Source organism: Ruegeria sp. N11, from assembly GCF_056531525.1.
This window is the reverse complement of the sequence record NZ_JBQFLX010000028.1, coordinates 1-55959: the sequence shown is the minus strand read 5'-3', so window position 1 is coordinate 55959 and position 55959 is coordinate 1. Positions and strand designations below refer to the sequence as shown.

Annotated in this window: 58 protein-coding genes, 1 tRNA gene and 2 pseudogenes (1 of these 61 only partly in view); 41 read left to right on the top strand and 20 right to left on the bottom strand. The window is 57.3% G+C overall.

The genetic code is table 11. From position 1 onward, the window contains the following. The 11 genes from rpmC to rpmD all read left to right on the top strand — a co-directional run. Positions 1-109, top strand: the 3' portion of a protein-coding gene (gene rpmC / locus ACR0J8_RS22115; RefSeq protein WP_037311745.1) for a 50S ribosomal protein L29. 98 nt of this gene lie to the left of the window's left edge; only the last 109 of its 207 coding nucleotides appear in the window; the start codon falls outside the window, past its left edge; the stop codon is at positions 107-109. A 4-nt stretch (positions 110-113) separates the two neighbouring features. Continuing rightward, the gene (gene rpsQ, locus ACR0J8_RS22110; protein WP_170613768.1) at positions 114-344 is read left to right on the top strand and encodes a 30S ribosomal protein S17; all 231 of its coding nucleotides are present in this window, start codon (positions 114-116) and stop codon (positions 342-344) included. 76 nt (positions 345-420) lie between these two features. Continuing rightward, positions 421-789 (top strand): 50S ribosomal protein L14, encoded by a 369-nt coding sequence (rplN, locus tag ACR0J8_RS22105; protein ID WP_005621870.1) that lies wholly within the window; start codon positions 421-423, stop codon positions 787-789. Between the two features lie 2 nt (positions 790-791). Next, entirely contained in the window at positions 792-1103 is a 312-nt protein-coding gene (gene rplX / locus ACR0J8_RS22100) for a 50S ribosomal protein L24 (protein ID WP_039523375.1), read from the top strand. Further along, entirely contained in the window at positions 1096-1656 is a 561-nt protein-coding gene (gene rplE, locus ACR0J8_RS22095) for a 50S ribosomal protein L5 (protein WP_480892348.1), read from the top strand. The genes rplX and rplE overlap by 8 nt, the downstream gene beginning before the upstream one ends. Before the next feature lie 19 nt (positions 1657-1675). Next, a complete protein-coding gene (gene rpsN / locus ACR0J8_RS22090; RefSeq protein WP_068340744.1) occupies positions 1676-1981 on the top strand; it encodes a 30S ribosomal protein S14 in 306 nt (101 codons plus the stop codon). Between the two features lie 13 nt (positions 1982-1994). After that, positions 1995-2387, top strand: a complete 393-nt coding sequence (rpsH, locus tag ACR0J8_RS22085; RefSeq protein ID WP_155148687.1) for a 30S ribosomal protein S8 — start codon at positions 1995-1997, stop codon at positions 2385-2387. Between the two features lie 11 nt (positions 2388-2398). Beyond that, a complete protein-coding gene (gene rplF / locus ACR0J8_RS22080) occupies positions 2399-2932 on the top strand; it encodes a 50S ribosomal protein L6 (RefSeq protein WP_170467582.1) in 534 nt (177 codons plus the stop codon). 11 nt (positions 2933-2943) lie between these two features. After that, on the top strand, positions 2944-3303 hold the full coding sequence (gene rplR, locus ACR0J8_RS22075) for a 50S ribosomal protein L18 (RefSeq protein ID WP_010437103.1): 360 nt from the start codon (positions 2944-2946) through the stop codon (positions 3301-3303). Positions 3304-3419: 116 nt separating this feature from the next. Continuing rightward, positions 3420-3989, top strand: a complete 570-nt coding sequence (gene rpsE, locus ACR0J8_RS22070) for a 30S ribosomal protein S5 (RefSeq protein ID WP_155148691.1) — start codon at positions 3420-3422, stop codon at positions 3987-3989. A 12-nt stretch (positions 3990-4001) separates the two neighbouring features. Then, complete coding sequence (gene rpmD, locus ACR0J8_RS22065; protein ID WP_170613764.1) at positions 4002-4190, top strand: 50S ribosomal protein L30; 189 nt, start codon at positions 4002-4004, stop codon at positions 4188-4190. A 122-nt stretch (positions 4191-4312) separates the two neighbouring features. Here the strand turns inward: rpmD and ACR0J8_RS22060 are convergent, their stop codons facing one another. Beyond that, the gene (locus ACR0J8_RS22060; protein ID WP_480892344.1) at positions 4313-5197 is read right to left on the bottom strand and encodes a LysR family transcriptional regulator; all 885 of its coding nucleotides are present in this window, start codon (positions 5195-5197) and stop codon (positions 4313-4315) included. A 451-nt stretch (positions 5198-5648) separates the two neighbouring features. On the opposite strand from ACR0J8_RS22060, the gene ACR0J8_RS22055 reads away from it, so the two are divergent. From ACR0J8_RS22055 to ACR0J8_RS21965, 19 genes are all read left to right on the top strand, one after another. Continuing rightward, the gene (locus ACR0J8_RS22055; RefSeq protein ID WP_480527245.1) at positions 5649-5864 is read left to right on the top strand and encodes a DUF1127 domain-containing protein; all 216 of its coding nucleotides are present in this window, start codon (positions 5649-5651) and stop codon (positions 5862-5864) included. Between the two features lie 161 nt (positions 5865-6025). Next, positions 6026-6889, top strand: coding sequence for a hypothetical protein (locus ACR0J8_RS22050; RefSeq protein ID WP_480892341.1), 864 nt, complete (start codon positions 6026-6028; stop codon positions 6887-6889). Positions 6890-7036: 147 nt separating this feature from the next. Beyond that, a complete protein-coding gene (rplO, locus tag ACR0J8_RS22045; RefSeq protein WP_480527242.1) occupies positions 7037-7510 on the top strand; it encodes a 50S ribosomal protein L15 in 474 nt (157 codons plus the stop codon). A 109-nt stretch (positions 7511-7619) separates the two neighbouring features. After that, positions 7620-8984 carry a preprotein translocase subunit SecY gene (gene secY / locus ACR0J8_RS22040; protein WP_170613756.1) on the top strand — a complete coding sequence of 455 codons (1365 nt, stop codon included), beginning with the start codon at positions 7620-7622 and terminating at the stop codon, positions 8982-8984. Beyond that, complete coding sequence (locus ACR0J8_RS22035; protein ID WP_170613754.1) at positions 8981-9625, top strand: adenylate kinase; 645 nt, start codon at positions 8981-8983, stop codon at positions 9623-9625. Before secY ends, ACR0J8_RS22035 begins: the two co-directional genes overlap by 4 nt. A gap of 201 nt (positions 9626-9826) precedes the next feature. After that, the gene (rpsM, locus tag ACR0J8_RS22030) at positions 9827-10195 is read left to right on the top strand and encodes a 30S ribosomal protein S13 (protein WP_170613752.1); all 369 of its coding nucleotides are present in this window, start codon (positions 9827-9829) and stop codon (positions 10193-10195) included. Positions 10196-10210: 15 nt separating this feature from the next. After that, complete coding sequence (rpsK, locus tag ACR0J8_RS22025) at positions 10211-10600, top strand: 30S ribosomal protein S11 (protein WP_008757289.1); 390 nt, start codon at positions 10211-10213, stop codon at positions 10598-10600. 114 nt (positions 10601-10714) lie between these two features. Continuing rightward, complete coding sequence (locus ACR0J8_RS22020; RefSeq protein WP_480527239.1) at positions 10715-11731, top strand: DNA-directed RNA polymerase subunit alpha; 1017 nt, start codon at positions 10715-10717, stop codon at positions 11729-11731. Between the two features lie 118 nt (positions 11732-11849). Beyond that, the gene (gene rplQ / locus ACR0J8_RS22015; protein ID WP_039538314.1) at positions 11850-12272 is read left to right on the top strand and encodes a 50S ribosomal protein L17; all 423 of its coding nucleotides are present in this window, start codon (positions 11850-11852) and stop codon (positions 12270-12272) included. A 159-nt stretch (positions 12273-12431) separates the two neighbouring features. After that, complete coding sequence (locus tag ACR0J8_RS22010) at positions 12432-13487, top strand: TauD/TfdA family dioxygenase (RefSeq protein WP_480527237.1); 1056 nt, start codon at positions 12432-12434, stop codon at positions 13485-13487. 82 nt (positions 13488-13569) lie between these two features. Then, entirely contained in the window at positions 13570-14955 is a 1386-nt protein-coding gene (locus ACR0J8_RS22005) for a trypsin-like peptidase domain-containing protein (protein ID WP_480527236.1), read from the top strand. A gap of 3 nt (positions 14956-14958) precedes the next feature. Further along, positions 14959-16272, top strand: coding sequence for a replication-associated recombination protein A (locus ACR0J8_RS22000; protein WP_480527234.1), 1314 nt, complete (start codon positions 14959-14961; stop codon positions 16270-16272). Between the two features lie 109 nt (positions 16273-16381). Next, positions 16382-17425: an RluA family pseudouridine synthase gene (locus ACR0J8_RS21995; protein WP_480527232.1), complete on the top strand. Its 1044-nt coding sequence runs from the start codon at positions 16382-16384 to the stop codon at positions 17423-17425. Beyond that, positions 17422-18093, top strand: coding sequence for an HAD-IA family hydrolase (locus tag ACR0J8_RS21990; RefSeq protein WP_480527231.1), 672 nt, complete (start codon positions 17422-17424; stop codon positions 18091-18093). The genes ACR0J8_RS21995 and ACR0J8_RS21990 overlap by 4 nt, the downstream gene beginning before the upstream one ends. A gap of 4 nt (positions 18094-18097) precedes the next feature. Then, positions 18098-18805 carry an ATP12 family chaperone protein gene (locus ACR0J8_RS21985; protein WP_480527229.1) on the top strand — a complete coding sequence of 236 codons (708 nt, stop codon included), beginning with the start codon at positions 18098-18100 and terminating at the stop codon, positions 18803-18805. A 206-nt stretch (positions 18806-19011) separates the two neighbouring features. Then, positions 19012-20028 (top strand): amino acid ABC transporter substrate-binding protein, encoded by a 1017-nt coding sequence (locus tag ACR0J8_RS21980; RefSeq protein ID WP_480527227.1) that lies wholly within the window; start codon positions 19012-19014, stop codon positions 20026-20028. Positions 20029-20156: 128 nt separating this feature from the next. Beyond that, the gene (locus ACR0J8_RS21975) at positions 20157-21425 is read left to right on the top strand and encodes an amino acid ABC transporter permease (protein WP_170613732.1); all 1269 of its coding nucleotides are present in this window, start codon (positions 20157-20159) and stop codon (positions 21423-21425) included. 1 nt (position 21426) lies between these two features. Further along, positions 21427-22782, top strand: coding sequence for an amino acid ABC transporter permease (locus tag ACR0J8_RS21970; protein WP_480527225.1), 1356 nt, complete (start codon positions 21427-21429; stop codon positions 22780-22782). Positions 22783-22794: 12 nt separating this feature from the next. Continuing rightward, positions 22795-23586 carry an amino acid ABC transporter ATP-binding protein gene (locus ACR0J8_RS21965; protein WP_170613728.1) on the top strand — a complete coding sequence of 264 codons (792 nt, stop codon included), beginning with the start codon at positions 22795-22797 and terminating at the stop codon, positions 23584-23586. A gap of 46 nt (positions 23587-23632) precedes the next feature. On the opposite strand, the gene ACR0J8_RS21960 is transcribed toward ACR0J8_RS21965, so the two are convergent. From ACR0J8_RS21960 to rpmH, 13 genes and pseudogenes are all read right to left on the bottom strand, one after another. Then, positions 23633-24130 (bottom strand): SixA phosphatase family protein, encoded by a 498-nt coding sequence (locus ACR0J8_RS21960; protein ID WP_480527223.1) that lies wholly within the window; start codon positions 24128-24130, stop codon positions 23633-23635. Then, positions 24127-24810, bottom strand: a complete 684-nt coding sequence (locus ACR0J8_RS21955; RefSeq protein ID WP_480892329.1) for a ferredoxin — start codon at positions 24808-24810, stop codon at positions 24127-24129. The genes ACR0J8_RS21960 and ACR0J8_RS21955 overlap by 4 nt, the downstream gene beginning before the upstream one ends. After that, positions 24777-25571, bottom strand: coding sequence for a sterol desaturase family protein (locus ACR0J8_RS21950; protein ID WP_480812531.1), 795 nt, complete (start codon positions 25569-25571; stop codon positions 24777-24779). Before ACR0J8_RS21950 ends, ACR0J8_RS21955 begins: the two co-directional genes overlap by 34 nt. A 57-nt stretch (positions 25572-25628) precedes the next feature. Continuing rightward, entirely contained in the window at positions 25629-26492 is an 864-nt protein-coding gene (gene argB, locus ACR0J8_RS21945; RefSeq protein ID WP_170613723.1) for an acetylglutamate kinase, read from the bottom strand. Between the two features lie 60 nt (positions 26493-26552). Continuing rightward, positions 26553-27206 (bottom strand): ribosome biogenesis GTP-binding protein YihA/YsxC, encoded by a 654-nt coding sequence (gene yihA / locus ACR0J8_RS21940; RefSeq protein ID WP_170619183.1) that lies wholly within the window; start codon positions 27204-27206, stop codon positions 26553-26555. Then, positions 27203-27940 carry an MOSC domain-containing protein gene (locus ACR0J8_RS21935; protein ID WP_170613719.1) on the bottom strand — a complete coding sequence of 246 codons (738 nt, stop codon included), beginning with the start codon at positions 27938-27940 and terminating at the stop codon, positions 27203-27205. The genes yihA and ACR0J8_RS21935 overlap by 4 nt, the downstream gene beginning before the upstream one ends. After that, complete coding sequence (yidC, locus tag ACR0J8_RS21930) at positions 27937-29766, bottom strand: membrane protein insertase YidC (protein ID WP_480527215.1); 1830 nt, start codon at positions 29764-29766, stop codon at positions 27937-27939. Before yidC ends, ACR0J8_RS21935 begins: the two co-directional genes overlap by 4 nt. A gap of 126 nt (positions 29767-29892) precedes the next feature. Beyond that, positions 29893-31203, bottom strand: a pseudogene (locus ACR0J8_RS21925) (EAL domain-containing protein). 301 nt (positions 31204-31504) lie between these two features. Continuing rightward, positions 31505-32398, bottom strand: a complete 894-nt coding sequence (gene ttcA / locus ACR0J8_RS21920; protein ID WP_170613714.1) for a tRNA 2-thiocytidine(32) synthetase TtcA — start codon at positions 32396-32398, stop codon at positions 31505-31507. A 44-nt stretch (positions 32399-32442) separates the two neighbouring features. Beyond that, complete coding sequence (locus ACR0J8_RS21915; protein WP_480892324.1) at positions 32443-34059, bottom strand: acyl-CoA dehydrogenase family protein; 1617 nt, start codon at positions 34057-34059, stop codon at positions 32443-32445. A gap of 70 nt (positions 34060-34129) precedes the next feature. Then, positions 34130-34375, bottom strand: a complete 246-nt coding sequence (gene yidD, locus ACR0J8_RS21910; RefSeq protein ID WP_170613710.1) for a membrane protein insertion efficiency factor YidD — start codon at positions 34373-34375, stop codon at positions 34130-34132. Beyond that, a pseudogene (gene rnpA, locus ACR0J8_RS21905) lies at positions 34372-34798 on the bottom strand (ribonuclease P protein component). Before rnpA ends, yidD begins: the two are co-directional and overlap by 4 nt. Positions 34799-34824: 26 nt before the next feature. Next, positions 34825-34959, bottom strand: a complete 135-nt coding sequence (rpmH, locus tag ACR0J8_RS21900) for a 50S ribosomal protein L34 (protein ID WP_005980833.1) — start codon at positions 34957-34959, stop codon at positions 34825-34827. Positions 34960-35255: 296 nt separating this feature from the next. Here rpmH and ACR0J8_RS21895 point away from each other — a divergent pair, with 296 nt between their 5' ends. The 4 genes from ACR0J8_RS21895 (at position 35256) to ACR0J8_RS21880 (ending at position 38951) form a co-directional block, all read left to right on the top strand. Further along, positions 35256-35987, top strand: coding sequence for a TVP38/TMEM64 family protein (locus ACR0J8_RS21895; RefSeq protein WP_480527212.1), 732 nt, complete (start codon positions 35256-35258; stop codon positions 35985-35987). A 3-nt stretch (positions 35988-35990) separates the two neighbouring features. Beyond that, entirely contained in the window at positions 35991-37409 is a 1419-nt protein-coding gene (locus ACR0J8_RS21890; RefSeq protein WP_480527211.1) for a dihydrolipoyl dehydrogenase family protein, read from the top strand. A gap of 15 nt (positions 37410-37424) precedes the next feature. Beyond that, the gene (locus ACR0J8_RS21885) at positions 37425-38810 is read left to right on the top strand and encodes a sensor histidine kinase (RefSeq protein ID WP_480527249.1); all 1386 of its coding nucleotides are present in this window, start codon (positions 37425-37427) and stop codon (positions 38808-38810) included. Between the two features lie 64 nt (positions 38811-38874). Continuing rightward, positions 38875-38951, top strand: a tRNA-Arg gene (locus ACR0J8_RS21880). 539 nt (positions 38952-39490) lie between these two features. Here ACR0J8_RS21880 and ACR0J8_RS21875 read toward each other — a convergent pair. Further along, complete coding sequence (locus ACR0J8_RS21875) at positions 39491-40513, bottom strand: AraC family transcriptional regulator (protein WP_480892320.1); 1023 nt, start codon at positions 40511-40513, stop codon at positions 39491-39493. A 92-nt stretch (positions 40514-40605) separates the two neighbouring features. On the opposite strand from ACR0J8_RS21875, the gene ACR0J8_RS21870 reads away from it, so the two are divergent. Both ACR0J8_RS21870 and ACR0J8_RS21865 read left to right on the top strand, forming a co-directional pair. Further along, positions 40606-42117 carry a DUF1214 domain-containing protein gene (locus ACR0J8_RS21870; protein ID WP_217354419.1) on the top strand — a complete coding sequence of 504 codons (1512 nt, stop codon included), beginning with the start codon at positions 40606-40608 and terminating at the stop codon, positions 42115-42117. A 53-nt stretch (positions 42118-42170) separates the two neighbouring features. Continuing rightward, entirely contained in the window at positions 42171-44273 is a 2103-nt protein-coding gene (locus tag ACR0J8_RS21865) for a DUF1214 domain-containing protein (protein ID WP_171121461.1), read from the top strand. Positions 44274-44602: 329 nt separating this feature from the next. On the opposite strand, the gene ACR0J8_RS21860 is transcribed toward ACR0J8_RS21865, so the two are convergent. The 4 genes from ACR0J8_RS21860 to ACR0J8_RS21845 all read right to left on the bottom strand — a co-directional run bounded on the left by ACR0J8_RS21860 (position 44603) and on the right by ACR0J8_RS21845 (position 48327). Next, positions 44603-45271 carry a hypothetical protein gene (locus tag ACR0J8_RS21860; RefSeq protein WP_480527402.1) on the bottom strand — a complete coding sequence of 223 codons (669 nt, stop codon included), beginning with the start codon at positions 45269-45271 and terminating at the stop codon, positions 44603-44605. 354 nt (positions 45272-45625) lie between these two features. After that, entirely contained in the window at positions 45626-46606 is a 981-nt protein-coding gene (locus ACR0J8_RS21855; protein ID WP_480892315.1) for a CobW family GTP-binding protein, read from the bottom strand. Between the two features lie 4 nt (positions 46607-46610). Further along, positions 46611-48083, bottom strand: a complete 1473-nt coding sequence (gene gntH / locus ACR0J8_RS21850; protein WP_480527399.1) for a guanitoxin biosynthesis MBL fold metallo-hydrolase GntH — start codon at positions 48081-48083, stop codon at positions 46611-46613. A gap of 10 nt (positions 48084-48093) precedes the next feature. Further along, positions 48094-48327, bottom strand: coding sequence for a hypothetical protein (locus tag ACR0J8_RS21845; RefSeq protein WP_170678873.1), 234 nt, complete (start codon positions 48325-48327; stop codon positions 48094-48096). A 67-nt stretch (positions 48328-48394) separates the two neighbouring features. Here ACR0J8_RS21845 and ACR0J8_RS21840 point away from each other — a divergent pair, with 67 nt between their 5' ends. Continuing rightward, positions 48395-49762 carry a tetratricopeptide repeat protein gene (locus ACR0J8_RS21840; RefSeq protein WP_480892311.1) on the top strand — a complete coding sequence of 456 codons (1368 nt, stop codon included), beginning with the start codon at positions 48395-48397 and terminating at the stop codon, positions 49760-49762. 484 nt (positions 49763-50246) lie between these two features. Here ACR0J8_RS21840 and ACR0J8_RS21835 read toward each other — a convergent pair whose 3' ends face one another. Continuing rightward, positions 50247-51254 carry an AraC family transcriptional regulator gene (locus ACR0J8_RS21835; protein WP_170586711.1) on the bottom strand — a complete coding sequence of 336 codons (1008 nt, stop codon included), beginning with the start codon at positions 51252-51254 and terminating at the stop codon, positions 50247-50249. Positions 51255-51371: 117 nt separating this feature from the next. Between ACR0J8_RS21835 and ACR0J8_RS21830 the strand changes: the two genes are divergently transcribed. The 4 genes from ACR0J8_RS21830 (at position 51372) to ACR0J8_RS21815 (ending at position 55245) form a co-directional block, all read left to right on the top strand. Beyond that, entirely contained in the window at positions 51372-52784 is a 1413-nt protein-coding gene (locus ACR0J8_RS21830) for an amidohydrolase family protein (protein ID WP_234900806.1), read from the top strand. A gap of 26 nt (positions 52785-52810) precedes the next feature. Then, entirely contained in the window at positions 52811-53575 is a 765-nt protein-coding gene (locus ACR0J8_RS21825) for a DUF3299 domain-containing protein (RefSeq protein WP_170337125.1), read from the top strand. Further along, complete coding sequence (locus tag ACR0J8_RS21820; protein ID WP_170337128.1) at positions 53572-54750, top strand: carbohydrate porin; 1179 nt, start codon at positions 53572-53574, stop codon at positions 54748-54750. Before ACR0J8_RS21825 ends, ACR0J8_RS21820 begins: the two co-directional genes overlap by 4 nt. A gap of 114 nt (positions 54751-54864) precedes the next feature. Next, complete coding sequence (locus ACR0J8_RS21815) at positions 54865-55245, top strand: hypothetical protein (protein ID WP_170337130.1); 381 nt, start codon at positions 54865-54867, stop codon at positions 55243-55245. Positions 55246-55959: the final 714 nt, after the last annotated feature.

The following is a 55959-nucleotide window of genomic DNA, read 5'->3' as shown; positions in this document are numbered from 1 at the left end:
AACCGGTCAGCTGGAAAGCACAGCCGGCATCAAAGCGGCCCGCCGCAACGCTGCCCGCGTCAAAACCATCCTGAACGAAAAGGCCGCTGCCGCGGCATCCGAGGAGTAATCAGATGCCCAAGCGTATCCTGCAAGGCACCGTGACCAGCGACGCCAACGAACAGACCGTAACCGTATCGGTCGAGCGCCGCTTCAAGCACCCGCTGCTGCACAAAACCGTCCGTAAGTCCAAGAAGTACCGGGCTCATGACGAAAAGAACGCCTTCAAGGTCGGCGATACAGTCCGCATCATCGAATGCGCGCCGAAATCGAAGACGAAACGTTGGGAAGTTCTGGAAGCGTAAGCTTCCGGGATTTTTCCATTTGTCGAAACCCTGGGGGATTTAACAAGACCAGCCCCCACAGGTCGGGAGAAACCACATGATCCAGATGCAGACCAATCTGGATGTCGCTGACAACTCCGGCGCACGCCGAGTTCAGTGCATCAAGGTCCTGGGTGGTTCCAAGCGTAAATACGCCTCCGTCGGCGACATCATTGTCGTCTCGGTGAAGGAAGCCATCCCGCGCGGCCGCGTAAAGAAAGGTGACGTCCGCAAGGCCGTCGTCGTACGCACCGCCAAGGAAGTCCGTCGCGAAGACGGTACCGCGATCCGCTTTGATCGCAACGCCGCCGTCATCCTGAACAACAACAACGAGCCCGTAGGTACCCGTATCTTTGGCCCGGTTGTTCGTGAACTGCGCGCGAAGAACTTCATGAAAATCATCTCGCTCGCTCCGGAGGTGCTGTAATCATGGCTGCCAAACTCCGCAAAGGCGACAAGGTCGTCGTGCTGGCCGGCAAGGACAAGGGCAAAGAGGGAACCATTTCCTCGGTTGACCCCAAAGCCGGCAAAGCAGTTGTAGATGGCATCAACATCGCCATCCGCCACACCCGCCAGTCGCAAACCTCGCAAGGTGGTCGTCTGCCCCAGGCAAACCCGATCGACCTGTCGAACCTGGCTCTGCTGGACAAGAACGGTAAAGCAACCCGCGTTGGCTTCCGCATGGAAGGTGACAAGAAGGTGCGCTTCGCCAAGACCACGGGAGACGTGATCGATGCTTGATTCCGCAAAATTCACCCCGCGTCTGAAAGCTCAGTACGCTGAAACCATCCGTGCCGCTCTGAAAGAAGAGTTTGGCTACAAGAACGACATGCAGCTGCCCAAGCTGGAAAAGATCGTTCTGAACATCGGTTGTGGTGCTGAGGCCGTCAAAGACTCGAAGAAAGCGAAAGCTGCTGTCGAGGATCTGACTGCAATTGCTGGTCAACAGGCCGTTGCAACCAAGGCGAAGAAGTCGATCGCGGGTTTCCGCGTCCGTGAAGACATGCCGCTGGGCGCGAAAGTGACCCTGCGCGGTGATCGGATGTACGAATTCCTGGATCGTCTGATCACCATCGCGATGCCTCGCGTTCGTGACTTCCGCGGTGTTAAGCCTTCTTTCGACGGTCGTGGCAACTTTGCCATGGGCATGAAAGAGCACATCGTGTTCCCGGAAATCGACTTCGACAAGGTCGACGAGGTCTGGGGCCTGGATATCGTAATTGCCACCACAGCGAAAACCGACGCTGAAGCGAAGAGCCTGTTGAAAGCATTCAACATGCCGTTCAACGCGTAAGCGCCGGGAGGATTGAGACATGGCTAAAAAAGCAATGATCGAACGCGAGAAAAAGCGCGAACGCCTGGTGGCCAAATATGCCGCAAAGCGTGCCGAGCTGAAAGAAATCGCGAATGACGAGAGCCGCCCAATGGAAGAGCGTTTCAAAGCGCGTCTGAAACTGGCGAAACTGCCGCGCAACAGCTCGGCGACCCGTCTGCACAACCGCTGTCAGCTGACCGGCCGTCCCCACGCTTACTACCGTAAGCTGAAGGTCAGCCGTATCGCGCTGCGCGAGCTGGGTTCTGCTGGTCAGATCCCCGGCATGGTGAAATCGAGCTGGTAAGGGAGACATAGATATGAATGATCCTATCGGCGATATGCTCACCCGTATCCGCAACGCGCAAATGCGCGGCAAGTCCACCGTTTCCACCCCGGCTTCCAAGCTGCGCGGTTGGGTTCTGGACGTGCTGGCGGACGAAGGTTACATCCGTGGCTACGAAAACACGACCGGTGAAAACGGTCACCCGGCCATCGAAATCAGCCTGAAGTACTACGAAGGCACCCCTGTCATTCGCGAACTGAAGCGGGTCTCGAAGCCCGGTCGCCGCGTATACATGGGCGTCAATGACATCCCGCAGGTCCGTCAGGGTCTGGGCGTGTCGATTGTCAGCACTCCGAAAGGTGTGATGTCGGACGCAAACGCTCGCTCCAACAATGTTGGTGGCGAAGTGCTCTGCACCGTCTTCTAAGGAGGTCTGCAATGTCTCGTATTGGTAAAAAGCCGGTCGAGCTGCCCAGCGGCGTTACCGCCTCTGTGTCTGGCCAGACCATCGAAGTGAAAGGTCCGAAAGGCACCCGCAGCTTCACCGCCACCGACGACGTGACGCTGTCGGTTGAAGACAACGTGGTCAAGATCGACCCCCGTGGCATGTCCAAGCGTGCCCGTCAGCAGTGGGGCATGAGCCGCACAATGGTTGCCAACCTGGTAACCGGTGTGACGACTGGCTTCAAAAAAGAGCTGGAGATCCAGGGTGTTGGTTACCGGGCTCAGATGCAGGGCAACACCCTGAAGCTGAACCTGGGCTACAGCCACGATGTTGATTTCACTGCTCCGGAAGGTGTCACCATCACCGCGCCGAAGCAGACCGAGATCGTTGTGGAAGGTATCGACCAGCAGCTGGTGGGCGAAACCGCGGCCAAAATCCGCGAGTGGCGCCGTCCCGAGCCGTACAAAGGCAAGGGCATCCGCTACAAGGGCGAGTTCATCTTCCGCAAGGAAGGCAAGAAGAAGTAAGGACGCAGACAATGGCAAACAGCAAAAGAACCCTGTTTCTGAAGCGCCGCCTGCGCGTTCGGAACAAACTTCGCAAGGTCAACGCGGGTCGTCCGCGTCTGTCCGTACACCGTTCGAACAAGAACATCAGCGTTCAGCTGATCGACGACGTACGTGGCGTGACCCTGGCATCTGCCTCGACCCTGGAAAAAGACCTGGGTGTTGTTGGCAAGAACAACGTCGAAGCGGCCACCAAGGTGGGCGCGGCCATCGCCGAGCGTGCCAAGAAGGCAGGCGTCGAAGAGGCCTATTTCGATCGTGGCGGCTTCCTGTTCCACGGCAAGGTGAAGGCAGTTGCCGACGCTGCGCGTGAAGGTGGTCTGAAGATCTAAGACCTGCGGGCGGGTTTCGATCCGCCCCGATGATCCGGGGGCCTCGGCAACAGTCGGGGCTCACTTGGATTGAAGAAAACGGCGCCGTATGCGCCACATGAGAAAAGGGATGCCAAATGGCAGAACGTGAAAACCGTCGGGGCCGTGGCCGCGACCGTGAAGAAGCACCGGAATTTGCAGATCGTCTGGTCGCAATCAACCGCGTGTCGAAAACCGTAAAAGGTGGTAAGCGCTTTGGCTTCGCCGCTCTGGTGGTTGTCGGCGATCAGAAAGGCCGCGTTGGCTTTGGCAAAGGTAAAGCGAAAGAAGTACCTGAGGCCATCCGTAAGGCGACTGAACAAGCCAAGCGCCAGATGATCCGCGTGCAGCTGCGCGAAGGTCGTACCCTGCACCACGACATCGAAGGCCGTCACGGCGCTGGTAAAGTGGTTATGCGCACCGCACCTGAAGGTACTGGTATCATCGCCGGTGGTCCGATGCGTGCCGTGTTCGAAATGCTGGGCGTCAAGGACGTTGTGTCCAAGTCGCTGGGCTCGCAGAACCCGTACAACATGATCCGCGCCACCATCAACGGCCTGCAGAAAGAGCAGAGCCCGCGCTCGGTTGCCGCACGTCGTGGTAAAAAAGTCGCCGACATCCTGCCCAAGCGGGACGAAGCACCGGCTGCTGCTGAAGCAGAAGCGTAAGGAGAGCGAACCATGGCAAAAACCATCGTCGTCAAGCAGGTCGGTTCCCCGATCCGCCGCCCCGCTGAACAGCGCGCGACCCTGATCGGTCTGGGCCTGAACAAGATGCACAAGACCCGTGAGCTGGAAGATACCCCTTCGGTTCGCGGCATGATCCGCAAGATCCCGCATCTGGTAGAGATCGTCGAAGAGCGCGGCTAAGCGCGATACCTTCGAATGAATTGAAACGCCTCCGAATGTCTCGGGGGCGTTTTTTGTTGCAGCTGCGATTTGCGCATCGTACAGAACTTGATCCGCGATTTGTCCTCAGCAAGCCCGTGGGGCTAGGGGAAGGTCGACGCGTACCGGGGCGCAAAAAAACTGGTGAATGCCCGGACTTCGGCGCGCCGGTACGCGTCCGGCGAAATCAGCATAGTAACGGTTCGGGACAGATCATCGATATTTTCGGAACACCGAACCAAATCAGGGATTGTATCCGCCCATCTTGCATGAATGAGACCCAGGCCATGACCGGCGCGAATGGAAGCGTGCATCAGATCCATCTCACCGAAGGACTGAACAATTTGGTCCTTGGAAATGTGGTTGGCCAACCATTCGTGGAGAAAATCGGATCCATCATTTCGCTGGAATGTCACGAACCGGTGGCCCAGCAATTCATCCACCGAGTTTGGTATCCCGAACTTCTGAACATAGCTGGGGGCACCGTAGAGGGCCATGTGTTCCAAACCGATCCTACGGCAAATCAGGTTTTCGTCCGGCGGTCTTTCAGAAACACGGAAGGCTATATCCGCATCGCCTGCGAGCAAATTTAGGAACCGGATACTGTGCGCAAATTCGATTTCCACAAGCGGGTGAGCCGCTGTGAATTCGCTGAATATCTGCATGACCCGATCTGTGAAATACCCCGGTGCCGTGATCCGGATGGGTTTCGGTTTGGCCAGTTCCTGCGCCCTTCTTGAAAACCCGTCGACACCACCCTCGATGGCTTCGGCAAGGGGAAACAGTTGACGCGCGCTTTCCGTTGGTTTGAAGCCTCGCGTGTCACGTTCGAACAACGTGAGGCCAATCTCATTTTCGATCACATCGATACGGCGCGCGACGGTTGGTTGTGCCATGCCCAGCTTCCGTGACGCCGCAAGGGTCGAGCCCTCTCTGAAGACCGCCAGGAATATTCGAACGTCCGACCAGTTTCGAAACTCGTTCTTCATTTTTGTAGAACAGCACATTTTCTTGATCGATACCAGTCACGGCAGGCTGCGCCTAGCCTGAGGTCAGGCTTCGGAACCGAAGCGAACCCTGTGTAGGAGCAAGCCCATGATGCCCCCGTTCGACACCAATCTTCTCAAACATACACCCGAGCACCTGAAACTGCAGAACCCAGTTGAGCGCGCCGCAGCAAAATCGCTGCCGAGACGTCCTAGGATCGCGGTACGTAGTCTGACAAAGTTGGCGATCCTGGTTGTCGACCGTGCGCGGCAGTTGCGACGCGGACGGCCGACCGCGTTCCGGCTTGGACGCAGACCCATTCAAAAGATGCATACCGGCTAGACCGAAACTTGCGTTGTTAGCGTTATCCTCTGCGCCTATCTGAGCCTTGTCCCAAAAGGAACAAGACAAGCAACTCCGGGGAATGCGCCCCGGTCAGAAAGGAACTCAGAAATGGCACATACCGCAACACTGACACATAACGGTTTCAACTTCTCCGTCCGCTTCGCAAACTTCGTTGAACGCGTGAAAGCAGCCCGCGCACAGGCGGCCGAATACAACCGGACCTATGCCGAACTGCAGCGCCTGACCAACCGCGAGCTGGACGATATCGGCATTCGCCGCTGCGACATTGCGGACATCGCGCACAAGCACGCCTACTGCGTGTAAGACCACGCACCACCCGATCCAGAGGCGCCGTTATGGCGCCTCTATTGTTTTGGGAGCCACGTATGCCACAGGAGCAGGTTATTTCCTGAACCCCGTTGCGAAAGCACGCGGGATAGGTCAAGTGCTGAAAGGGTCGTTTCAATTTGACGGAAAGGCCGGGCATGGCGCGGGAATTTCAGATCGGGATGCTATGGGTCGATGGCCCGCTGAGCTTTCTGGAGCAGCTCTGCATCAAATCGTTTCTGGACGCTGGCCAGCACGTGCGCCTTTACACATACGGCGATGTGCCCAACATTCCCGACGGAGCCGAACGGCGCGATGCGCGGGAGGTCATGCCCGACGAAAACATCATCACGCATAAGCGAACCGGCAGCCCCGCAGTACACGCGGACAGGTTTCGTTATCGCATGCTGGCGCAGCATCAAGATCTGATCTGGGCAGATACCGATGCGTATTGTGTCAAGCCGTTCACTACGGAAAACGGCCATTTCCACGGCCGCCTCGCTGCGCATGAGATCAACAATGGTGTGCTCCTGCTGCCGCCGGACAGCCCGACACTCTATGACCTGATCGATTACACCGAAAACCCGTATCGTATTCCGCCGTGGCTGCCGTCGAAGCTGCGGGCCGAGTTGATCCGCGATGCCCTGGACGGCAACCCCAAACATGCCGGTGAAATGCCCTGGGGCGTTTGGGGCCCCCGAGCGCTGACCTGGCTATTGCAGCAGAATGGCGAGGATCGTTTCTCGTTTTCCACTCAAGTCCTTTACCCGGTATCTTATAAGGAACGGCGCGTCATGAGCCGGGCCAATGGTGGCGCCGAGCGATTCATCACGGACGAGACGATGTCGATCCATTTCTACGGCCGTCGCATGCGGTCATTCATCTTCAACAGGTTTTCGGGCATTCCGCACCCCGAAAGCCTGGTGGGTCAGCTTGTGAAAAAGCATGGTATCGATCCACATGCGGCACCGCTCAGGCCGAAGGGCGTTATTGAGGACGAAATGGCTGAGGGTGAGGAATGACATCCGACCCTGCCCGCAGGCTTGCCAACTGGCATTAACGGGCCTATACGCCTGCGGTGGCCTTGCGCCATACGAATCAAAAAACCAAGAAATGCCGTGTTTGACCCATCACGCTTCGGGGGTCACATCCGGCTTAGGAGAAGCGAAATGAAACTGCACGAACTGCGCGACAATCCTGGCGCCACACCGAAACGCACCCGCGTTGGCCGTGGTCCGGGTTCCGGCAAAGGTAAAATGGGTGGCCGTGGTATCAAAGGCCAGAAATCCCGTTCGGGTGTGGCCATCAATGGCTACGAAGGCGGCCAGATGCCGCTGTACCAGCGCCTGCCCAAGCGCGGCTTCAGCAAGCCGAACCGCAAGGAATTCGCCGTTATCAACCTGGGCCTGATCCAGAAATTTGTCGAAGCCGGCAAACTGGACGCCAAGGCTGCGATCACCGAGGACGCACTGGTTGCTTCCGGTCTGGTGCGCCGCAAGCTGGATGGCATCCGTGTTCTGGCCAAGGGCGAAATCAGCGCAAAAGTGAACCTGGAAGTCACCGGTGCTTCGAAAGCTGCCGTTGAGGCAGTTGAAAAAGCGGGCGGTTCACTGACGGTCACAATAGCCGCTGCGGCAGAGTAAGCGCTTGTGAGCGGGCAAAGACCCGCTTACATAGACCTCAGAGTTTTCCAAGACGCCGCCCGAGCCGGAAAACGGTTCCGGGCGGTGTTTTCATAAGAGAGACCGATTTATGGTATCAGCAGCAGAACAAATGGCAGCCAACACAAGCTGGGCTGCCCTTGGCAAAGCCACCGATCTGCGCAACCGCATCCTGTTCACGCTGGGTTTGTTGATCGTCTATCGTCTGGGCACCTTCATTCCGGTGCCTGGGATCGACGGTCAGGCGCTGCGCGAGTTCATGGAGCAGGCGGGGCAGGGCATCGGCGGCATGGTTTCGATGTTCACCGGCGGGGCGCTTGGGCGGATGGGCATCTTTGCCCTCGGCATCATGCCCTATATCTCGGCCTCGATCATCGTACAGCTGCTGACCTCGATGGTTCCCGCGCTCGAACAGCTCAAGAAAGAGGGCGAGCAGGGGCGCAAGAAAATCAACCAGTATACCCGTTTCGGCACCGTGGCGCTGGCCACGGTTCAGGCCTATGGCCTGGCTGTTTCGCTGGAATCGGGGGATCTGGCGACCGATCCGGGTCTCTATTTCCGCATGTCGACCATGATCACGCTGGTTGGCGGCACCATGTTCCTGATGTGGCTGGGTGAACAGATCACCGCGCGCGGCATCGGCAACGGTATCTCTTTGATCATCTTTGTCGGCATCATCGCCGAGGTTCCAGCCGCACTGGCGCAGTTCTTTGCCAGCGGACGCAGCGGTGCGATCAGCCCCGCCGTGATCATTGGTGTAATCGTAATGGTCATCGCCGTGATCACCTTTGTGGTGTTCATGGAGCGGGCCCTGCGCAAGATCCACATCCAGTATCCGCGCCGTCAGGCTGGCATGAAGATCTATGAAGGCGGTTCCAGCCATCTTCCGGTCAAGGTGAACCCGGCCGGCGTTATCCCGGCGATCTTCGCAAGTTCGCTGCTGCTGCTGCCGGTGACGATCTCGACCTTCTCGTCGGGTGCGGCCAGCGGTCCTGTGATGTCGTGGTTGCTGGCGAATTTTGGCCCCGGGCAACCGCTCTACCTGCTGTTCTTTGCGTCGATGATCGTGTTCTTCGCATATTTCTACACGTTCAACGTGTCATTCAAACCGGACGATGTGGCGGACAACCTGAAAAAGCAGAACGGCTTTGTTCCTGGCATCCGTCCGGGCAAGAAAACGGCAGAGTATCTGGAATACGTGGTCAACCGCGTGCTGGTTCTGGGTTCTGGCTATCTGGCGGCGGTCTGTCTGCTGCCTGAAATTCTGCGGGGTCAGTTCGCCATTCCGTTCTATTTTGGCGGCACCTCGGTTCTGATTATCGTCTCTGTGACCATGGACACGATCCAACAGGTCCAGAGCCACTTGCTGGCGCATCAATACGAAGGGCTTATCGAAAAGTCCCAACTGCGCGGCAAAGGCAAGAAACGCGGCAGGAAGGGACCATCTCGTCGATGAACATTATTCTTCTTGGGCCCCCCGGGGCAGGTAAAGGGACTCAAGCGCGTCACCTGGTCGAGACACGCGGCATGGTGCAGCTGAGCACCGGCGACATGCTGCGCGAAGCGAAAACCTCGGGCACCGAGATGGGTAAGAAAGTTGCCGCGATCATGGACGCCGGCAAACTTGTCACCGATGAGATCGTGATCGGTCTGATCGAAGAAAAACTGACCACCGAAACAGGGGCCGGTTTCATCTTTGACGGGTTCCCCCGCACGCTGGCGCAAGCCGATGCGCTGTCGGCATTGCTGGCCAAACTGGGCCAGTCGCTGCACACCGTAATTGAGATGCGCGTCGATGACGAAGCACTGGTGTCACGGATCACGGCACGCTCGACCTGCGGGGGGTGTGGCGAGGTCTATAACGACATCACCAAACCGATCCCGGCGGATGGAAAGTGCACCAATTGCGGCAAGGAAAATGATTTCCAGCGTCGCGCGGATGACAACGAAGACAGCCTACGCACGCGCCTGATGGAATACTACAAAAAGACCTCGCCGCTGATTGGCTATTACTATGCCAAGGGTGATCTGCGGCCGGTCAATGGCCTGGCTGAAATCAAAGAAGTGACAGCCTCGATCGAGGCCATCCTGGGCTGATTTCAGGTTGGGGCTTGACGGCCCCTTCAAAAGCCCATATCGACCCCCATCCCTATAGGGAATCAAGACCGCAGGCGGGATTCGTTCCGTTTGCCCCGACCACCTCAAATAATGCTGGACCCTCTGGCGGCACTGCCACGGTCAAGCGTTGTGAAAAAAGGTTCTGGAGTTACGGAACCGCAACGAAAAGGAAAGTGACACGTGGCACGTATTGCCGGCGTAAACATCCCGACTGCAAAGCGGGTACCAATCGCCCTCACATATATCACCGGTATCGGAAACACCTCGGCGCAGGCCATCTGCGAAGCCGTGGGCATCGAAGCGCACCGTCGCGTCAATGAACTGTCCGACGCCGAAGTTCTGGCCATCCGCGAACACATCGACGCCAACTACACCGTCGAAGGTGACCTGCGTCGTGAAGTTCAGATGAACGTCAAGCGCCTGATGGATCTGGGCTGCTACCGCGGTCTGCGTCACCGTCGCAACCTGCCGGTTCGCGGTCAGCGCACCCACACCAACGCTCGTACCCGCAAAGGCCCCGCAAAGGCCATCGCTGGTAAGAAGAAATAAGGGAGGGTCTGACTGATGGCACGTGACAAGACTCGCGTTAAGCGCAAAGAGCGTAAGAACATCGCATCGGGCGTTGCCCATGTGAACTCGACCTTCAACAACACCAAGATCCTGATCTCGGACGTACAGGGCAACGCCATCTCGTGGTCGTCTGCCGGTACCATGGGCTTCAAGGGATCGCGGAAATCGACACCGTATGCTGCACAGATGGCTGCGGAAGACGCAGGCAAAAAGGCGCAGGAACACGGCGTCAAGACGCTGGAAGTCGAAGTTCAGGGCCCCGGTTCGGGTCGTGAATCGGCTCTGCGCGCGCTGGCTGCAGTGGGCTTCAACATCACGTCGATCCGCGACGTGACACCGATTGCTCACAACGGTTGCCGACCGCCGAAGCGCCGCCGCGTCTAAGCGATTTTGAATTTGGCTGGGGCTGTGTTTCTGCACGGCCCCAGCACGTCATTTTGAACCTCGGGCGTCTGCACCTTGTTGGTCATGGGGCGCGGACAGGAATGGAGGGATTACATGATCCACAAGAATTGGGCAGAATTGATCAAGCCGACCCAGCTGGAAGGCAAGCCGGGCAACGACCCTGCGCGTCAGGCGACCCTGGTTGCTGAACCGCTGGAGCGTGGCTTTGGTCTGACCCTGGGCAACGCTCTGCGCCGCGTCCTGATGAGCTCGCTTCAAGGTGCGGCCATCACCAGCGTCCAGATCGACAACGTATTGCACGAGTTCTCGTCAGTGGCGGGCGTTCGTGAAGACGTCACCGACATTATCCTGAACCTCAAGCAGGTCGCCCTGCGCATGGAAGTCGAAGGCCCCAAGCGTCTGTCGATCAATGCCAAAGGCCCCGCTGTCGTCACCGCTGGCGACATCAGCGAAAGCGCCGGCATTGAGGTTCTGAACCGCGATCACGTCATCTGCCACCTGGACGATGGCGCCGACCTGTTCATGGAACTGACCGTCAACACCGGCAAGGGCTACGTCTCGGCTGAAAAGAACAAGCCGGAAGACGCACCCATCGGCCTGATCCCGATCGACGCGATCTATTCGCCGGTCAAAAAGGTTGCTTACGACGTTCAGCCGACTCGTGAAGGTCAGGTTCTGGACTACGACAAGCTGACCCTGAAGATCGAAACCGACGGATCGATCAATCCGGATGATGCGCTGGCCTTTGCCGCTCGTATCCTGCAGGATCAGCTGTCGATCTTCGTCAACTTCGACGAGCCGGAATCGGCTGGCCGCCAGGACGAAGACGATGGTCTGGAGTTCAACCCGCTGCTGCTTAAGAAAGTGGACGAGCTGGAGCTGTCGGTCCGTTCGGCAAACTGCCTGAAGAACGACAACATCGTCTATATCGGCGACCTGATCCAGAAGACCGAAGCCGAGATGCTGCGCACCCCGAACTTCGGCCGCAAGTCGCTGAACGAGATCAAAGAAGTGCTGTCCGGCATGGGTCTGCACCTCGGCATGGATGTCGAGGACTGGCCGCCGGACAATATCGAAGATCTGGCCAAGAAATTCGAAGACGCGTTCTAAGCGCGTCTTCACAAATGCCCGGACGACCGGGGACAACAAGGGCACTTCCGCCCCAAGGAGAGCCGGTGACACGCATCGCCGGCCAGACAAAGCAAAACGCGAAAGAAGGAACTAGAAAATGCGTCACGCACGTGGTTACCGCCGCCTGAACCGTACTCATGAGCACCGCAAGGCGCTGTTTGCGAACATGGCTGGCTCGCTCATCGAGCATGAGCAGATCAAGACAACTCTGCCGAAGGCAAAAGAACTGCGCCCGATCATCGAAAAGCTGGTCACGCTTGGCAAGCGCGGCGACCTGCACGCCCGCCGTCAGGCTGCAGCTCAGCTGAAAGAAGACAAAGACGTCGCAAAGCTGTTCGAAGTTCTTGGCCCCCGCTATGCCGAGCGTCAGGGCGGTTATGTCCGCATCCTGAAAGCTGGCTTCCGTTATGGCGACATGGCTCCGATGGCGATCATCGAATTCGTTGATCGTGATGTTGATGCCAAAGGCGCGGCTGACAAAGCCCGCGTTGCCGCTGAAGAGGCTGCTGACGAAGAATAAGAAAGCCTAGCTTTCTGATCTGAACCCCCGTGTCCCGGACGCGGGGGTTTTTCATTTTTTGCCCCCTAACTGTCGCAAAGAGCGCATTTGCGATGATATCCGATTATGAAACCCTGAACCTTACAGGTTCCACTGCAAGGTGAGTGAGGAGGACGGATTATGGCAATCCCAGATGAAATACCAAGCGTACTCACGGGCCCGTCTGTCTGGACCGGTCAGGATATGCGAACGCGACAGCGCGAATGGATTATCGATCTGACGGCCGACGACATTGACGATCTTGAGCGGGCCGCTAGTCACTATTTGAGCCTGGGAAGAGATATAGGTGAGATCACAAAGGCTGCTTTCCCTCTGCAAAGATTTGATCGACATCTGGCGCTGCTACGAGAGAAGCTGATCAACGGGATCGGGTTCGAAGTGATCCGCGGCCTTCCGGTGCAGGACTATACGCAAAAGATGGCAGCTACGATTTTCTGTGGTGTTGGTGCCCATTTGGGCTCGGCCCGTTCGCAGAATGCTCAGGGGCACATTCTGGGCCACGTCCGCGATATCGGTGCGGATGCGAACGATCCGAATACCCGAATCTATCAGGCGCATGAGCGTCAGACACTTCACACCGACAGCGCAGATATTGTTGGCCTGCTTTGTCTGCGCGAGGCCAAAGAGGGCGGAGACTCGCTGCTGGTGAGTGCTGAAACGATATATAACAGGATGCGATCCGAATGCCCGGAATTGCTGGAACTGTTGTTTGAACCCCTTGCGACCGACAGAAGAGGGGAGGTGCCGGAGGGCATGGAACCCTATATGACGATTCCACCATTTTCCTGGCACGACGGCAAGCTGACAGTGTTTTATCAAAGGCAGTATATCGACAGTGCCCAGCGGTTTCCGGATGCGATGCGCCTTACACCGGATCACGTTAAGGCGCTGGATCGGTTTGATGGGCTGGCGAATGACCCCGACCTTTGCCTGACCATGCGGCTGCAACCGGGGGACATGCAGTTCGTGTACAACCACTCGCAACTGCATGACCGGACCGGCTTTGTGGACTGGCCTGACCCATCTGAACGGCGGCACTTGTTGAGACTGTGGCTGTCGCCCGAGGGAGACCGTGAGTTGCCCGATGTATTCAGGCAGCGGTACGGAACGATAGAGGTCGGACAACGCGGCGGGATCATCACAGAAGGAACGCGCCTGCACGCGCCGTTGGACTGACCGCCCACAGGTGCTGCGCGGAAGCTTGCATTACGGCCCGTGTAGACGCATATCCGATGGACTATTAATCGACGGATGGATCATGCGGAAAGTTCTCTGTTCTCTGATGCTGGCGACGCTTGCCGCGACAGTTAATGCCGAAACGAAAGTGCCGACTTCGCAGGCCGAAATAAGCCTGGGATTTGCCCCGGTGGTCAAACAGGCTGCTCCGGCCGTCGTCAACATCTACGCCAAGATCGTAACGCAAGGCCGGGCCAATCCGTTTTTCTCGGACCCGTTCTTTCAGGAGTTCTTCGGCAGAGGATTTGCCGAACCGCAGCCGCGGGTTCAGAACTCGCTGGGGTCCGGCGTAATTCTTTCTGCGGACGGCTATGTTGTGTCAAACTACCATGTTGTCGGCATGGCGACGGAAATCCGTGTGGTGACAACGGACCGGCGCGAGTATTCAGCGCAAGTGGTTCTGGGCGATCAGGAAAGCGACATTGCCATTCTTCGGCTGGAAGAGGCCGCTGAACTGCCGCATCTGAACTTTCGCGATTCTGACCAGGTGGAGGTGGGCGAACTGGCGCTGGCCATCGGCAATCCGTTTGGCGTGGGTCAAACCGTATCGTCCGGCATAATTTCCGGGCTGGCACGAACCGGAACAGCTACGGGAAATGCGCGCGGGTACTTCATCCAGACAGATGCTCCGATCAATCCGGGTAACTCCGGTGGGGCGCTGATTGACGTGAACGGTGATCTGATCGGGATCAACACGTCGATCCTGACCCGGTCGGGCGGATCCAACGGCATTGGCTTTGCCATTCCGGCAAATCTGGTTGCCGAATTCCTGCGGCAGGCGAAGTCCGGCAACGAGAGCTTTGTCAGCCCCTGGGCCGGGATGGCGGGCCAGCATATGAGCGCCGATATCGCCGAATCGCTGGGTCTGGCCATTCCACTGGGCGTGGTGATCTCGGACCTGCATGACCTCAGCCCGCTGGCTGCGGCCGGGTTGCGGGTTGGCGATGTTGTCACCCATGTTGACGGGGATGAGGTAAATTCGCCCGCCGAGATGAAATTCCGGATGTCGGTTGCCGGTGTCGGGGGAACCTCGGTTCTGACCCGTCTGCGCGGAGACAAAAGCGCGGATGTGAAAGTGGATTTGGTCCGCGCTCCGGACAGTCCGCCCGCCGATGAGACCACGTTGGATGACAAAACCGTTCTGCCCAACCTGACCGTCGCCCGGATCAATCCCGCACTGATCTCGCAGTTGGGATTGGTTCTGTCACAGACCGGCATTGTTGTGGTTGATCCGGGCTCATTGGGAGCACGCGCCGGTCTGAGGCCCGGAGACGTCCTGAGCAGCATCAATGACACCGAGATTGAGCAGCCCGGCGATGTGGTCGAGGCGCTGACTGACCCCGGGCGCCGGGTGCAAATGAACGTTCAGCGCGGTGGACGCGCGGTTTCGTTGCGGTTTCGGCTCTGACCCGTGAGTGATTTGTTCGATACCGGGGCACCCGAGCCCGCAACCGCGCCGCATCGCCCCTTGGCGGACCGGCTGCGCCCCAAGACGCTGGGTGAGGTGATCGGACAAGAGCAGGTGCTTGGCCCGGACGCCCCCCTGGGCGTCATGCTGGCCGCTGGCAGCCTGTCGAGTTTGGTGTTCTGGGGACCGCCGGGGGTAGGCAAGACCACGATTGCGCGGTTGCTGGCACAAGAGACTGATCTGCATTTTGTCCAGATCAGCGCGATTTTCACCGGTGTTCCGGACCTGAAAAAAGTGTTCGAGGCAGCAAAGATACGGCGTCAGAACGGGCAGGGCACCCTTTTGTTCGTTGATGAAATCCACCGGTTCAACAAGGCCCAGCAGGACGGGTTTCTTCCGCATATGGAGGATGGCACGATCCTGCTGGTGGGGGCGACCACGGAAAACCCTTCGTTCGAGCTGAATGCAGCTGTTCTCAGCCGTGCACAGGTGCTGGTGCTCGAACGGCTGAGCCTTGCCGATCTGGAACGTCTGACGCAGCGGGCCGAAAAAGATCTTGGCCGCGCCTTGCCCCTGACGCCTGCCGCCCGGGATGCATTGCAGGAAATGGCGGACGGAGACGGGCGCGCGTTGCTGAACCTGATTGAACAGGTTGCGGCCTGGAAGGTCGACGGACCGCTTGACCCCGACGCGCTGTCCACGCGGTTGATGCGGCGTGCCGCGAAATACGACAAATCGGGGGACGAGCATTACAACCTGATCTCGGCCCTGCACAAATCAGTTCGCGGTTCGGATGCGGATGCGGCGCTGTATTGGTTTGCACGTATGCTGACGGGGGGCGAGGATCCAAGGTATCTGGCCCGCCGGATTACCCGGATGGCGGTTGAGGATATCGGGTTGGCCGACCCGCAGGCGCAGTCGATCTGCCTGCATGCGTGGGAGGTGTACGAGCGGCTGGGCTCTCCGGAAGGAGAATTGGCGCTGGCGCAGGCGCTGGTCTATCTAGCGCTGGCGCCAAAATCGAACGGCGCCTATGTCGGCTACAAGGCGGCGATGCGTCTGGCCAAACAATCCGGCAGCGAGCCGCCGCCAAAGCACATCCTGAATGCGCCGACGACACTGATGAAGGACCAGGGCTACGGGGCTGGCTATGCCTATGACCATGATGCCGAGGATGGATTCTCGGGCCAGAACTACTTTCCGGAAACGATGAAGCGGCCGATGCTGTATCAGCCGGTCGAGCGGGGATTCGAGCGGGAACTGAAAAAGCGGCTGGACTATTTCGCAAAGCTGCGCGCGCAGCGGAACGAGAGCTAGGGCTGGCTTGACTCTTGCTGCTTTGCGCGCGACAGACGCGCATGTTTTCTAACACACTGACATCGGTGAAATCCGGGCGGGCCAGTCGCGCGGTGCAAGGGGCAATGGCATGAGTGGCGTACAGATGATCACCGTCGCAGAGGACGACAGCGACCAGCGGCTGGACCGTTGGTTGCGCCGCATGTTCCCGCATGTTGGGCAGGGCCGTATCGAAAAGATGTGCCGTAAGGGCGAGCTGCGGATTGATGGGGGTCGGGCCAAGGCCTCGACCCGGCTTGAAGCCGGGCAGGTCGTGCGGGTTCCGCCCTTGCCGGACGCTGATCACAAGCCGGTTGAGGTCAAACGCCGGATCTCGGATGCGGACGCAAAGATGATCCAATCCTGCGTGATCTACCGCGACGATCATGTTCTGGCCCTGAACAAACCCCATGGACTGCCGGTGCAGGGCGGCAGTGGTCAGACCCGCCATGTCGACAGCCTGTCCGAGGCGCTGCGGTTCGGTTATGAGGAAAACCCCCGTCTGGTACACCGTCTGGACAAGGACACCTCGGGCGTTTTGCTTTTGGCAAGAACGCGCGAAGCGGCCAAAGGTCTGACAGCCGCGTTTCGTCACCGCGACACGCGCAAGATTTACTGGGGCCTGGTTGCCGGGGTGCCGACTCCGTATCTGGGCGAGATCAAAACCGGTCTGGTAAAAGCCCCAGGCCACGGCAAAAAGGGTGAAGGCGAGAAGATGATCGCCGTTCACCTGAACGACATTGACGGTACTCCGGGCGCGAAGAGGGCGCATACCCTATACGCGACGCTGTACCGGGTTGCCGGGCGCGCCGCGTGGGTTGCCATGGAACCCGTTACAGGCCGCACCCATCAGTTGCGCGCGCATATGGCCGCCATTGGGCATCCGATCATTGGTGATGGTAAATATGGCGGTTCGGGTCAGGAAAACCTAGGCGATGGCTGGGGCGCGCAATTGGGCGGGATTATCAGCAAAAAGCTGCACCTGCATGCCCGGCAGGCGTCGTTTGAACATCCGGTGACGCGCAAGACCATCACCGTCAAGGCTCTATTGCCGGATCATATGAAACACAGCTGGGATACCTTCGGCTGGACCGAGGATCTGGCCTCGGACGATCCCTTTGAGGATTTGCAATGACCTCACCATTGCGGCTGGTCCTTTTCGATGTCGATGGTACGCTTGTCGACAGTCAGGCCAGTATCGTCTCGGCCATGACCGCCAGTTTTGACGCTTTGGGCCTGACTGTGCCGGATCGTTCCGCGATCCTGTCGATTGTCGGGTTGTCGCTGCCGGTCGCTCTGTCCCGTCTGGCGCATGATCACCCGGTTTTGGTCCAGGAAAAACTGGTGGATGGATACAAGGACGCCTATCACGACCAGCGTCTGAGGCAGGGTGCCGCGAACTCGCCCCTCTATCCCGGTGCCCGGGAGGTTCTGGAGACGCTGCACGACATACCCGAGGTCTTGCTGGGGGTCGCCACCGGAAAGTCGCAACGCGGGCTGGATGCGTTGATCGAGGCGCACGGTTTGGAACGGTTCTTTGTCACCCGTCAGGTGGCAGATCATCACCCTTCGAAACCGCATCCGTCGATGATCGATACAGCGCGCGCGGAAACCGGTGTCGACCGGCGAAATACGGCCATGATTGGCGATACCCGCTTTGACATGGATATGGCCAGCGCGGCTGGCGTGACAGGTATCGGTGTGGCCTGGGGATACCACGACACCGCAGAACTGGAACACGCTGCGCAGGTGATCGAAACCTTTGATCAGCTGCCGCCGGCGCTGCACAGTATTTGGGGATGACGGTATGAGCGACTGGACACCGAAACGGTTCTGGACCGAAAGCGTGGTGGCTGAAACCGAAGAAGGCTTCACCGTCGAACTGGACGGGCGTCAGGTCAGAACCCCGGCCAAGGCGGCGCTGGTTGTGCCGACGCACGCAATGGCAACCGCTGTAGCTACGGAATGGGACGCGCAAGAAAAAGAGGTTGATCCGACCTCGATGCCGTTTACCCGATCGGCAAATGCGGCAATCGACAAGGTCCGCCATCAGCATGCCGAAGTGGCCGATATGCTGGCCGACTACGGCGATTCGGACTTGTTGTGTTACCGTGCCACGCACCCGCTGGAGTTGCAGCAGCGGCAGGCGGGGCAATGGGATCCGGCGCTGGACTGGGCGGAAAAGACCTTGTCCGCGCGGCTTGTATCCTTCGAGGGTGTTCTGCATCAACCGCAATCCGACGATGCGCTGGCGACTCTGCGGCGGCAGGTTCATGAGCTTGGTGAGTTTCAGCTTGCCGCGTTTCACGACCTTGTGAGCCTGTCCGGGTCCTTGATTCTGGGTTTTGCCGCAGCGCGGAATTGGCGCAAACCGGACGAGATATGGCGCATTTCGCGATTGGACGAAATCTGGCAGATCGAGCAATGGGGTCATGACGACGAGGCGCATGAAGCCTCGGAGGTCAAGAAATCCGCCTTTTTACACGCCAAACGCTTTTTCGATCTATCGGTTTGATCCTTCAAAGACAGTATTTTAGTGCGTCGCGCCCGGCCGCGCGGCGTCTGATATCGTTTTCGCTGATCCAACCCTTGACGTTTGTTTATGAATGCGACCAAACTCGTGGCCACTAAAGGGGAGACACCTTTGGGGTAACCTTTCCGGCAAAATGCTGCCGGACAGAACCGCCCCCGAGTGGGGCGGACAATCAGGAAGAGGTAAAAATGAAAAAATCCGTAATCTTGGGCGTGGCGACGATTGTTGGCCTGGCTGCTGGCGCCGCCGCGGCAGGAACCGCAGATGACGTCAAGGCACGCGGCAAACTGAACTGTGGCGTGGCCACCGGTGTACCCGGTTTCGCCAGCCCGGACGCCAATGGTGAGTGGCAAGGCTTTGATGTGGCCGTGTGCCGCGCCGTAGCAGCCGCCGTTCTGAACGATCCGACTGCAGTTGAGTTCATTCCGACCACCGGCAAGACACGCTTTACCGCGCTGGCTTCGGGTGAGATCGACATGCTGGCCCGGAACACCACCTGGACCTTCAGCCGCGATGTCGACCTGAAATTCGAATTCGTCGGCGTCAACTACTATGACGGTCAGGGTTTCATGGTTCCCAAGGCACTGGGCGTAAGCTCGGCCAAGGAACTGGACGGTGCGACCGTCTGCATTCAGACCGGCACCACAACTGAGCTCAACCTGGCGGATTTCTTCCGCATCAACAACATGAGCTACGAGCCGGTTCCGATCGAAACCAACGCCGAAGCGCAGCAACAGTATCTGGCTGGTGCCTGTGACGTCTACACCACCGACGCATCGGGTCTGGCTGCCACCCGCGCCACATTCGAGAATGCCGGTGATCACGTGATCCTGCCGGAAATCATCTCGAAAGAGCCGCTGGGTCCGCTGGTGCGTCACGGCGACCACGAGTGGGGCGATGTTGTCCGCTGGACTCTGAACGCGCTGATCGCAGCCGAGGAAATGGGCGTGACATCGGCCAATATCGATGAAATGTCCGCTGGAACCGACAATCCGGAAGTGAATCGTCTGCTGGGCAGCGAAGGCACTCTGGGTGAAATGCTGGGTCTGGACGCTGAATGGGCCCGTCGCGCCATCAAGGTCGGCGGCAACTACGGCGAAATCTTTGCCAAGAACATCGGTGAGGAAACCCCGATTGGCCTGGCACGCGGTCTGAACGCACAGTGGATCGAAGGTGGCCTGCTGTACGCACCGCCTTTCCGCTAAAATCCACGGAAAAGGGCGCAGGGCAACCTGCGCCCTTTTTCAATCAATAAGAAACACGCCCGGAAACGTCCGAGCAGAGATCAACTCTGCCGACAAAAGACCGGGATGCACGGGGATAAACATAGGTCATGACGACTCTCACTGACCCGCCGAAGGAGCAGTTCCGGCTGTCCATGCTCCTTTACGATACGCGGTACCGATCTGCGACCATTCAGGTCATTGCTATGATCGGTTTCATGCTTCTGGCAGCCTGGATTATTAACAACACCATTCAGAACCTCGAAACGCTGGGCAGAACAGTCGGGTTCGACTTTTTCGCCGAACCAGCCAGCTATGACATCAACCAGCGCCTGCTGGAATATGACTCGCAGGATACCCATCTGCGCGCGGCCTTTATCGGGCTGCTGAACACGCTGGTTGTTGCAGTTCTGGGCTGTATCACGGCAACAATCATCGGTGTCATGGTTGGTGTTCTGCGTCTGTCGAACAACTGGCTGATCGCGCGGATTATGACGGTTTATGTCGAAATGTTCCGCAACGTTCCGGTCCTGCTTTGGATCGTGTTCGCTATGGCGATTCTGATTGAAAGCCTGCCTGCGCCGCGCGCATTCCGGGGTGAAAATCCAGAAGCCACGATGGATCTATTCGGCACTGTTGCTGTGACCAACCGCGGGGTCTATATCCCCGAGTTTCTGTTCTCGCGCAGCCTGGGCGACATCCACCTGTTCGGGACATCAAGCCTGCGTTTTGACGTCTCGCTGGACCTGATCGCTTTCCTGATCGTGCTTGGCGGCAGCATCTTTGCCATGCGCAAAGTGTCGGCCTGGGCCAATGCCACGCAGGAAAAGACCGGTGACCGTCCGACCATCTGGTACATCCAACTGGGCCTGCTGTTCGTGCCATCGGCCATCCTGCTGGGCGCGCTGGGCTTCCATCTGGGCTATCCCGAGCTGAAGGGCTTTAACTTCACCGGCGGCACCCACCTACGGAACTCGCTGATCGCCCTGTGGCTGGCCCTGTCGCTGTACACTGCGGCTTTCATCGCCGAGATCGTTCGTGCCGGTATTCTGGCCATCTCGAAGGGTCAGACCGAGGCTGCATCCGCACTGGGTCTGCGCCCGGGCCGGACCATGCGTCTGGTGATCCTGCCGCAGGCGTTGCGAGTGATCATCCCGCCGATGATCTCGAACTATCTGAACCTGACCAAGAACTCGTCGCTGGCGATCGCGGTCGGATATATGGACATCACGGGGACGCTGGGCGGTATCACCATGAACCAGACCGGCCGCGAGCTGGAATGCGTTCTGCTGCTGATGCTGGTCTACCTGACCATCTCGCTGAGCATTTCGGCGGTGATGAACTGGTACAACAACCGTGTCAAACTGGTGGAGCGGTAATATGAGTGATGTTTCATTTGTCCGCACGGAAATGTTGCCGGAACAGGCACCACCCGCATCCGAGGTCGGTGTGCTGGGATGGATCAGGCATAACCTGTTCTCAAGCTGGCTGAACGCAATCCTGACGCTCATCTCGCTGTATTTCATCTACTATGTGCTCTCCAACATTCTGTCCTGGACGTTCGAATCCGTTTGGAACGCCAATTCCCTGTCGGAATGTCGTGAGATCATGATGGCGACCTGGGGCGATACTCATGGTCATGCCTGCTGGGGTGTTATCAAGGACCGTTGGCTGCAATTGCTGTACGGTTTTTATCCACCTTATCCGGCGCATCCGGACGCAACGTGGTCAAATCCGCCTGAATCGGGCGGCTGGCCGGCCTATTTCCGGCCGAACCTGACCTTCATCCTATTGTTGGTTGCGATTGCGCCGGTGTTGTTCACCAAAGTGCCGCGCAAGCTGTTGATCGTGACGGCGGCTTATCCGTTCCTGCTGCCTTGGCTGATGTGGGGCGGGTCGATCTGGGGACCGCTGATGGTCGCTGCCGGGTTCGCAATCGGTTATTTCGCCTACAAGGTTGTGCTTCCAATGGCAGGGTCCCTGACGGCGTTAATCCTTGCAGTCGCGCTGCCCATTCTGTGGTGGTTTTTTGCTGCTGCCGCAGTTGCTGACGCGGTCGACTCTGTCATTCCAATTGGTATAGCGACTGTCGAAAGCCGTGACTTTGGCGGTTTCATGCTGGCGATCCTGCTGGGTGTTGTGGCCATTGGCGTCTCGCTTCCCATCGGCATCGTGCTGGCGCTCGGTCGTCAGTCTGATCTGATGATCGTCAAATACCTCTGCGTTGGCTTTATCGAGTTCATTCGGGGCGTGCCGCTGATCACCCTGCTGTTCGTGGCCTCGCTGCTGCTGAACCTGTTCCTGCCGCCGGGGACCAACTTTGACATCATCCTGAGGGTGATGATCATGATGACCCTGTTCTCGGCCGCTTATATGGCCGAGGTGATCCGGGGTGGTCTGGCGGCGCTGCCGCGGGGTCAGTACGAAGGGGCTGACAGTCTTGGACTGAACTACTGGCAGGCGCAGCGGCTGATCATCATGCCGCAGGCGCTGAAAATCTCGATCCCGGGCATTGTGAGCACGTTCATCGGTATCTTCAAGGATACGACACTGGTTTCGATCATCGGTCTGTTCGACGTGATCGGTCTGACCAACGGCATCCGCGCCGATACCGCCTGGAACGGCGTCTACTGGGAACTGTTTGCCTTTATCGGCGTTCTGTTCTTCGTCGTCTGCTTCTCCATGTCCCGTTATTCCATGTATCTGGAGCGCAAGCTTCAGACTGGCCATCGTTAAGGAGTTCAACACATGTCTGAACTTGCAATTGATCGTGAAATCGATCGCTCGAAAATGCAGGTGAGCGACGAGGTCGCCATCGAAATCACCAACATGAACAAATGGTATGGGGCCTTCCACGTGCTGCGCGACATCAATCTGACCGTCAATCAGGGCGAGCGGATCGTGATCGCGGGGCCTTCGGGGTCGGGCAAATCCACCTTGATCCGCTGCCTGAACGCACTGGAGGAACACCAGCAGGGCAAGATCGTTGTGGATGGAACCGTTCTGTCGAATGACCTCAAGAACATCGACAAGATCCGGTCCGAGGTTGGCATGGTGTTCCAGCACTTCAACCTGTTCCCGCACCTGACCATTCTGGAAAACTGCACGCTGGCCCCGATCTGGGTGCGCAAGACGCCCAAGAAAGAGGCTGAAGAGCGCGCGATGCATTTCCTGGAAAAGGTCAAGATTCCGGAACAGGCCGACAAGTATCCCGGCCAGCTGTCCGGTGGACAGCAGCAGCGTGTGGCGATTGCCCGCTCGTTGTGCATGATGCCTCGGATCATGTTGTTCGATGAACCGACATCGGCGCTGGACCCCGAGATGATCAAAGAGGTGCTCGACACCATGATCGAGCTGGCCGAAGAAGGCATGACCATGCTGTGTGTGACCCACGAGATGGGCTTTGCCCGTCAGGTCGCCAACCGCGTGATCTTTATGGATGCCGGCCAGATCGTGGAACAGAACGAACCGGAAGAGTTCTTCAACAACCCCAAAAGCGAGCGGACCAAGCTGTTCCTCAGCCAGATTCTGGGGCACTGAACCTGCAATTAAATCCGGAAAAAGGCGGGGTCTGGCCCCGCCTTTTTCAGTTCAAAAGTTCGCGTGGGATTGCGAAGCCCAGGACCTTGCCGCTGTGCCGCTGCAAGCCTCTCCAGGTGTTGATGTCAAATCGAATAACCGTCGTCGCGCAGGTGGGATAGTCGTAGAACCGCACATGGTCCGGTGGGTATTTCACAATCTGATCCGCAAAGGCGGCAATACCGGGATTATGACCCAGCAACAGTACGGTGCGTCCGGTCGCCTGTTGCAATACCTTCATCATTTCAGCGGGATCGGCCAGATACAGGTCGCGGGTGAAGGTTGTCCTGGCAGTAGTCAGCCCCATCCTGTCCCAGGTTTCGCGGGTCCGGGTGGCCGAAGAACTCAGAACTTCATCTGGAAGCCATGCGTTCCGTGACAGCCATTTTCCGATGGCCGGGGCTGACTTGCGCCCGCGCTTGTTCAGCGGGCGATCATGGTCGTTGCTCAGCGGATTGTCCCAACTGGACTTCGCGTGGCGGGTCAGGATCAGGGTGCGGGTCATGATGGGTGAAAGGCCTTCATATGATGCGCAGATTGTTCTGCCAGTCGCCCGGCACCCGCACTTAGCGGGCAGGCAAGTCGCGCGAGACAACCGCCAGCCATGCAGGTCCGGCCTTCCGGCGTGGTCAGATGTGCATGGCAGGTGTCGACGTCGTAAAAGCTGTGGGTCGACAAAGCGCCAACCGGGCAGGCCGACGTGCAGGGGGCATGGCAGGTGGCGCAGGGGCTTGGTCCTTCGGCGGCAGGTATCGGGAACTCATCGGCAAAATGCAGCGCACCGCGGAACGAGATCATCATGCCAACAGTGTCATGCACCAATGCGCCAACCGGACTTTGAAACGTGCGCCCGGACTTCAGCGCCCAGTCGATGAAGGGTGTGTAGGGCGGCCCGCCGAACGGATAGTATGGCGTGGCACCCAGTGCGCCAGCCATCGCGCCGACAACCCGCAAGGACCATCTGTCGACTGGGTCCGCCTGCCCATCCACCCATTCGGGCGACGCCTTCAAAACCGGCCAGAATGTCTGCGCTGCACCCAGCAGGATCAGGGTGCCGCCATCCAGCTGCTTGGCGCCGCTATGCCGGGGGTGCTGCGCACCCATCACGACCAGGCCCGACCGATCAGCGGCTGCTCTCACGTCGGAGTATGTCACTTGCGCCGAAACGGCAGTGTCAAGCTCCATCCCAGCCGGGTTGGTTGTTCGTCCCGCCATTGCAGTCCCACCTTCATCCTGTCATGCCCGTCACCTGGCTGCGCCACATAGGTGCCCATCAATCGATCCCAGACCGACAGCGCAAAGCCGTAATTGCTGTCATGTTCTTCCCTGTGCACCGAATGGTGAACCCGGTGCATGTCAGGCGTCACAAGAACCCTACGCAACACCGCGTCCACGGCAAGGGGGAGTTTGATGTTGGAGTGATTGAACAGCGCGGTTCCGTTCAACAGAACCTCGAACAGAACAACGGCAAGTGCACTGGGACCCAATGCATAAACCAGCGCTATTTTCAGTATCATGGACAGTGCGATTTCGATGGGATGAAATCGCACGGCGGTTGTTACATCCATGTCCCTGTCCGCGTGATGCACCCTGTGCAGCCGCCAGAGGATCGGCACCTTGTGCGTCACCAGATGCTGCAGCCAGATTGCATAGTCCAGAATCAGCACGCTCAGAAGAATTTCCAGCCATCCGGGCCAGGCGGTCCTGTTGAAAAGCCCAATCCCGTGATGACTGGCGTCCACCGCCGCCCCAACGGCCAGCAACGGGACCCAGATTGCCATAACCCTCAGTGTCAGGGTGTTGAGAAGCGTTATGGCAAGATTGGTTTGCCAGCGCCGTCGTTTCGAGCAATCTAGCGAACGTCTGGGTGCAAATGTTTCGGCAATTGCGAAAACCGCAAAAAGCCCAAGGAAAATTCCCAGCCGAATAATGGATTCGTGCTCCATATATTCACATTCAGGCATATTAAAGCCCGAGACAAGACCGGGAAATTCACATAGGCGTCAGTCCGGCCGGATCAGAGAGCCCGCACCGTGTTCGGTGAACAATTCCAGCAATACGGCATTTGGGGCACGGCCATCCAGGATGACAACCGCCCGAACGCCACTGTGCAGCGCGTCCAGAGCGGTTTCCGTTTTTGGGATCATGCCGCCGGCAATCGTGCCTTCGCGGGTCATCTCGCGGATCTGTCCGGCTTTGAGTTCGGTTACCACCTCTCCGGCTGCATTCTTGACGCCGGATACATCGGTCAGCAGCAACAGTCGATCCGCCTTCAGGGCCGACGCGATGGCTCCGGCAGCGGTATCGCCGTTCACGTTGAAGGTTTCACCGTCTTTGCCTGCTCCGAGCGGCGCAATCACGGGGATTACATCATGCGAGAAAAGATCATGCAGCAGTTTGGGATTCATCTCGGATGGTGTGCCGACGAAGCCCAACGAGGAATCCGTCTGCTCGCAAACCATCAGATTGGCGTCCTTGCCGGACAGCCCGACCGCCGTTCCGCCCTGACGGTTGATGGCCTGCACGATCCGTTTGTTGACAAGGCCAGACAGCACCATCTCGACGACTTCGACCGTGGCCTTATCGGTGACCCGCTTGCCATTCACGAAATCCGACTGGATGTCCAACTGATCAAGCATCGCGTTGATCATGGGTCCGCCACCATGCACGATGACCGGGTTTACCCCGACCTGCCGCATTAGCACGACATCGCGGGCAAAGCTTTCCATCGCCTCGTCGCTGCCCATGGCGTGACCGCCCAGTTTGATCACGACGATCGCGCCGTCATACCGCTGCAGGTAGGGCAGTGCGCTATTCAGAGTGGCGGCGGTGGCAATCCAGTCCCGGTTCATGTCTCGTGTCTTCATGGCTTAGGTCCTTCTGGCGAACCGTGTTAGGGCCTTTGGACGGTGCTGCCAAGGGCGAAGCTACTCAAGATGTGCAATGATCGAGCGCAGGGTCGGTATTCCGTCCCCTTTCTCGGAGGAGGTCAGCACAATCTCGGGGTAGGCGGCAGGGTGTTTAGACAGCGCGGTGCGGACCTGATCCAGCACCTTCTCACGCTCCTTGGCCTTGACCTTGTCGGCCTTGGTCATGACGCATTGAAAGGTCACGGCGCTGGTATCCAGCAGCTTCATGATCTCGTCGTCCACAGGTTTTACTCCATGGCGCGAGTCGATCAATACAAAAGCGCGGCGCAGGGTTTGACGTCCGCTGAGGTACTGTTTCAGCAGTCGCTGCCATTTCTCGACTACTTTGACCGGCGCGTTGGCATAACCGTAACCGGGCAGGTCAACCAGATAGAGGTCGGGCCCTTGCGTGAAAAAGTTGATCTCCTGCGTGCGGCCGGGCGTGTTCGATGCGCGCGCCAATCCCTTGGTCCCGGTCAGAGCGTTGATCAGGCTGGATTTCCCCACGTTCGAGCGGCCCGCAAAACACACCTCAAGCCGGTCGGGGGCGGGCAGGCCGTCCATGGCAACCACGCCTTTGACGAATTCGGACGGGCCAGCAAACAGCTTGCGCCCGGTTTCCTGCGCAATCGCATCCGGCGCGTCCGCCATTGGAAAAGGAAGCGTGCTCATACCGGTTCTACCTTGTCGCCGACACGGATATCTCCGCCCTGGATAACTTCGGCGTAGACGCCAAAATCCTGATGATCCCAAGCGTTCAGGGCGCCCAGCGTGTCTGCATCCCGCGTGCCGGTTTCCGGGTTGGCGGTCGTGGCCAGACAGCGCGTGATACGTTCCCGAACGCGCAGAACGGCCTGACCGATGCGAATGTCGCGGTTCAGCCAGTCAAACTCTTCCCACAGGGGCAGCCCGTCGAACCAGATGTTGCCGCGCCAGCGGACAAGGGATAGATCCTGCCCCAGCTTCTGCTCGACCGCCCGGTGCGAGGCCATATTGCACAGGCTGATCGAGGGGAAGTCACTGTCGGTCATTCCCCGTCCCGGAACCCGGATAATCCGTGCCGACGCAGCCCTGTCGACGGGCATCAGCGGTTTGACCCAGTCCAGAAAATCATCCTGCTGCGTGTCGGGATCGAAGCTGATCTCGGGGCGCCGCGGGTGGTTGAGCGTCACGGTGCCGCCGTTCATCCGGGCCGATATGGCCGCCAGTTGCGGGGCTTTGGAGCAGCGGCTGAAATTGGCACAGGGCGCCCATTCCGAACCATCGGCTTTTGACGCCTCGTGTGCGACGGCCCAAACGCGATCCCCGGGCATTGTCTGCCCGGGGGTCACGGTTACATCACTCAGGCTTTCCCGCCCGTGACTTTTGATTGGATGCCGCCAGAGGCTGGTGACAGACCCGCTCATTTGTCATCCGTCTTCGGGGTCCGCTTGAACCCGGACTTGATGTTGCCGAACACGTCCGGCGTGTAGCCCTGGCTGCGCATGATCAGGTACTGCTGCGTGAACGTGATCGTGTTGTTCGCAATCCAGTAAACCACCAGGCCGCTGGCAAACCCGCCCAGCATGAACATGAAGACCCACGGCATCCAGGCAAAGATCATCGCCTGTGTCGCATCCGTTGGTGCCGGGTTCAGTTTCTGCTGCAGCCACATCGAGATACCCAGCAGCAGTGGCAAGATACCGATGAAGATCAGCGCCATCAGCGTATCAGGCTGCGGTCCGGCCCAGGGCAGCCAGCCAAAGAAGTTGAAGATCGAGGTCGGGTCCGGCGCGCTGAGGTCCTGGAACGGGCCAAACCAGGGGGCCTGACGCAGTTCAATGGTGACAAAGATCACTTTATACAGCGAAAAGAAGATCGGGATCTGCATCAGGATCGGCAAACAGCCAGCGGCCGGGTTCACCTTTTCCTTTTTGTACAGCTCCATCATGCCCTGCTGCATCTTCTGACGATCGTCGCCGGCAGCCTCTTTCAGGGCCTCCATCTGCGGCTGAAGTTCCTTCATCTTGGCCATCGAGACGTAGGACTTGAACGCCAGCGGGAACAGGATCGCTTTGATGATCAGCGTCAGGCCGATGATCGACCAGCCCATATTGCCGATCAAAACGTTGATGTTGTGCAGCAGCCAGAAAATCGGCTTGGTCAGGAAGTAAAACCAGCCCCAATCGATGCTGTCCACGAACTTCTGCACACCTTCCGCCTGATATTCGCGGATGGTTTCCCATTCCTTGGCGCCTGCAAACAGGCGGGTGGTGACTTCCTCGGTCGCGCCGGGCGCAACGGACAGGGTCGGCAGTACGGTTTCAGTTTGATAAATCTTGCGGCGCGCGTCGTATTTTGCCGCCGCCTTGAAGGCCGAACCTTCAGCCGGGATCAGGGTGGTCATCCAGTAGTGATCGGTAAAGCCGACCCAGCCACCTTCCTTGATCTGAAAGACTTCGGCTTGCGCGCGTTCATTCGGATCAATGTCGAAGTCGCGGACATCGCCATAATCGATCTCGTCCAGAACGCCGTCCGCCATGACCATGACGCCTTCGTGCAGGATAAAGAAGTTCTTCAGGCCCGGCAGGTCGCCATCCTCACCCATACCGTGGCGTGCCAGAATGCCATAGGGGGCCATGCCCACTTCGGACTGCGTGGTGTTCTCGACCGATTGCGTGACCGAGAACATGTAGTCTTCATCAACCGACACGGTGCGGCGGAAGATCAGGCCCTTACCGTTGTCCCAGACCAGTGTGACCGGGCTGTCGACGGTAAGCGTGTCGCCTTGTTCAGTCGACCAGAGCGTGTTCGGCCCGGGGACATCCGCGCCGGCAACGCCCGCCCCAGGCGCCCAGCCATACAAGGCGTAATAGGCAGAATCGGACCCGACGGGCGAAAGCAGCTCGACGATCGGGGCGCCTGCTTCGATCGAGACCTTGTAGTCTTTCAGAAACAGCTCATCGATGCGTCCGCCGGCCAGAGACATGCTGCCAGACAGGCGGGGCGTGTCGATCTGAATGCGCGGGGCCTCGGCATCGGCTTGTGCCTCTTCTGTGGCAGCAGACGTATCGCCGACGGCTGTGTCACCCGCTGCGCTCGGAGTCTGAAGCTCACTGCCCTCGGAGGCGCTGACTTCCACCTGATCCGGTGTCGGCGCCTGTTCCGGGGGTGGGAAAAGGACGAACCAGACGAGGATCACCAGAAAGCTGAGCGCGGTTGCGAGGATGAGATTCTTGTTCTGATCGTCCATCTGGGACAGCCACCTTGAGCTGGGAAACACACCGGAGGTGTTCAACAGAGTGCAGCCCCAAAGGTCAAGTGGAATCGCCCGTCAATTTGCCACCGGAAGGGATTGCGCCTTGCAAAATCCCGGATTTCATCCGGTTTGCCGTCCAATCCCGGGAACCTTGTTCACTTTTGCGCGGTGCGAAGCGATCCAGTCGAGCGTCTGCTCGAATGGCATCGGTTTGCCAATTCCGAACCCCTGCACATGATTGCAGCCAAGCTGCGCCATCAGGGCATGCTCACCCGGGGTTTCCACGCCTTCGGCCAGTGTTTCCAGGTTCAGCCGTTCCGCCATCGTCAGGATGGCACTGGCCAATTGTTGCTGACCGGGATCCCGATCGGATTTTGTCACAAAGGACCGGTCGATCTTGATCCGCGAAACATCAAAGCGCTTGATGGACGCGATCGAGGCATGACCGGTGCCGAAATCATCCAGATCGATACAGCACCCCAGCGCGGCCATTCCGGTCACATTGCGGGTGATGACGTCATCGGGCCGTTTGGCAAACACCGTTTCCAGAACTTCGACCGCAAGCCTGTCCGGAGTCAGATCAAACTGGTCCAGTTCCTATTTCAGGCGATCCATGAGCCCCGGGTCGCGGAGTTCATCGGACGAGAAATTGATACCGATCCGCGGAATCACAACGCCGGCCCGGTCCCAGGCCTGCATGGCAGTGAACGCATGGTGGCGCATCGTATGGCCCAGCCGTTCCAGCAGTTCCGCCTGTTGGGCGAAGGGTAGAAACACCTGCGGGCCCAACACACCTTTTTGCGGATGCTCCCACCGGGCCAGTGCCTCAAAACCTGTGACGCGCCCTGTGTCCGTCGAGATTTGAGGCTGAAACCAGGGGCGAATTTCATCATTGTCCAACGCTGCCTCGAAATCCTTGCGCAGGTTTGTGCGGATCCGGGACCGACGGCGCGTTTCGGCGGAATAGGCCCGAATGGTCGAAGGGCCGTTTCTTTGTGCTTCGGCAAGTGCGGCGTTCGCCGCCTCGATCCCGTCGGTTGAGTCGCCGTCGAAGTCATGAGGCATCAGGCAAAACCCGATCGAGCACGAGACGTAAAGCCCGGCACCATTCAGCATGATCGGTTCTTCGATTGCAGTCTGGATACGGCCGGACATCTGAATGCAGGATTCCAGGTCAAGATGCGGAGATGCCCCAAGACCCAAAGCGATTTTGTCTCTGCCGTCTCGGGTCACGATGTCCTGGGCCCGGATCGTGGACAAGGTCCGGCTGCAGGCCAGTTCGGCGATATGGGCGGCCGCCGCCTGCCCGTGCAGGTCTAGCAGCGACCCATAGTCATCCAGTGAAATCACGAAACAGGCCGAGCTTTCCATATTTTTCCTCGCCCCATCCAGAAGGAGCCCCAACCTGGTACGAAACACCTGATCCGGCATCATCCCGCCAGAATTGTCGCGAAATGAATTCCCAATCGCAGGCCAGATATTTGCGGCGCTTGCTCCGGCAAGGATCAGGGGCAAGCCCAATGCGACGATCAACAGCACTTGCTCTCCGCCGATCCAGAAGGCTGCAAGGCTGAGTGCCGGTATGAAGGCCAGTGCGGAAGGGCCGCTCAGGCCAGCGACAATCGTGTTGAGAACTCGTTTAAAGATCAATCGGTTCCGCATTGGTTCTGACGGCCTTCAGCTTGGACTCAGCGCGCAAGCCCAACCGTAGGAAACCAAACTGAGTCAGTCGTTAACGCAGACGCGGAATTTCGTCCGATTTTTCGTTTTTTTGACCCGGATCAAGCGAAAGATTCGCGAAATCGAACAATTTCGGGTCCAGCAGATGCGAGGGCCGCGCGTTTGTCAGGGCCCGGAACATCACCTGACGCCGGCCGGGGCTGTTCTTTTCCCACTGATCGAGAATCTGTTTCACCTGTTGGCGCTGCAAGCCGTCCTGACTGCCGCAGAGGTCACAGGGGATGATGGGATAGTTCATGGCGGTTGCGAATTTCGCGCAATCGGCCTCGGCCACATGGGCGAGGGGGCGGAAAACGAACAGGTCGCCCTCTTCATTCACAAGTTTAGGCGGCATGGTGGCCAGACGCCCGCCGTGGAAGAGGTTCATGAAGAAGGTTTCGAGGATGTCGTCACGGTGATGACCCAGTACCACGGCAGAGCAGCCCTCTTCCCGGGCGATGCGATACAGGTTGCCGCGGCGCAGGCGTGAACACAGCGCACAATAGGTGCGGCCCTGCGGAACCTTGTCCATCACGACGGAATAGGTGTCCTGATATTCGATGCGGTGCGGAACACCCATTCGTTCGAGAAACTCGGGTAGAACAGTGGCGGGAAAACCCGGCTGACCCTGATCCAGATTGCAGGCCAGAAGGTCGACCGGCAACAGTCCGCGCCATTTCAACTCGTGGAGAACCGCAAGAAGGGTATAGCTGTCCTTGCCGCCTGACAGGCAAATCAGCCAGCGGGGCGGTTTGCCATCCTTGTCATGGGCGGACGGGTCCACCATCCCGTAGTGCTCAATGGCCTCACGGGTCTGGCGCACGATGCGCTTGCGCAGCTTTTTGAACTCGGTGGTCGAGGGCGCACCAGCAAAAAGCGGGTGGATATCGTCAGCTTCGTCAAACATGGGCTGCCCCTACAGCAGTTGCGGCAACCGGGCAAGTGGGCGGGTCAGCCCAGACGCGCCAGCAGGGCGTCGGTGTCCAGTCCTGTGACCGATCCCGGGATGCGACCGCTTTCACCTGACAGACGCGTGGCAATGAAGCCGTCGGCAACCGCGCCGGGGGCATGTCGCACCAACTGCGCCGCCGCCAACAAAAGTGCTGTACGCTCGGCGAACCACCGAGCCTCTGCTTCGGGTGGCAGGTCGGGCCAACGGTCGCGATGCGCCTTCAACGCTGCGTCATAGCCCCGGTCTGCACCTCGTGCGGCGTCCAACTCGGCCTGCATTACCTCGGCAGCCAGCGGTTCTCGGATCAGGGTGCGCAGAATGTCGAGGCAGATCACGTTGCCTGACCCCTCCCAAATGCCGTTTAGCGGGGCTTCCCGATAGAGCAGGGGCAGAGGGGTATCCTCGACATAGCCCATGCCGCCCAGCACCTCCATCGCCTCGACCACGACAACCGGACAGCGCTTGTTGTTCAGGAATTTGGCCAGTGCGACGCTGATGCGGGCAAAGGCCGTGTCTTCGGGCGACTGGCCGTCGAACGCCTGCGCGACCCGCATCCCCAACGTCAGAGCGCTCTCCCAATCAAGTGCCAGGTCGGCCAGCACGGCGCGCATCAGGGGCTGGTCGATCAGACGGCGCTGAAACGCGGTTCGGTGGCTGACCCAATGATGTGCCTCGGACAGGGCGGCACGCATCAGTCCGGCCGGAGCCATGGCAGTGTCCAGACGGGTGTGGTGCACCATTTCGATAATGGTCTGAACGCCAGCGCCTTCGTCGCCCAGCTGATAGGCCAGCGCGTCGTGGTATTCGATTTCGGCAGAGGCGTTGGATCTGTTGCCCAGCTTGTCCTTCAGACGCATCAGATGGATCGCGTTGCGCTCGCCCTCCAGCCAGCGGGGAACAAGGAAACAGGTCAGCCCACCCGGCGTCTGCGCCAGCGTCAGGAAGCCGTCCGACATCGGGGCCGAGCAGAACCATTTGTGACCGCGCAGACGCCAGTGATTGCCGTCGCGGGTGGCAATGGTGGTATTGGCGCGTACGTCCGAGCCACCCTGTTTCTCAGTCATCGCCATACCCAACGTGGCGCTGGCTTTTGGGTCGATCGGACGCGTCGACGGATCATAGCTGTGCGCCATGAGTTTTGGGCGCCAGACCGAGGCGATCTGCTGATTGACCTCAAGCGCCGGGATTGCCGCGTAGGTCATGGTCATCGGGCAACAATGCCCCGGCTCGACCTGTCCCGCCAAGTAGACCATGGCTGCGTGGGTGGCGTGCCCACCAGGCTGACCGTCCCAGGCCATTGCGGCGTAACCGGCTGACTGGCTGATCTGCATCATCTGGTGGTAAGCGGGGTGAAACCGCACCTCGTCCAGACGCCGCCCGCCCTGATCGAATACCCGGAGTTCGGGCGGCTGTCGGTTGGCTTCGCGCCCCAGCTCTCGTGTCTCGGCGCGTCCAAGTGTTTCGCCCAAAGCCGCCAAAGGCGCTACGCGCGCGCCGGACACGTTCACCGTGTCTCGAAGCACCGGGTCGCAGGCCCACAGGTCAATGTCACCACGAACTTGCGGTTGGTTGTGAACGGTGTGCGTGGGCAGAGTGCGGCGTGCGTCTGGTGGCATCAGAACCTCGGGTTGGACTGATCCGAATGTTGAGCGCAGGTTCAACCGGGTCAAGTCTGACCGGGGGTCATTAAGTTCTGCTCTGCTCGTCAGGGCGTTCCGGCACGGGATCGTAGCCGTCACCGCCCCAAGGGTGGCATCGACCGATCCGTCGGGCGGCCAGCCACGCGCCCTTGATCGCACCGTGTTTTTCCAATGCTTCCAGCGCATAGGCCGAACACGTGGGCTGATAGCGGCAGTTGAACCCGACCCAGGGGCTGAAAACCAGCCGATAAGCCCTGACAGGCAGGGCAAGGATATGAGAGAACAGGGTCATTTCCGCGCACCGTGGATTTTGCGCAGCGCATAGCGTAGGTCATCCAAAAGGGCGTCAAACGGGCGCGCGGCGGTCACTTCGGCGCGACCGACCAGTACATAGTCCCACCCATCAAGCCCACTGACGGGCAGCACAGCGCGGGCGGCCTCGCGCAAACGCCGCTTGGCGCGATTGCGGGCAACGGCATTGCCGACCTTCTTTGAACAGGTAAACCCGACGCGAATTCCGGTCGCCTCGTCAGGTGCGCGTTTGCGGGCCTGTACCATCATCGAGGATGTGCCCTGTCTGCGCGCACGGGCGGCATTCAGAAAATCGGATCGTTTCGTGAGAACGGTCAGAGTTTCAGGCGCGCAAACGGACGCCGCCGGGGGCGTTTCCCCGGGCTGGTTCTTACCATCCACGAGGGGCCTCCGGCGGCGTCATGTTCATAACCTGACAGGTCGAGCGGTTTACGCGCTCAGCGACTTGCGGCCACGTGCGCGGCGCGCGTTCAGGATCTTGCGGCCGGCCTTGGTGGCCATGCGCGCGCGGAAACCGTGGCGGCGTTTGCGAACCAGGTTCGAAGGCTGATAGGTGCGTTTCATCGCTCCGTCTCCAATCTATGCGGTCGGGTGCGGCGCGGATTCGCCTGCCCGTGGTGTTCGAAGCCCGTCCTCTACTGGGTAGCGGGGGGTAAGTCAAACCCCAAGGTGGGGGTTTTGGCGGCTTTTGCAACAATTCTGTAACCCAGCCCGTGAAAAGGTTTCAAAAAGACGGGTCAGCGGCGCCAAACCCTCACATTCCCGGACAAAAACATCAAGGCAGCGTGAGGCCCCTGTTGCCGAGGCGCCATGCGGCGCATGTTGTTTGAAGAATGAAACACACGAAACCGGACAGCCACATGAGTGATGCAACTCAGGCCCCGCGCAGAGGGCTTGCGCGACATATGCCGTTGCTGGTGATTCTTACCGTTGCAGCGGTGGGGTTTTTCACACTGGGCGACTATCTGACGTTCGAAATTCTGCGCGACAACCGCGAGGCGCTTTTGGCGTGGCGTGATGCCAATTACTGGGCAATGGCCGGTGCTTTCGTGACGATTTACATCGTCATCGTGGCATTTTCTTTGCCGGGTGCGGCGGTGGCCTCGATGACGGGCGGGTTCCTGTTCGGACTGATCGCCGGAACCGTCTTCAACGTATTTGCGGCCACGGTCGGTGCATCGGTGATCTTTTGGGCCGCGCGCTGGGGGTTGGGCGAAGCCCTGACGGCCCGCCTCGAATCTTCGGAGGGCAGCATCAAAAAGCTCAAGGACAGTTTGCGCGAGAATGAAATTCCGGTTCTGTTTCTGCTGCGCCTTGTACCCGTCGTGCCGTTTTTCGTGGCCAACCTTGTGCCCGCTCTGGTCGGCGTGAAGTTCCGCAATTTTCTGATCACCACGGCGCTGGGCATTATCCCGGGAGGGATTGTGTACACGTGGATCGGCGTGGGGCTGGGCGGTGTGTTCGACCGGGGCGAGACGCCTGACGTTTCGCTGCTGTGGGAACCCTTTGTCATAGGTCCCATCATCGGCTTGTGTGTGCTGGCCGCTTTGCCGATTGTCATCAAATCCGTTCGAGGCCGAAAGGACGCCTGATACATGCAAGATCTGAAAGCCGATATCCTGGTGATCGGAGCCGGGTCAGGGGGGTTGTCCGTAGCCGCAGGGGCCAGCCAGATGGGGGCAAACGTCATCCTGCTGGAAGGCCACAAGATGGGCGGAGATTGCCTGAACTTCGGATGTGTTCCGTCCAAAGCCCTGATCGCCAGCGCAAACGCAGCCCATGCGCAGGCCCATGCCTCGGCGCTGGGCGTGGCGGACGTGGTTCCGCAGGTGGATTATGCTGCCGCCAAGGACCACGTGCGGGGCGTTATCGCCCAGATCGAACCGATGGACAGCCAGGAGCGGTTCGAGGGTTTTGGCGTCAAAGTCATCCGAGAATATGGCAGTTTTGTTTCTCCGACCCAGGTGCAGGCGGGTGGTCACCTGATCACTGCGCGGCGTGTGGTGATCGCAACGGGTTCTTCCCCTTTGGTGCCGCCGATCCCCGGGTTGGATCAGGTGCCGTATTTCACCAACGAGACCATCTTTGACCTGCGCGACAAGCCCGATCACCTTTTGATCATCGGCGGCGGGCCCATCGGCATGGAAATGGCGCAGGCCCATATTCGGCTGGGATGCAAAGTCACTGTGATCGAAGGGATGACAGCACTGGGCAAGGATGACCCCGAAGCGGCCGAGGTTGTTTTGGAGACTTTGCGCGCGGAAGGCGTGGTGATTCACGAAATGGCATTGGTCGCGCAGATCAGGGGCAACGCTGGCACGATTGAGGTAGTGACCGAGAATGGTGACGTCTTCTCGGGCTCGCATCTGTTGCTGGCGGCGGGACGCAAGGCAAACACAGACCGCCTGAACCTTGAAGCCGCCGGGATCGAACTGTCCCCTACCGGGGTCAAGGTTAACGAGGCGTTGCGGACCACCAATCGCAAGGTCTATGCCATCGGTGACGTCGCTGGTGGGCTGCAATTCACCCATGTGGCCGGATATCACGCCGGGATTGTCATCCGTTCGGCACTGTTCGGCCTGCCGTCCAAGGCGAAGACGGCGCATATCCCGTGGGCCACCTATACTGATCCGGAACTGGCGCAGGTGGGCCTGACCGAAGCGCAGGCGCATGCACACCATGGCGACAAGGTCGAGGTCGCCCGTTTTGACTATCATCACGTTGACAGGGCGATTTCCCAGCGGAAAACGAAAGGCTTCATTAAGGTCATGGTCGTAAAAGGCCGGCCCGTGGGTGTTACAATCGTGGGTCATCAGGCGGGCGAACTGATCAACTTGTGGTCGCTGGCCCTGGCCAATAATCTGAAGATGGGTCAGGTCGCCGCGATGGTGTCCCCCTATCCGACGATCGGAGAGCTTAACAAACGCGCGGCGGGCGCTTATTTCTCGCCAAGGCTGTTTGAGAATCAGGCAGTTAAACGAGTGGTCAGGTTCGTCCAGCGCTGGATCCCCTGACCGGGAAAGGAGCGCATATTGAACTCGCTGTCGGGCCGATTTCTGATCCTGACGACGGTCTTCGTGATGTTGGCCGAGGTGCTGATCTTTGTGCCATCGATTGCGCGGTTCCGCGAAGATTTCCTGCTGAACCGGCTTGAACGGGCCCAGATCGCCTCGCTGGCGTTGCTGGCTGATGACATGCTGGCCGAAGATCTGGAGGCCGAGCTTCTGGCCAATGCGGGCGTCTACAATGTGGTGTTGCGGCGTGACGAGGTGCGTCAGCTGATGCTGTCCTCACCGATCCCCGAGCCGATCACCAAGACCTACGATCTGCGCGACGCGAGCCCTTGGGTTCTGATCCGGGGCGCGATGGCCCGGCTGTTCACTCCGGAAAACGAAGTCATCCGAGTGATAGGCGAGCCGGTCAAGGGTGCCGGGCTGCTGATCGAAGTGACGATCGACAGCGCGCCGCTGCGCATGGCGATGACGGACTACGGCCTGCGAATTCTGGGGCTGTCCTTCGTGATTTCCATCATCACCGCCTTTTTCCTGTTTCTTGCGGTGCGTGTCGTTCTGGTGCGTCCGATCAAAAGCGTGGTCGGATACATGCAGCGTTATGCCAGCGCACCTGAGGATGCGCGCGGCATCATCTCGCCGGATTCCCGGGTGACGGAACTCAGGGAAGCCGAGGAGGCCCTGCAAATGTTGCAGAAGGAGCTGACGCAGGCCCTGAAACAGCGTGAACGCTTGGCTCAGTTGGGTGGGGCCGTGGCCAAGGTCAGTCACGATTTGCGCAATATCCTGACCTCGGCACAATTGTTCACGGACCGCATCGAATCCAGTGACGATCCGGTGGTTCGGCGTCTGGCCCCCAAGCTGGTGAATTCGATCACCCGTGCGGTGTCCTTATGTGAAAGCACGCTGGCTTTTGGCCGCGCCGAGGAACCGGCACCCACATTGACCATGGTCCGGTTGCGCGATGTCGGTGAAGATGTTGTGGCCAGTGAAAGGCTGGCGGTTGCCGATTCTTGCGTGGAAATTGTCAACAACCTGCCGCAGGACCTGATCGCCCGCGCCGACCCCGAGCAGATGTTCCGGGTCATGATGAATCTTGTTCGCAACGCGCGTCAGGCGCTTGTCGCCTCGGGCAAGCCCGGGAAGATCACGATAGAAGGCCGTGAAGACGACGATAGCTGGTGCGTTGAAGTCCGCGACAATGGTCCGGGCCTGCCCCCGAAAGCGCGGGAAAACCTGTTTACCCCGTTTCAGGGCGGCGTCCGCAAAGGAGGTTCGGGTTTGGGCCTCGCGATATCGCAGGAACTGGTGCGCGGACATGGCGGAGATCTGGTGCTGAAGCACACAGGTCCTGACGGAACCACCTTTGAAATAAGCCTGCCGCGCGGCGACCGGACTTTTTGAAAGTTTTTTTGAGAATCGACTTGCACGTCCCCGGACCTGGGTCTAAATACCGCCTCACCAACGCGGACCGATAGCTCAGCTGGATAGAGTACTTGACTACGAATCAAGGGGTCGGGGGTTCGAATCCTCCTCGGTCCGCCACTTTTCTTAAATATTTCAAGTGATTGCCCTTGGGCGTCTGAGAAATCTAGTGTTTTGTGCGTGTGAATCGCCACCGAGTCGCCACCATGGATTTGTGTATCAGGCCAAAAAAATGGAGTCTGGCCAACAAATCAGATGCAAGTTTGTCGAATCCCTCTTGGTTGTTCAGGTAGGTGATGCACCTCAGTGAGCGAAGGTCAAACGGGACATCGTTCATGGATTGCGTAATTAGAATAACCTCTTTGCCCAACGTGTGGGCAATACCAGCCTCATAAAACACGTTCGGATTCTTGTCCGACAAATCGCAAATTGCGACTGAAGAAGTGCAAATTAGCTCTGGGATGTCTTGAATGATATTGTGGTTGACCCAAAAGTCATCAGCACGTTTGCGCTGGTAACCCTCGGCCTCAACTGCTGCCTTCACGATCTGATACCGGTCTCAACGGCAGCTTTGACCCAGAGCAGACATTGGCGAAAAATGCGGCTATGACCGAGTTGCGGACGAAGCAGTCGGTGGTACTGGAGCGGTTTCAGAAGGTTTAGAACCTATCGCGCCCAAGAATTCGGTGCTCAGATGGCGAGACACCAGTGGCGGCCTTAAATGCACGGCTGAAGTTGTTGGCTGTCTCGTATCCAAGCGCAGTAGCAATATCGGCGATGGTGCCAGACTGCAATGAAAGTAACTCTTTCGCCCGGCTTACGCGAACATCGGTTACTATGCGACGGAATTGCGCGCCTTCTTCCTCGAGCTTCCTTTGAAGAGCGCGAACACCAAGCCCGAGTGCGCGAGCGGTTGCATCAACCGAGATTTCTTTGTGGTGGAGTTGCTGTCGGGCTATTGCGGCAACCCGACCAGCCATTGTTTCAGGTGGTCCGCCGACGCGTTCCCTCGCAACATCGTCAACCGTCACAAAACCGCGAACGCGATATTGCCTTCTGTTCTCGACCAAAAGCAATGAGCTTTCGAATTCCACACCCAACCTTGGTGCGTTCCAAACTATGGGACACCCATATGTGTCTTCGACTTCGACCGAGTTCGGTACTTTTGCAAAATCCAAGAGAACTGCCGTAGGCGTCCATTCCTTACCTAGGTACTCGCGAAAAATACTTAGGAAAACGCCGATCGCGGAAAAAGCTATATCGGCGTAAGCGGGGTGCTCCGGCATTCCGAATTTGTAGCAATAGCGCGAACGTCGGCCAGAGGCTTCCAGCCATGCACGATCAACTGATGAGTGCAAAGGCATAACCGATGTTGCGCGACGTAGCGCGTTACCCAACGTAGGCGCGGACAGGACATACTCTCCCCAAAGCCCGTAGTCTGCGACCGTTAGGTAAGGAGACCAAAGCAAGCCAATGTTTTGATGGCCCGCCAATCGAACCGCCTCCTCGACGAATGTCGCCAGCGAATGCTCGGAAATGTATCCCGACCGTTCTTCGATAAAGTGATGTGGAAGGTCAGCGACATCCATGGCCTTCGCTAATCTTTTTTCTCCAGCGACCTCATGGACAAACTGCGGCATCGCACCAAGCGCCTTCGCTGAAATCATCGGTGGCAGTGCCATTGAGTTCTCCGGAAATGCGCCTGTCGTGAAATGATACGCATCTGCGTTTCGGATGTGCAAGTCTCGCGAAAACCTCAAGGGAGTAGTCACGAATGAAACAGATGGGCACATTGTTCACAGACTTATCGACCAAGTGTTTAGTTGCGGCCATTTGCGTCGGCGGCGCCGCTGCTCAGGTCGAGGCGCAGGAATTTAACGACACGGGCGACATTCTCGCGCGCTCGGCGCAGGTTGAAGACATCGAATACAAAATAATGGTGCAGCGCGCGACGCAAACCGCGATTTGGGGCATGCCTGCTGCAGGCATGATCGACTTCCTGAAAGGTATTCGCCGAGATCTGGGCGGGGATTACAACGACATTGTGTATCTCAACAAACCGTTCGACTCCAAACACGGGTTTCTGACGGCCAATGATGTAACAGCTTACGCATGGGCGTCCATGACATCTGAGCCCGGGCCTTTGGTGATCGAAGTTCCGGCAGCAACAGACAAGGTCAATTACTTCGGTACGATTGTAAACGCCTGGGATGTCCCGATTGCCGATGTTGGTCCGGACGGGTTCGACGAAGGAGAAGGTGGTAAATATCTCATGCTGCCACCCGACTATGATGGCGACATGTCAATCGAGGAACTGACTGACGCGGGATACTTGCCGTTCGAGACAGACACTTACGAATACGGGTTTTCATTCCGCCCAAAGCTGACCAACGGCGCGACTGATGCGGACGCGGCTGAATACGCACAGACGATAAAAGTCTACTACCTGTCAGAAGCCGACAACCCACCACCGAACACCTATCATGAAGCCTCTGAGGTTCCCTACGACTCCCTGCCGTACTACAACGAAACCTTCTTTCAGGACCTAAACGACTACGTCCAGAACAACCCAATCCGTCCTCAAGACAAAGTCATGGTGAACTTTCTGAAGGATCTCGGGATTGAGAAGGGTAAGCCGTTCGAGCCAACCGAACTTCAGGTGAAGGCAATGGAGGAAGGTCTGTTGCTGGCTTATGCATCCATGCAGCATTATTTTGTGACGCCAGGCAAAGCGATGTTGCCGCTATGGGTGGACGAAAACGGCGACATGAAAAGCCAATGGCTTATCTGGGACTTTGCAGAGGGTCAGGCCGAGCTTGGGTTTCCTTACGAAACTGAAACCGAAGTGCTTGTCGATGCCCGTGCCGGCGGCAGCTACTTCTGGATTACCTATTTGCCGAAACAACTTGGCGGCGGGACGTTCTACCTAACTGGTCTGCGCGACAGCGAAGGCGAGATGTATGACCACAATCAGACTTACAAGCTGAACGTGCCAGCGGACACACCCGCCGAGGATTTCTGGTCAGTCATTGTCTATTCGATGGAGACCAAGAGTTTCATCCGCGACGTCGATCCTGTGGGACTTTCCGAGCGCGACACCGACACGATGCAAGCAAACGAAGATGGTTCTTACGACATCTACTTCGGGCCTGAAGCGCCAGAGGGCATGGAAAGCAACTGGATCCCAACCACCGAGCCCTACTTCCTCCTGTTCCGCCTCTACGGCCCTGAAGAGGGCTGGCTGGAAAGCGGCTGGATGCTCGGAGATCTCAAGAAGGTCGAGTAGCTGAAACTTTTCGCAATTGAATTCGGACACTGACCGGTATTGGCACAAACCAATTGGTCAGTAATTGGAGAGGCGGTGTATGCCTCGGGACACCGTCTCTCCACAACAAACACCAAAGTGCCAAGTCGCGACAAGCGCATAAAGGCAATGAAAATGGGAGTTTCAAAATGAGAAACATTAAGACTTGTATGACAGCGATTGCGATTGCACTCGCAGTCAACACGGGACCGCTTAAGGCGCAACAATTTGGCCAAGAAAGAGCACGAGCGGTCGGTGAACTGACAGATGAAGCGGTTGTGTCCGCTCTGCGCGAAGATGGTCGCGTCTCAATGAGCGGCGGTTTTTTTGAGACCGACAGTGACGCGCTAACCGGCACGTCACCCGAGGTGTTGTTCAAAGTTGCCAGCGCGATGGCGACGCTGCCTGAAATGCGACTGGCGATCGTGGGCCATACGGACTCGGTGGGTGACTTTGCATACAACATTGACCTCGCTGAGCGCCGTGCTGCGGCCGTACGCAATGCACTGATGGGCGAACCCTACAACGTCGCGGCGGAACGTCTGGTCGCCATGGGAGCAGGTCCAATCGCGCCTGTTGCCTCGAACTTGTCCGAGGAAGGACGCGCGCTGAACCGGCGCGTGGAGTTCGTTTTGCTGAACGAAGATATGATTCAACAAAACGAGGGCGCAAACGAACAAGTTGCATTGCCTCCACAATCAGACAGAGAGTTCGCCGCAATCGTACCGCAAAACGTTTTGACACCGGACAGAGTGAAAACAGAGACACTTGGCACACTTGAGTTTTTCGATGGCATGCCTTCACCAGATACGGTTGAGAAAGTCTTCGACAATCTGGACTTGATGCGCGCAACGACTGCTTTTCTTGATGGCATGAAAATCGCGTCTCTGCGTGGAATGTTTCAAGGCTATGAAGATGTAGGCGCACAACCCAATGATGTCGTCATTGCAGAAAATCTTCTGGATGCCAGATCAATCTGGCTGACGCCTAATACAACGACTATTTACGTTGGTTCCAACGTTGATATCTCCGAAGGTCCTATGGTCATAGAGGTGCCCGCTGGCATGTTGGGCCTGTTGGACGACGCAGGGTTCGACTACGTCGCAGACATTGGCGCGCTTGGTGCAGACAAAGGCGAAGGCGGGAAATACCTGTTGATGCATCACGACGATGAAACTGCAGTGCCAGAAGGATATTTTGAACTTCGTACAAGAACAAATGAACACTGGTTGCTGCTGCGTCGCTCCCCCGGGGCAGATGGTGACACAACAGGACCAGTTGCAGAGATCAAGGCAGGGCTGAACATCTATCCGCTCAGCGCAGCCGACAATCCGCCATCGGAGAACTTCATCAATATCTCCGGCGTTCAGCACAACACAGTCCATGCCAACAACGAAGACTTCTTCGAGGAGATTCATGTAGCCTTGGATAACAATCCGGTCGGCGCTTTTGATCCAGAAATTGTTGGGACATTTGCTTCCATTGGCATCAAAAAAGGCGAACCGTTCGAACCGGACGCCAGAATGAAGGGAATCTTCAAAGAAGCAGCAGCCATCGCAAACGCGACAGCGCGTGCGATCACATATGCCTCACGGGATCCGGGGGTGTACTTCTATGAAGATCGTCAATGGAACTCGCCGTTCCAACGCCAGAGCTATCTGTTCCTTGAGGATGGCGCGCGTATTCTGGATGATCGGACATACTTCTTTTACATGGCGACAGGTATCACACCTGCAATGACTGCGCCGCCGGTTGGCACCGGGTCGGTGTATGCAATGACGGCCCGCGACAAAGATGGGGAGTATCTGGATGGTTCAAAGACCTATAAGGTAACGCTTCCCGCGCCGGTCCCTGCCAAGAACTTTGCGTCATTCATGCTCTATAGTGGGCAGACTCGTTCGATCTTGGAAACAGACCAACAATCCGGAGGGATCGACTCCAACCGGCCCGGAATAAAGCCGAACGACGATGGTAGCTTCAGCATCTATTTTGGACCGGAAGCGCCGGAAGGTTGGGAAAACAACTGGGCGCAAACAGTTCCCGGTCGAAGCTTCAATGTTATGATGCGCCTTTACGGGCCGCTTGAACCATGGTTCGACAAAAGCTGGCGGCCCGGTGATTTGGAACTCGTGGAGTAGTCTTGGAAGTTTAGGCTAGACGAGCAAATGTCTTATGGCGAACATGGACGCTCCAAGAAATTGGGGCGTCTCCAAAACCGGCCGCTTTGGGCTCGAAGCGGTCATTCGCCGCGACCAGCGCGAACGACCGCTCTGCGGACTTTGCAGACATCCGCAGTACTGCTCCAAAAGGACCGCAGTCAGCCCAAAGCGGACCTTCAAAACCGAGTGTGCAATGTCCGAGAGGCGAACAAGTCCGTTCATTCGCATTTACCGCTGCAATACCCGCAACCGGCCCGGCCGGGCATTTTCGGCTAAAAGTCCATTCGAACAAACCTTAAAGCAGTTTGTTAATTGGGTTTTGTAACAAATACGCTGGTTTCTGGGTTCAGATCGTCGTTCGGATCCGTCAAAACGCCGGCTGGAAAGGAAACCGAGATAGGACGGTCCTTTGTGTCAAGGCAGAGCATGTGGTTATTGTCCCCGTCACCCAGATCGGCAAGCGCTGCGGGCGTAACCGTGCGTTGAAATCCATCTTCGGCCTCTACGATGATCCTGTACAGATCACGTTCCGCATCGCCAGGTTCCTTGCCGTTCGCCAGCGTAACGCCACCCGCCCAAGTTACCCGAATGGCCTGTACGATGTTGTCACTTGGACAAAGGCTTCCTCTGGTTCGGCGTGGTCCCAAGTTTCCGACCAAAGTCCAATCCTCAACAACCTCGGCCAAGATCAATGACGGCCCGTCTTCCAGCGGAGTCACGGCCACAGTGGCACCTCGAAAATCAAGCGTTCCATCGATGGAATGAATGTGTCCAATAACCTCGACTTCAACCGGTGGATCCTCTGAAGCGTTCCCAAAATCCCCGATCAGAAGCACAGTGCGCAATTCACCGGGATCGGTAGCAGGCAATACTGACGCGCAGTGCATTGTTCCGATCTGACCTGACTTTGTTACAACTCTGAAGTCACCTGCCTGCAAAGTTTCCAGATCTACCTCGGTTGAAAAGATGACGGGCATCCCGTCTTTGCCCCTGGAACTTCTGCAAATGAGATTTGCTACACGCGGCAACGCCTCGAGTCCGTGGAAAGCGGAAAGCAACTCGGCATCTTGTCCTCCAGCTGAACTCGGCAATCCGAGGTTTTGGGTTGTATCTTCAAGTTCTCGACTTGAAACGTCCTGCGCGCACAAAGCCGTCCCCGACAAAACAAACGCAGTGGCAGGTGCGAGCAATCTGATCGCTTGGCTCCATTTCCTAAGCTGCTTCAGCAATTAGGTTTCTCTCCATTTTTGGTCCGCGGTGTTGCGGGCTTTCGAGCTGTTACGTGTTGGAGTTTTATAAACACACGCAAACAAGTTTGGTCTAACTTGCTGCTATGCGGTCGCCAACAACGCATCGGAAAGCTCGTATTCCGAAAGGGCCCCTGGTGCACCTATTGCAACAAGCCTTGTTTCGGGTTTTCGTTGGCCCCAAGCGCCATCCCTTGCGATGTCCATACGCTTTCCGACTACCTGAACAAGAATGCGATGATCCGGATCCTCCTCGCTAAAAACAAAGCCCTTGAGGCGATAGACGTCGCCCGGAAGCTTGCGAATTGCACTCCGAAGAGAAGACAAGCTTATCGGGCGTTCAGCTTTCATCATTGTTGTTGAGAAGCTGTACGAGTGATCAAAGTGGTGGCAACCACAATCCGGTCCATGTTCGTGATGATCGGGTATTTCTGTTTCGAGCTGTTCGGCGGCAAAGCGGCCAACAGAAAGAAGAATATCCAGTGGGACATCCGCGTTGACCGCTTCGACAAGACGATATCGACGGAAGCGAGACCCGAGCCAATCGTGCACCCTTTGAACAGCCGCCCTGTCGACGAGGTCGACCTTGTTCAAAATAACCATGTCCGAGAACGCGATTTGACGGAGCTTCAGTTCCATTTGTTCCGGCGCGGCAAATAACTGTTCTGCATCAACAAGACACATAAGACTGTCCAAGCGGATCATGTCCCGAAACTTCTGATCGGTGAATGTCATCGCAATTGATGACGGGTCCGACACTCCGCTTGCTTCAAGGACGATGTATTCCGGTTTCTCAGGCCGGGCAAGAACGGCCTCTACCGTTTCGATCAGGTCATCTCGGATCGAGCAGCAAACGCAGCCATTTGCCAAACTCATCACATCATCTTCGAGACCGACTACCAAGTCGGCGTCAACGTTTATTGATCCAAAGTCATTCACCAGAACCGCAACCCGCAACCCGTGATTGCCTGTCAGGATGCGGTTCAAAAGTGTTGTCTTACCGGCTCCGAGAAAGCCGGTAAGGATCGTTACGGGGATTGCGGACGACGACCCAAATTCGATCATGTCGTTACTCCGTCTTCTTCTTGCGGTTCGGGATCACGTCATCGACCTTGATTACGAAATCACTGGGCCACTCTGGATCGGGAGCCCGGAATACATCAGCTGGGTAGTATTCTTTAGGATCGATCTCCATGTCCCGGTACTTCTGGTCTTGCTGTTCAGCACGTGATGACCGCGGTGCTGGCGGCTTGATTTCATCCGGCAATGTGATCTTGCCTTCTGCTTCCATCTTGCCCAATTCGCGGAATGGCGCGACCGAACCAGATTTTCCGGGAAGTGTCGCCTTCCGATACCAGATTGCATCTTTGGTGACGTTGACGACGGCGACGTCCAAACCCCAAGCGAACAGCCCATCGTAGTGGGCACGGATTCCCGCCAGCATTTCGGCATCGATGTCCTCGTCTTGCGTATAGTGGGTTACCATTGCAAGCCGCGGGCGCGCCTCAGCCATCATCTTACCGACCGCATAGTGCGATGTATGGTGCGTATCGATTGTGTAGTTGAACAGCTCTTGCGGCAGACCGTATTTGTAGGTCATCAACTGACCGATATCCTGTCCGGACATTTCGGTCACAAACACATCGACGCCTTTTCCGTATTCAAGACTCAGTTCATCCGGGCGGCCGTCGCCGGTCCAAACAAAGCTCAGTCCGTTCCAATCCAGCCGATACCCGACTGCACCGTCTTTGGCGTGGCTACGAGGCCAGGACCGAACAGTCACACCATCTTCGTCATAGACGATGCCGCCTTCTTGACGGAAATCGAATTCGTTAACTTCGATCTCGTAGCCGTCCCCAATCGGGAACACATCGAAGGCCTCAAGATGCCATTTGAGCATCTGCTGCATGCCTTTCACCATTCCGGCTGTACCAAGCTCTGGTGTCCGACCAGAAGGGCCGTGAATGCGCAGCGGCGTGTATCCACCAGACCAAGCCCGGAACGGGTAGATGTAAGGGATGTCTGCATAGTGATCGACATGCAGGTGTGTGATGAAGATGTCGTTGATCAACTGCCCCGGAACCTGCATCCCGATAATGTTGCGGACGCAGCCCGAGCCGAAGTCGAAGAAGAACCTCTTTCCATTACCCAATTCTACCATGATGCAAGTCCCAGCCTGATCTTCGCGGGGCGGAAATGGCGTCGAACCACAGAACGATATCCGCATTTCGTCGGGCCCGAGGTCCTCGGAAAGCGGGAAATAGTTCGCATTCGAGCCCGTCATGTATTTGGTAGGACGGAAGTACTCCGGCAGAGTGATGCCCCCGGCAGGCCTGCCGCCGTACGGGTTCTTTAGGCTTTCGCCTAGTGGTCCATCACCGGGGTGCGCCTGTGCAGTTCCTGTACCGAAGCTAACGGCACCGGTTGCGACCGCACCTGCTGCCAGTCCCTGCATAACGTGTCGCCGGGAAGGGTTTTCGATTTCGTCAGATTTCTGGATCTGTTCGTTCTTAAGTTCTTTGCCGTTGTCTTCTTTTGTCATGGCTATGCCCTTAGTTGGAAATGCTACGAAGGTTGCGCTTCACCATCCGGCGAAGCTCGTTAACGAGTTCGGATCTGATGTGGGCCCATTCCGCGCGCTCTGAGGCTGTGATCGATGCGTCATCCAACAGCGCAGTAACTTTCTTTAGGTCTTCGATTGCCTCGCTGAGTAACGCATCCGTTTCGGTACGCCCTGAAAGCGCATCGGAAAGATCTGGAAGCTCATCACTCAGTTCCCAAGTCACTGGATAATCCCCGGTTCCCACTATCTATTCTCACATCAAGATGAGAGCGGTTGACGACATATGCCAAGTGAGTCACCGTGAGTTGGGGGGTGAGTTTGCTTTGAACCAAGCTAATGAATTGTCGATAGATCAAGATGTTGCACCGCCATCGCCGGAGCTTGTTCGACAGGCACTTCAGAGCGTTGTGTCCAGCGTCGCGTTCCAGGCTTCGCCTCGACTCCAACAATTTCTTACATACGTGGTCGAAGAAACTCTCGCGGGTCGCGGTACCCAGATCCGGGGTAAAGCAATCGCGGTCGAAGTCTACGGTCGGAGTATTGATGGCACTGGTGGTCGAAACCTTGTCCGCGTCGAAGCCAGGCGCCTGCGGCGACTGCTACATGAGTTTTATGAAGATCAATGGGACGGTGAGGGAGTTCGCATTTTTGTTGATTCCGGCGGATACAAACCACGGTTTTCGCAAGGCAGGACGACAGGAAGCGACAACTCAAATGCTCAGGATAGCGATCTGCTTGACGGGAATCGACGTCTGGTGCAACTGCTGCCAATTGGGCTGGGTTGCCTAGTGTTGATCGCGGTGACAGGCTTGTGGTTCACTCGGGATAACAAGGCGGTTTTGCCCACAGCTCAATCCATCGAACAGGCTGAGCGAACTGCTCTTGGCGAGCAGTCTTTGACAAGGCTTCAGGCGGCTAATCTTGCGGATCAGGCCCGAGGCATGTTTTTTCCTGTTTTTGACGTCAAGCGCCAGCAAATAGCACTGGGAATGTTTCAGCATGCCGCGGAGCTCGACCCCGCACTCTCGGACGGTTATGCCGGATCGGCACAGGTCCTGGCGACTTTGGCCATGCTGTCCCCTGATAATGCACAAAGAGATGACCTCTTTAGCCAAGCTTCCGAGATGTCGGAAAGAGCGCTTGATCTATCTCCCACCGATGCATGGGCAAACGGCGCAAATGGTTGGGTGTTGGCCACCCAAAACAATCCAGTCGAGGCTATTAAATTCGCAAGACTGTCGGTCGAGCTTGCGCCGAATGATGGTCATATTCTGGATCTTGTCGGCATCACCGCCATCATGGCGGGCGCCCCAGAACTTGCGGCTGAGGTTAGCGATCCAGAAAGACTCAGGTCAGGATCGGGCCGCTTTGGCGCACGAAACATTTGGGGTGTATCGCAACTGATGCTCGGGAAATACGAAAAGGTAGTAGACGCCTTTAAAGGAGCGCCCGCAGCCGGTGCGCCTGTGAGTGCTCCTTCTCTCCTGTTCCAAGCCGTTGCGCAGGATCAGTTGGGACATACCGAAGAAGCTCAGCGACTTATTTCCGAAATGCGCAAAACGTGGCCGGAGTTTCCATCTGAGTTTCTCGCCGGCAGGATTTTCCAAAATGATGACGCAACGCGGCAAGTGATCCTGGATACTCTGATCAGATACTGATGAAACGTGTCGCATGTTTGTCGACGCAAAGTCTGCTTTCCGCGCATTGCTGTCATTGGGGCAACGCGCAGCACCGGCCAAAGTGGGCTCAGTGTTGCCGTTCTCCGCAGCAAGCATGATTGGCTGGTCCCAGCCTGAAGCAGGCATTCACAATCACGCTTTTCAGTTTTGCACCAAGCCATTGACTAGGACATGCGCGACGTTCAGGAAATCATGTTGTCTGCTGTAAACGACTGAATTGGGCTCGGTGCCATCGTTGTCTGCTGTTAGCATGATTGGCCGCACGCAGCCCGAAGCGGACCTTCGCAACCAAGCTTTGCTAACTCCGAAATACACAACGAAACGGCCAGTTGCAGAGGTTGTATCGGCGGTGGCAACCAACCATTCATGTCGTCGACTAACCTGTTCAACGTCGCACTACAACTTCTCCGAACTGATCCCACGAGGACCTAATCTTCGAAGCGTTCATTTGGCTCGACCACATTTACTTGCTTCGGAACTTGGTCGGTGTCATTCCGGTCTGACCTCGGAAAAAGCGAGTGAAATGGGACTTGTCAGAATAGCCGAGCATCAGTCCGATCTCTGCAATTGTCATCTGGTTTTGTTTGAGGTGCTCCTTGGCGACATCGATACGCAGCCGTTTGATTTCGCGCGGTAGCGTTGTGCCTTGTTTTTGAAGCGCTTTCAGAAACCGTTCCGGTTGTATTCCCAGCATTCCAGCCACCATCTCTGGTCCCAAATCGGTTTCATCCAGTTTGTCGCGTAAGACAGATCGCAAAGCTGCCACCACGGTTACTTCTTCATCTTGTCGAAGTGATGCTATGGGCTTGGCAGAACCCTCAGAGACGTGGTGCAAAAACAACCATTCCACAGGAAAACTAATTTGCATTCCGGGATCAGTCCCAAGGCCAACCTCGATCCCTTTGTAGTCGATAGGCAGCCCATTGATGTATCTGCTTTCCCATCGCACACGGGAAGAGTCCCAGGACTCTCCGACGACGGTCTGCAATAGGCGTACATAGATTGCGGCACCAAAACCGGTCACCTGAATGGGTGGGACGGTTGGTTCCTGTTGCCTCTCGATACGATAAGTCGCTTTGTCTGCTTCAATGACAAGGCTGTGCCGCACAGAATTGGACTCCTGCGGCACGAGCTCAACAAAGCGGGTAAAAAACTCGAACAGCGTTTTTGTAGATTGCAAGGCTTGAGCGAAGGGCGGCCATCCTTGTAGGTCAAACGCTTCCCCTACATTCAGTCCTAGGTATCGATCCCCTGATACTTCTGAGAAAGCATTTCCCAAGCCGTAAACCAACTCGGAGTGAACGAACACGGATGGGTTAGTCATCAGTTCAGCTTTCAAGCCGACCTGATCCAATGCTGGTTGCGGATTGATCTTACGTTCGGTGAGATATTGCAGAAAGGGAGCGGCTAAAGAGAGGCGAACAAAGCCCTCGCTATGCTCTCGGGAGGTGGAGTTGAAAGGCAAGCTCATAACCCTTGTTGGATTAGCTTTAAGAAGTGGCCATTTTTGCAGTCACATTCGTACATCCTAATTCAAAAGGGGCAACCGAGCCAATGAATTCCAGACTATAGTTGGCAAAACATGAATATGAAGGGAGTACTTATGTCCGGCTTACGAATGTCTCTTTGCTCGACGGCAATTGTCGCGGCAGTTCTTTCTTTTTCGGCGACCGCGCAGGCTCAGGATCAAGAAGAACCCCAAACGCTGTTTACCAACGTGCATGTCTTCGACGGTGTGAATGAGCAACGCATTGAAAATGCCAGTGTTCTGGTCGAGGGCAATCTGATCAAGTCCGTCTCAACCGATGCCATTGATGCGCCGAGCGCGACGGTTATCGACGGCGGTGGGCGCACTCTGACACCGGGCTTTATAGAGAATCACGCGCACCTGATGCTCATGGGGCCATCGATTGCCGAGATGGAAACCAACTCGACCTGGGAGGATTTCGCCATCCACGGGACCCGGATGGCCGAAATGTACCTGATGCAGGGCTTCACGACCGTTCGCGATGCCGGGGGCGCTGGCGGCGGGCTGCGGCGCGCAATTGACGCCGGCCAGATCGTCGGCCCCCGCTTTTATCCTTCCGGGGCATTTCTCGGAACACGTGGTGGTCACGCCGATTTCGCATCCTTCACATCTCCGCCGGGTGGGGTGACCAACTTTGGGACTCTGAATATGGCCCAACAGGTCAACGGTGTTGACGAAATTTACATGTATGGCCGCAACAACCTGCGCATGGGTGCCACGCAATTGAAGTTCATGCAATCAGGTGGGGTGATTTCGGCATTCGATCCATGGCAGTTGCTCGCCGGTTCGAAAGAAGAGATCGAGGCCGCTGTTCAGGTTGCCAACGAGTACGGCACCTATGTCATGGCACATTCCTACCGCAAAGAAGCGATCATCAATGCCCTGAATGCAGGGGTCAGAACCATTGAACACGGATTTCACTTTGACTGCGAGATTTCTGCTTTGATGAAAGAAAAAGGAGCGTACATCACGACGAACATCACAGCATTTGATCCAGGCCTACTTGATGTTCCTTCCGTGAAAAACAACCCCAACAGTTTGAGGAAGGCCAAATCGGCCTCGGCGACCTTCGAAGCCTACATTCCAAGTATGAAGGAATGCCCGGCGCCGCGCGGTTTCCAAACCGATTGCGTCGGCTCGGTCGAAGCGTGCAACATCCAGATCGCCTACGAGAAACATCTGAATAACCATTTCTTCGGCCCCTATGCGTCGATGGTAACCCTAACTTCGGTAGGTGGCGAGATCGCGGCACTTAGCGGTGATTTCATGAACCCCTATCCGGAAGGCAAACTGGGTGTGATCGAAGAAGGCGCCTATGCCGACATCCTGCTGATAGACGGCAACCCCCTCGAAGACTTCTCTGTCGTTGGAACAGGCGATCAGTGGTTCGGTGCGGACCCGAGGCCGGACAGCCCGGAAACAATCCGCCTGATCATGAAGGACGGTGTGATCTACAAAAACACACTGGATTGACCAGATAAAGCAGCCGGAGAGCATTCATGCGAAATTGGTTTTGCTCCGCAGTATTCGCAGGGTTGGTTTTGTGCGGTTATGATGCTGCGGCGACGCCTGGAACCGCGTTGGACTGGGCAGATCTGCCAGATCCGTCTGCGCAGGTCTTTGATGACCCCTATCGTGAACTCAGCCCCGAACAGTTCGACGATGTTCTTTTCGTTGTGCGTATACGCGGCAGGTTGCAGCAGGAGGTTGGCAGCGCCGAAGAACGGCAGAAATGGCAATTGCTTTTAGCAGAGACCGAAGACGCCTTGGTGTCAGACGGAATTGACGTCGACTGGTTACTCGATCAGCGCGAGGTTGTGACTGAACGTCGAAGAAAGGCTGGAACGAGCGGAAACCCGCAATTCGACGGCAGAACAATCACACTCGCGGGCTTTGCCATTCCTGCTCCAAGCGATCCGGACGGCCGGCCTGTGGCGTATTTGGTGCCAGAAAGAGGGATGTGCAGCCACATGCCTCCACCTCCGCCTAACCAGATGATCCGTGTGCGGTTGAACGGGGACTGGGCGCCTAGCTATTTCCACGAACCCGTTCGGCTGACAGGCACGCTGACTATCGATCCTTCCGTTCATAATATGATGGTTGTGGATGGCCTCATGCCTATGAATGCGACTTTCCAGCTAGAGGCGGAACGTGTCGAAACTCTGGAAACCGAGGCAGACAGGTTGGAATGGAAGCAGCGTGCTGCTGATCGCATCCGCGCGGCAGGAAATCGCAAGACCGGTGGGGCACAGGCGTCAAAATGATAAGACTTCTGGTTGCCGCATTGAGCATTGCATTTGCTGGCGCAGCGTCGGCTCAGGGACTATCCGGGCCATCTTCAGTCGAAGCCGATCTTGCGCCCGGAGATGGGCTCACCGATCCGCAATATCGTTCCGATTTTCCACGCAACATCGCACCGGGTTGGTTTCAGTGGAAAGACCGACTGGCTGAGGGTGGTTTTCGGTTCAACATTGACTACCTGGCATTGGGCCAAACCACGGATGCTGATCTGGGAACCGGCGAAGCAGCCAGCGGAATTGCGCGGTTCTACGGCAGTTGGCAGGCAACTGAACGGGGGTCTCTGACATTCAAGATCGAAGACAGGCACAGTTATACTGACGTTGCTCCGCAATTTCTCGGGCTGGATGGCGGAGCCCTTTCAATCACGGGAACAGCCTTCAATGACAACGGTTTGCTTCTGACCAATTTGTTCTGGACCCAAAGGGCTGAGAATGGGTCGTGGGCGCTGCAAGTCGGCCAGATTGATGTAACGGACTTTGTGGATATCTACGGGTTGGTAAGCCCCTACAGTGGTTTTCAAAACCTGTCTTTCAATACCAACCCGACAATCAACACGCCCAACCAAGGCCTTGGTATTGCCGGTGGGGTAAAGCTGAGCGAGAACCTCTACGCCGTTGCCAGCGTATCAGACGCAAACGCCGACCCGTCCGATCCAAACTTTGATGTGTTTAGCGACGGCAATCTCTTCAAGTCGCTCGAACTTGGGTACACGTCCGGCTTTGATCGCATCTACTTCGACAATATCCATCTGACCCTCTGGCATGCGGATGCGGCTGACGATGGCAGTCGAGCAGAAGATTACGGCGCAGCGTTTTCCGCCGCATGGTTTGTTGACAATAAATGGATGCCGTTCTTCCGTGCAGGGGCCTCGAAGGGAACCGCAGCGCTTTATGAACGGTCGATTTCTGCCGGTCTCGGTTACTATGGTCGCAACACCGATTTGGCCGGTCTGGGCCTAAACTGGGCCGAAGCAAGAGGCATAGATGGCGATCAGTTCACGCTTGAAGCTTTCTACCGCTTTTCAATCTCACCCGGACTGCAGATCACGCCATCGGTACAATTCATTTCCGACCCGCTTCTAAATCCCGATCAGGACCGGATTACCCTGTTCGGTCTAAGAACCCGGATCGTTTTCTAATGCGGGGTGAAGGCAGTCACTAAGGGGTGTGCCAAAGGGCAACTAAGAGAGATCAAGCGCGTGCCGGAATTTTCAACGCCGGTCGAATGAAGTTGGGAAGCAAAGGAACAATCTATGAAGATTGCATACGGAATTCTTGCAGCCTTAGCAGTTGTGTTTTTCATCCTTGGAGGCAGCGATGCCCATGCCAAAGACAACAAGGGTAAAAAGCCGAACAAGGGGGGCAAGAACGGTGATGTCAGCATTCAGATAGAAGACAAACCCGGCAAAGGCCCAAAAGCTGTACCACCTGGACAGATCAAGCGCTACACGCGCGGTGCCAAGCTCCCATCTGACCTGGAGTTCGAGGATATTGGGGACCTTTCCAAATGGAAGCTTGGGGAGCCGGGCAAAGGAAACCGCTACATTCTGGTCGATGACGAAGTCCTCGAAGTTACGAATGACCTGTCTACCGTGGTCGATGCCGTCGGCATCGTCGGTGATCTTCTAAATTAGGCGAAAGTACGATGTTTCAGGGCAAGAACTACCTCGTTTGCCCTGACGCTGGCCGGGGCGATCATTTGTGAACCCCGGCCCAAGTTCAAAACCCGGATCCGAGGCGCTACGATGATAAAGGCCCTTCTTGTTCTTTTTGCGCTTGCTACCTTTTCGTCAGCACGCGCCCTACTCGCTCAGGAAAACGGTGCAACTGAAGTCCCGCAAACAATACGCTTTGAGGGCTATGTATAGCCCAGTCGCGAAGCAGAACTGTCGCCTTTGGTGGACAATGTGGTCAACCGGACTTTGCAAAGTCTGCTTTCTGCGCATCGCTGACCTTAAAGCGCGTTGAAGCATTTTGTATTTTGGGCTCAGTGTCGTCATCTGACGGTTTTAGTCGGATGACGGCTTTACCCCGGACTGCGGACATCACTGCGTTGATTCCAAAGGCGACAACTTCGTGTTTCAAGGGTGTCAGGAGGATAGTCCATGTCGCATCTATTCTGGCCGGACCAAGAGCTTCTCAACCGCATCAAGCATATGTTCCTAAAGCCACGGGGGGTTGCTCGTGGAGACGACCGAAAGCTTCTCAGCGGCGTCATCCATGTAATTCGCAATGGCTTGCGTTGGTGGGACGCTCCATTGTCTTAGCCCCGTAAAACTGTGCCACTATTTTGGTGTCACGGAAGGGATGATGGATGGCTCGGAAGCGGTATTCGGATGAAGATGCGT

What these genes read in the sequence shown, in the direction of transcription:
- rpsQ (WP_170613768.1), top strand. Translation starts at nt 114, where the DNA reads ATGCCCAAGCGTATCCTGCAAGGCACCGTGACCAGCGACGCCAACGAA.
- rplN (WP_005621870.1), top strand. Translation starts at nt 421, where the DNA reads ATGATCCAGATGCAGACCAATCTGGATGTCGCTGACAACTCCGGCGCA.
- rplX (WP_039523375.1), top strand. Translation starts at nt 792, where the DNA reads ATGGCTGCCAAACTCCGCAAAGGCGACAAGGTCGTCGTGCTGGCCGGC.
- rplE (WP_480892348.1), top strand. Translation starts at nt 1,096, where the DNA reads ATGCTTGATTCCGCAAAATTCACCCCGCGTCTGAAAGCTCAGTACGCT.
- rpsN (WP_068340744.1), top strand. Translation starts at nt 1,676, where the DNA reads ATGGCTAAAAAAGCAATGATCGAACGCGAGAAAAAGCGCGAACGCCTG.
- rpsH (WP_155148687.1), top strand. Translation starts at nt 1,995, where the DNA reads ATGAATGATCCTATCGGCGATATGCTCACCCGTATCCGCAACGCGCAA.
- rplF (WP_170467582.1), top strand. Translation starts at nt 2,399, where the DNA reads ATGTCTCGTATTGGTAAAAAGCCGGTCGAGCTGCCCAGCGGCGTTACC.
- rplR (WP_010437103.1), top strand. Translation starts at nt 2,944, where the DNA reads ATGGCAAACAGCAAAAGAACCCTGTTTCTGAAGCGCCGCCTGCGCGTT.
- rpsE (WP_155148691.1), top strand. Translation starts at nt 3,420, where the DNA reads ATGGCAGAACGTGAAAACCGTCGGGGCCGTGGCCGCGACCGTGAAGAA.
- rpmD (WP_170613764.1), top strand. Translation starts at nt 4,002, where the DNA reads ATGGCAAAAACCATCGTCGTCAAGCAGGTCGGTTCCCCGATCCGCCGC.
- ACR0J8_RS22060 (WP_480892344.1), bottom strand. Translation starts at nt 5,197, where the DNA reads ATGAAGAACGAGTTTCGAAACTGGTCGGACGTTCGAATATTCCTGGCG.
- ACR0J8_RS22055 (WP_480527245.1), top strand. Translation starts at nt 5,649, where the DNA reads ATGGCACATACCGCAACACTGACACATAACGGTTTCAACTTCTCCGTC.
- ACR0J8_RS22050 (WP_480892341.1), top strand. Translation starts at nt 6,026, where the DNA reads ATGGCGCGGGAATTTCAGATCGGGATGCTATGGGTCGATGGCCCGCTG.
- rplO (WP_480527242.1), top strand. Translation starts at nt 7,037, where the DNA reads ATGAAACTGCACGAACTGCGCGACAATCCTGGCGCCACACCGAAACGC.
- secY (WP_170613756.1), top strand. Translation starts at nt 7,620, where the DNA reads ATGGTATCAGCAGCAGAACAAATGGCAGCCAACACAAGCTGGGCTGCC.
- ACR0J8_RS22035 (WP_170613754.1), top strand. Translation starts at nt 8,981, where the DNA reads ATGAACATTATTCTTCTTGGGCCCCCCGGGGCAGGTAAAGGGACTCAA.
- rpsK (WP_008757289.1), top strand. Translation starts at nt 10,211, where the DNA reads ATGGCACGTGACAAGACTCGCGTTAAGCGCAAAGAGCGTAAGAACATC.
- ACR0J8_RS22020 (WP_480527239.1), top strand. Translation starts at nt 10,715, where the DNA reads ATGATCCACAAGAATTGGGCAGAATTGATCAAGCCGACCCAGCTGGAA.
- rplQ (WP_039538314.1), top strand. Translation starts at nt 11,850, where the DNA reads ATGCGTCACGCACGTGGTTACCGCCGCCTGAACCGTACTCATGAGCAC.
- ACR0J8_RS22010 (WP_480527237.1), top strand. Translation starts at nt 12,432, where the DNA reads ATGGCAATCCCAGATGAAATACCAAGCGTACTCACGGGCCCGTCTGTC.
- ACR0J8_RS22005 (WP_480527236.1), top strand. Translation starts at nt 13,570, where the DNA reads ATGCGGAAAGTTCTCTGTTCTCTGATGCTGGCGACGCTTGCCGCGACA.
- ACR0J8_RS21995 (WP_480527232.1), top strand. Translation starts at nt 16,382, where the DNA reads ATGAGTGGCGTACAGATGATCACCGTCGCAGAGGACGACAGCGACCAG.
- ACR0J8_RS21990 (WP_480527231.1), top strand. Translation starts at nt 17,422, where the DNA reads ATGACCTCACCATTGCGGCTGGTCCTTTTCGATGTCGATGGTACGCTT.
- ACR0J8_RS21985 (WP_480527229.1), top strand. Translation starts at nt 18,098, where the DNA reads ATGAGCGACTGGACACCGAAACGGTTCTGGACCGAAAGCGTGGTGGCT.
- ACR0J8_RS21980 (WP_480527227.1), top strand. Translation starts at nt 19,012, where the DNA reads ATGAAAAAATCCGTAATCTTGGGCGTGGCGACGATTGTTGGCCTGGCT.
- ACR0J8_RS21975 (WP_170613732.1), top strand. Translation starts at nt 20,157, where the DNA reads ATGACGACTCTCACTGACCCGCCGAAGGAGCAGTTCCGGCTGTCCATG.
- ACR0J8_RS21970 (WP_480527225.1), top strand. Translation starts at nt 21,427, where the DNA reads ATGAGTGATGTTTCATTTGTCCGCACGGAAATGTTGCCGGAACAGGCA.
- ACR0J8_RS21965 (WP_170613728.1), top strand. Translation starts at nt 22,795, where the DNA reads ATGTCTGAACTTGCAATTGATCGTGAAATCGATCGCTCGAAAATGCAG.
- ACR0J8_RS21960 (WP_480527223.1), bottom strand. Translation starts at nt 24,130, where the DNA reads ATGACCCGCACCCTGATCCTGACCCGCCACGCGAAGTCCAGTTGGGAC.
- ACR0J8_RS21955 (WP_480892329.1), bottom strand. Translation starts at nt 24,810, where the DNA reads ATGGAGCTTGACACTGCCGTTTCGGCGCAAGTGACATACTCCGACGTG.
- ACR0J8_RS21950 (WP_480812531.1), bottom strand. Translation starts at nt 25,571, where the DNA reads ATGGAGCACGAATCCATTATTCGGCTGGGAATTTTCCTTGGGCTTTTT.
- argB (WP_170613723.1), bottom strand. Translation starts at nt 26,492, where the DNA reads ATGAAGACACGAGACATGAACCGGGACTGGATTGCCACCGCCGCCACT.
- yihA (WP_170619183.1), bottom strand. Translation starts at nt 27,206, where the DNA reads ATGAGCACGCTTCCTTTTCCAATGGCGGACGCGCCGGATGCGATTGCG.
- ACR0J8_RS21935 (WP_170613719.1), bottom strand. Translation starts at nt 27,940, where the DNA reads ATGAGCGGGTCTGTCACCAGCCTCTGGCGGCATCCAATCAAAAGTCAC.
- yidC (WP_480527215.1), bottom strand. Translation starts at nt 29,766, where the DNA reads ATGGACGATCAGAACAAGAATCTCATCCTCGCAACCGCGCTCAGCTTT.
- ttcA (WP_170613714.1), bottom strand. Translation starts at nt 32,398, where the DNA reads ATGTTTGACGAAGCTGACGATATCCACCCGCTTTTTGCTGGTGCGCCC.
- ACR0J8_RS21915 (WP_480892324.1), bottom strand. Translation starts at nt 34,059, where the DNA reads ATGCCACCAGACGCACGCCGCACTCTGCCCACGCACACCGTTCACAAC.
- yidD (WP_170613710.1), bottom strand. Translation starts at nt 34,375, where the DNA reads ATGACCCTGTTCTCTCATATCCTTGCCCTGCCTGTCAGGGCTTATCGG.
- rpmH (WP_005980833.1), bottom strand. Translation starts at nt 34,959, where the DNA reads ATGAAACGCACCTATCAGCCTTCGAACCTGGTTCGCAAACGCCGCCAC.
- ACR0J8_RS21895 (WP_480527212.1), top strand. Translation starts at nt 35,256, where the DNA reads ATGAGTGATGCAACTCAGGCCCCGCGCAGAGGGCTTGCGCGACATATG.
- ACR0J8_RS21890 (WP_480527211.1), top strand. Translation starts at nt 35,991, where the DNA reads ATGCAAGATCTGAAAGCCGATATCCTGGTGATCGGAGCCGGGTCAGGG.
- ACR0J8_RS21875 (WP_480892320.1), bottom strand. Translation starts at nt 40,513, where the DNA reads ATGGCACTGCCACCGATGATTTCAGCGAAGGCGCTTGGTGCGATGCCG.
- ACR0J8_RS21870 (WP_217354419.1), top strand. Translation starts at nt 40,606, where the DNA reads ATGAAACAGATGGGCACATTGTTCACAGACTTATCGACCAAGTGTTTA.
- ACR0J8_RS21860 (WP_480527402.1), bottom strand. Translation starts at nt 45,271, where the DNA reads ATGCCCGTCATCTTTTCAACCGAGGTAGATCTGGAAACTTTGCAGGCA.
- ACR0J8_RS21855 (WP_480892315.1), bottom strand. Translation starts at nt 46,606, where the DNA reads ATGATCGAATTTGGGTCGTCGTCCGCAATCCCCGTAACGATCCTTACC.
- gntH (WP_480527399.1), bottom strand. Translation starts at nt 48,083, where the DNA reads ATGACAAAAGAAGACAACGGCAAAGAACTTAAGAACGAACAGATCCAG.
- ACR0J8_RS21835 (WP_170586711.1), bottom strand. Translation starts at nt 51,254, where the DNA reads ATGAGCTTGCCTTTCAACTCCACCTCCCGAGAGCATAGCGAGGGCTTT.
- ACR0J8_RS21830 (WP_234900806.1), top strand. Translation starts at nt 51,372, where the DNA reads ATGAAGGGAGTACTTATGTCCGGCTTACGAATGTCTCTTTGCTCGACG.
- ACR0J8_RS21825 (WP_170337125.1), top strand. Translation starts at nt 52,811, where the DNA reads ATGCGAAATTGGTTTTGCTCCGCAGTATTCGCAGGGTTGGTTTTGTGC.
- ACR0J8_RS21820 (WP_170337128.1), top strand. Translation starts at nt 53,572, where the DNA reads ATGATAAGACTTCTGGTTGCCGCATTGAGCATTGCATTTGCTGGCGCA.
- ACR0J8_RS21815 (WP_170337130.1), top strand. Translation starts at nt 54,865, where the DNA reads ATGAAGATTGCATACGGAATTCTTGCAGCCTTAGCAGTTGTGTTTTTC.